The sequence below is a fragment of the Rhizobium sp. UGM030330-04 genome, from assembly GCF_003208455.1.
GTDB lineage: Bacteria > Pseudomonadota > Alphaproteobacteria > Rhizobiales > Rhizobiaceae > Agrobacterium > Agrobacterium rhizogenes_A.
In genome coordinates this window covers 1-57,205 of the sequence record NZ_QKML01000001.1, presented here as the reverse complement: position 1 = coordinate 57,205, position 57,205 = coordinate 1, and the positions used below count along the sequence as shown (strand labels likewise).

The window sequence follows — 57,205 nt, the reverse complement described above, 5'->3', positions numbered from 1 at the left end:
TTTCTGCGGCACGGCGCCGATCACCTCGGTGGCCTTGTCGTAATTTTCGGCCATGGCGCGATAGTCCTTGGCGTCCGAAAGCACGCTGCCATAGGCGAGATAAGACCTGATATCCTTCGGATCGGATTCGAGTAGGGATTTCAGATGCGTGCGCGCCTCATCCACCTTGCCGGTCTGGGCAAGCGTCAGCCCGAGCTGCAGCTCGGAGATGCGATACATCGGCGAGTCCTTCGGCACTTCGCGATAGAAGGCGATGGCGCGGTCGGGCTGTTTCAGCGCCTCGGCAAGCCCGCCCAGAAGAATGAGCGTATCCGGGCTCTTCGGATCGAGTGCGCGCGATGTCTGCAGGTAAAGGGTGACGATCTCCTCGGCGCCTTCGCGGTTCAGCGCACCCGCGATGGAGAACATCACGGAAGCGGCGCCCTCGACGGCATTGGTGATCTGCTGCTGCGGTTTCTCACCCTTCTCGATGGATTCGCGAAGTGCTTTCAGGGGGGCGTAATTCGGCGCGAAAGTATCGCCGACCGCAATCGCGTCCAGCGCCTTCTGCCGGTTGCCGGCGGAAGCTTCGAGCCGGGCAAGCGCCATCACCGCACGCATGTAGGTATCGGAGGCGGTGGCCCCGCCTTCGCGGTCCGTCACGGCCTCGTTGAGGCTCTTGCGGGCGGCGTCGGTATTGCCGCTGACGAGGGCGATTGCGGCGGCATTGTATTTCTGGAAGATCGAAATCCAGCCCGGACCCTTCATGTTATTGACGAGCGCCAGCGCTTCCTTCGGCTTGCCGGAGCCGGCGCGCGCCCAGGCGGTCAAAAGCGTGTTGACCATGCGGTCGAGATCGTTCGGGCCGGTATATTTCAGGATTTTTTCGGCCTTGGCGAATTCCTTGTCCTTGATGGCGTCGAGGCCGCGCACGATGGTCGTCACCCGTTCGACGGAGGTATCGTCCTTCATGGAATCGGCGATCTTGGCGCCGGCCTCGAAATTGCCGCTCAGAAGTTCGGCGATCATCAGCCGCTGGCGGATTTCCGAATTGGCCGGATCGAATTCCAGCGCCTTCTTGTAGAGCGAAATCGCAGTCGGATAGTCCTGATCGACATCGGCATTGCGCCCGGCAAGGAAAGCGCCGGAGAAGGTGTTCACCTTGGCGGGATCGAACGTAACGGCTTTCTCTTCCGTTTTCGCCTTTGTCTCCGCAAAGCCGGGGCTTGCACCCGCGCCAATCGTGAGAGCGGCGACGAGAGCCGCGCTGCAAAGAAGACGGAGTGCTGGTTTACGCCGCATGAGGGAACCTTTGCCTTTGTGCATATGCACGGAAAAATCAGTTTCCATTGTTTGGTCACGATAGAATGGCTTTTTTGAAGCAACCCCGCAAGAAATTATGGCCCTGGCCACAATCCCGCCCTGCGGGGACTCCCACCCGAAATGCCGGGCGGATGATGGTGTCATCCGCCGTTCGCACCAGCCTCCGGCGTCAGTTGAGACGCTCGATGCAGAAGTCGATCACTTCCAGAAGCGCATTTTTCCACGGGCTCTGCGGCAGGGGTGCAAGAGCGTCGCGGGCGATGGTGCCGTAGTGCGTTGCACGGCTGATCGTGTCGCCGAGACCATTGTATTTGGTGATCAGCCCGAGTGCCTTTTCGAGGTTCTCGTCGCTGCTTTCGCCCTTTTCGATGGCGTTGCGCCAGAAGGCGCGCTCGTCCTGCGTGCCTCGACGATAGGAAAGGATAACCGGCAGCGTGATCTTGCCTTCGCGGAAGTCGTCGCCGGTATTCTTGCCGAGATCGGCCGATTTGCCGCCATAGTCCAGCACGTCATCGACCAGCTGGAAGGCGAGGCCGAGATTCATGCCGTAGGACTTCAGCGCGCTGCGGCTTGCCTTGTCCGTCTTGGCGACGATGGGGCCGACTTCCGCTGCCGCGGCGAACAGGGCAGCCGTCTTGGCGCGAATCACCTGGAGATAGTCGTCCTCGGTGGTTTCCATGTTCTTGGCGACGGAAAGCTGCAGCACCTCGCCCTCGGCGATGACCGAAGCGGCCGTGGACAGCACATCGAGGGCGTCGAGCGAGCCGACATCCACCATCATGCGGAAGGCCTGGCCGAGCAGGAAGTCGCCGACGAGAACGCTTGCCTGGTTGCCCCAGATGGTGCGCGCGGTGGATTTGCCGCGGCGCAGATCGCTTTCGTCCACCACATCGTCATGCAAAAGCGTCGCCGTGTGCATGAATTCCACGCTGGTGGCGAGCTTGATGTGATGATCGCCCTGGTAACCGAACATGGAGGCCGAAGCCAGCGTCAGCATCGGCCGCAGGCGTTTGCCGCCGGACGAGATCAGATGGTTGGCCACCTCGGGTATCATCTGGACATCGGAGCCCGCCTTGGAAAGGATAAGCTGGTTCACCCGTTCCATGTCGGGGCGGGTCAGGTCGACAAGCGGCTTGACGGATGCGAGTTTGTTTTTGCTTTCTTCAAGCGGTATGACGACGCCCAAGGGACAGGACTCCTGTTCGAATTTGAATTCGACAATAAAAACTGGCGCCTTGCGCGGCAAGGGGCGAATTGCCGCTAGCCATTCAAAAAGATGGGAATTTAGGGCTTATCCATGCGTGAACTGATCCGTACCAACGATGCCGTGCTGCTCTCCTTCGCTGAAAGCCTGATGAAGGACGCCGGCATCCACTGCCTCATCGCCGATCAGGCCATGAGCATTCTGGAGGGTTCGCTCGGTCTTTTGCCCCGTCGCTTTCTGGTCGAGGAAGATCGCGCCGATCAGGCACGCCGCATCCTGATGGATGCGGGGCTGGGTGACGAACTGCGCAATGAAGAGGCTTGAGCGGCGGTGAGCGGCACTGTTTCCGAAACGATGGATGCCTTTCACCGCGGCCGGTTTCACATCCTCCAGCCGAAGGGCAGGGGCCACCGGGCCGGCATGGACGCCATGCTCCTGGCCTCGCTGGTGGCGGATGATCGCGCCTGCCGGATCGCCGATCTCGGCGCGGGCGCTGGCGCCGCCGGCATGGCGGTCGCGGCGCGGCTCGAAAAGGCGGAAGTGACGCTCTATGAACGCTCGCCGGAAATGGCGGATTTTGCCCGGCGCAGCCTGTTATTGCCGGAAAATGCCGCCTTCTCCGCTCGTGTGAGCGTGTGCGAGGCCGACGTGACCCTGCGCGCGAAAGCACGGGTCGAAGCGGGTCTGCCGGACGAGCATTTCCACCACGTCATCATGAACCCGCCCTATAATGACGCGGGCGATCGCCGCACGCCGGATGCCCTGAAGGCCGAGGCCCACGCCATGACGGAAGGCCTGTTCGATGAGTGGATCAGGACCGCAGGCGCGATCATGGTGCCGGGCGGGCAGCTTTCGCTTATTGCGCGGCCGCAATCGGTGGCGGACATTATTGCCGCCTGCGGCAGCCGTTTCGGCGGCATGGAGATCACCCTCATCCATCCGCGTCCGGGGGAGGACGCGGTGCGTATGCTGGTCACCGCCATCAAGGGCTCGCGCGCGAGACTGTCTTTCCGCGCGCCGCTTGTCATGCACGAGACCGGCAGCCACGCCTTCACGACCTTCGTGGATGACCTGAACAATGGCCGCGCCGCCTATTCGCGTAATGTAAGGGCAATCCGGCCCGCGCCATAAATATCGCCGTTCCGCCGGCTGCGCCATTGCGTTTTCCGGGGCGATACATACATCCGTGACGATGAGGCAAATGCTGCGAGGATTGAGTAGTGGGTTTTCTGAAGTATCTGGTGCCGAAACGTTTTCGCAAAAAGGAACTGGTCATTCCGGTCGTGCGTATGCATGGCGCGATCATGGCCGGTGGCAGCCAGTTTCGCCCCGCGCTCAATCTCGCCTCCTATGCGCCGCTCATTGAAAAGGCCTTCGCCATCAAGGATGCGCCGGCCGTCGCCATTCTGCTCAACTCGCCCGGCGGTTCGCCGGTGCAGGCGCGCATGATCTACAATCGTATCCGCCAGCTCGCCGAGGAAAAGGAAAAGAAGGTCCTGATCTTCGTGGAAGATGTGGCCGCTTCCGGCGGTTACATGATCGCGCTTGCCGGTGACGAGATCATTGCCGATCCAACCTCCATCGTCGGTTCGATCGGCGTCGTTTCCGGCGGCTTCGGTTTTCCCGAAATGCTGCGGAAGATCGGCGTGGAGCGCCGCGTCTATACGGCCGGCGAAAACAAGGTCATCCTCGATCCCTTCCAGCCGGAAAAGGAAGGCGATATCGACTACCTGAAGTCGCTTCAGGTCGAAATTCACAATGTTTTCATCGATATGGTCAAGATGCGTCGCGGCTCGAAGCTGAAGGAGGATGAGGCGATCTTCTCCGGCCTGTTCTGGACCGGCATGCGCGGCCTCGATCTCGGCCTGATCGACGGGCTGGGTGACATGCGGGAGGTCCTGCGTCGCCGTTACGGCGAAAAGGTCAAGCTCCAGCTTATCAGCGGCGGGCGCACCCTGTTCGGCAAGAAGGTGCCGGGCGTGAATGCGGCTTTGGGCCTCGATGCCGAAAGGCTTGCAGCCGGAGCCGTCTCGGGTCTTGCGGAAGTCGCTGAAGAAAAGGCATTGTGGTCGCGTTTCGGTCTATGATGTCGCGGGAATAGGGCCTTATGGCGCAGCTTATTACAATTCTTCTTCTGGTGGTGGGATCCATCATCCTTTACCGCCGTTTTGTCCGCGATGCGGAAAAGCTTTCGGCGAAATCGAAACGGCGTGAAAAGGAACGCGAAACCGGTGCCATCGGTACCCTGATCAAGGATCCCGAAACCGGCGAATACCGCGTCAAGCGCGAGGACGAGACGTGATCGCGTGCGAATAACGGCATGTTTTATCCGCTCCGTGCTGGAAGCCTGAAGTTAACCCAAAAACCAGCTTGTTGGGAAAGGCCCCAGTTTCCGCGAGTATTTTCGCGGGATCTGTGCAAATAGTAACCCGCGATATTTGAGGTTGATCTGCAGCGCTTCGGCCAGAACCGGCTGAAGCCTCGCACGCGGTGGCTGGACGGGGTATTTTTTGCAGAAGGTTCATTCCATTCAGTTTTTGCGGGCGATCGCCGCGCTGGCCGTGATGTTTTTTCACATTGCCGGGGCGCCATTTACGATCGGCGCAGCCGGGGTGGACGTGTTTTTCGTCATCTCGGGATTTGTCATGGGGCTGGTCGCCGACAAGTCGCCGCCCGGCAAATTCCTGCGTCATCGTCTCTTCCGTATCGTGCCGCTCTACTGGGCCGTCACATTCGTGATGTGCCTTGGGGCATTGGCAGGGGTGTTTTCCACCTTCACCTTCACCATGGAACATCTCTGGAAGTCATTGCTCTTCGTTCCTTACGCCAACGCTTCGGGCCAGGTCACACCGCTGGTGCTGGTGGGCTGGACGCTGAATATGGAGATATTCTTTTATCTCGTGTTCGCTCTGGGTCTTGCACTGCGCGCGCCGATCGCCGTAACCGTCGCCATCCTGTCGGCAATGGTGGTCGCAGGGCAGCTGGCGGACTGGCAATCGCCGTTCATGCAGATCTGGGCCTCGCCCCTGCTGCTGGAGTTCCTCGCCGGGCTTGTCCTGTCTCGGATTGCCTTCGCGGGCATGCGCGGCGGCATCGCCGCCCTGGCCCTGTCCTTTGTCGGCTTTGCTTTCGCGGCGGGTATTGGTGAGCAGTTTGGTCTTCTGCGCATAGTGAGCTGGGGCTTGCCTGCCTTCCTGCTCGTCGCGGGTTGTGTCTGGATCGAAAGGGCCGGCGGCTGGCCTCAATCCCTGCTGAAGCCTTTCGAAATTGTCGGCGATGCCTCCTATGCGCTTTATCTCCTGCACGGACTGGTTATTTCGATCGTCCTGAAGGTCATGGCGCCGGGTTTTGCGGCAAGCATCGTGATCGTTATTGTCGCGCTGGCTGTGTCGATCGCGGCACATGTCCTGTTTGAAAAGCCCGTCATCAGGCTTTTCAGGAAGTTCGCGGATCGCGGTATCTCCGGTTCACGTGCCGAGGCCGCAGGCTGATCGCCTGCCGTTGCGGATCGACGCTTCGCATAAAACCTTGACCCTCAGGCCCTGCCGTGGCACGTGTCCGCATCCGAAGTAAGTCAATGCTTACTTATCCTCCTAACGCCGCGATGACTGCAATGACCGATGTTCCCGACCATATGAACCCGAAGCGTTCCTTTCAGGCGCTGATCCTGACGCTGCACAATTACTGGGCCGACAAGGGCTGCGCGGTGCTGCAACCCTATGATATGGAAGTGGGCGCAGGCACGTTTCATCCGGCGACGACGCTGCGTGCGCTCGGCCCGAAGCCGTGGAAGGCCGCCTACGTGCAGCCCTCGCGCCGCCCGTCCGACGGCCGTTACGGTGAAAACCCCAACCGCCTGCAGCACTATTACCAGTATCAGGTCATCCTGAAGCCCAACCCTTCCAACCTGCAGGAACTCTATCTCGGTTCGCTGAAGGCGATCGGTCTCGATCCGCTGCTGCACGATGTGCGCTTCGTCGAGGACGACTGGGAAAGCCCGACGCTCGGCGCCTGGGGTCTTGGCTGGGAATGCTGGTGCGACGGCATGGAAGTCTCGCAGTTCACCTATTTCCAGCAGGTCTGCGGCATCGAGTGCTCACCGGTCGCGGGCGAACTGACCTATGGTCTGGAGCGTCTGGCCATGTATGTTCAGGGCGTCGACAATGTCTACGACCTGAACTTCAACGGCCGCGAGGGCGAAGAGAAGATTTCCTATGGCGACGTCTTCCTGCAGGCCGAGCAGGAATATTCCCGGCACAACTTCGAATTTGCCGACACGGCCATGCTGCATCGCCATTTCATCGACGCCGAAAAGGAGTGCCAGGCGCTTCTCGCTGCCGGTGCGCCCGGTGATAACGATAATCAGCGCCTGCACAAATGCGTGTTCCCGGCCTATGACCAGTGCATCAAGGCCAGCCATGTCTTCAATCTTCTGGATGCGCGCGGCGTCATTTCGGTCACGGAACGCCAGAGCTATATCCTGCGCGTGCGCACGCTGGCGAAAGCCTGCGGCGAAGCCTTCCTGCTGACGGATGCCGGCGGGGTGAACTGGAACAGGGCCGCCTGACGATCTATCTAAGGCGGGCAACAGTCTAACGTGCGGATGCCGCTCATGGCGTCCGCGCCTCTTGAGGAGGGGTCGGGAATGTTCATCACGCTGGCAATCATCGCGGCAATCGCGCTTTATGTCGTCTTCATCTATAACGGGCTGGTCAAGGCGCGGCAGATGAAGGAAGAGGCGTGGTCGGGCATCGACGTGCAGCTGAAACGTCGCGCCGATCTCATCCCCAACCTCATCGAGACCGTGAAGGGTTACGCGGCGCATGAAAAGAGCACCTTCGAGGAGGTGATCGCCATGCGCAACCGGGCGCAGGCCGTGCCGGCGGGCGATGTCGAGGGCCGCGCCCAGGCGGAAGGCCTGCTGTCGCAGGCGCTCGGTAAACTCTTTGCGCTTGCCGAAGCCTATCCCGATCTCAAGGCCAATACGAATTTTCTGGAATTGCAGCGCTCGCTTGAAACCATCGAAGGCGAACTCCAGATGTCGCGCCGTTATTACAATGGTGCCGCGCGTGATCTCAACGTCAAGGTGGAAAGCTTCCCCTCCAATCTGGTCGCCAGCCAGTTCGGCTTTGCCAAGGCGCCCTATTTCGAGATCGACAATCCGGCCGACCGCGCCGTGCCAACGGTGAAATTCTGAGGGCAAAGCTCTCCCGCCGGCTTAAGACCTCCCGCTCAAATTCCGATAATCCGGCCCCGCGCCGCATTCTTTGACAAGACGACAATCATGATCGAACTGACCATTACCCCGCCCGACCACCCGCTTTCCGGCAAGGTCGAGCCGCCCGGCTCCAAGTCCATCACCAATCGTGCGCTTCTCCTGGCTGGCCTTGCCAAGGGCAAAAGCCGGTTGACCGGCGCACTGAAAAGCGATGACACGCTTTATATGGCCGAAGCCCTGCGCGAGATGGGCGTCAAGGTAACCGAGCCTGATGCCACCACCTTCGTGGTGGAAGGCACGGGCGTTTTGCAACAGCCGGAAAAGCCGCTTTTCCTTGGCAATGCCGGTACCGCCACGCGCTTCCTCACCGCCGCTGCCGCACTTGTGGATGGTGCCGTCATCATCGATGGCGACGAGCACATGCGCAAACGCCCGATCATGCCGCTGGTGGAGGCGCTGCGCTCCCTCGGTGTCGAGGCGGAAGCGCCGACCGGCTGCCCGCCCGTCACCGTCTGCGGCAAGGGCACGGGGTTCCCGAAGGGCAGCGTCACCATCGACGCCAACCTCTCCAGCCAATATGTGTCGGCGCTTCTGATGGCGGCTGCCTGCGGCGACAAGCCTGTCGATATCATCCTCAAGGGTGAGGAAATCGGCGCGAAAGGCTATATCGACCTCACTACGTCAGCCATGGAAGCTTTCGGTGCGAAGGTGGAGCGGGTCAGCAACGCCATCTGGCGCGTGCATCCGACGGGTTATACCGCGACCGATTTCCATATCGAGCCGGATGCCTCCGCCGCCACCTATCTCTGGGGTGCGGAACTGCTGACCGGCGGCGCGATCGATATCGGCACGCCCGCCGACAAGTTCACCCAGCCGGATGCCAAGGCCTACGACGTCATGGCCAAATTTCCGCACCTGCCCGCCGAAATCGACGGTTCGCAGATGCAGGACGCCATTCCGACCATCGCGGTTCTGGCCGCCTTCAACGAGACGCCGGTGCGTTTCGTCGGCATCGCCAATCTGCGTGTCAAGGAATGCGACCGCATCCGCGCCGTCTCGCTCGGGCTTAACGAAATCCGCGATGGTCTGGCGCATGAGGAAGGCGACGACCTGATCGTGCATTCCGATCCGGCACTTGCGGGCCAGACGGTCAAGGCCTCCATCGATACCTTTGCCGACCACCGCATCGCCATGAGCTTTGCGCTGGCGGCGCTGAAGATCGGCGGCATCGCCATCCAGAATCCGGCCTGCGTCGGCAAGACCTATCCCGGTTACTGGAAAGCGCTCGCCTCGCTCGGCGTCGACTACACGGAAAAGGAAAGCGCTGCCGAGCCGCAGCACTGAAGCCATCAAGGAGGGACCGCCCGTGAAGACCATCGCCGCAAGACTTCTCGCGCTGTTCGTCTTGCTGGGCGTGGCCTTCCCGGCTTTTGCGGAGGAATTCATCCGCTCCTACCATTCCGTTGTCGAGGTGGCGGCGGATGGCAAGCTGACGGTGACGGAAACCATCACCGCCCGCGCCGAAGGTCAGAACATCAAGCGCGGCATCTTCCGCGATTTCCCGCTTTATGCGCTGGATGCGAATAACCGCCGTACCAAGGTAGATTTCAACGTCGTTTCGGTGGAGCGCGATGGCGCGCCGGAAAACTGGCGCACCGAAACTGTCGATGGCGGCATCCGCATCTATACCGGCAGCGCCGAGCGTTTTCTGCCGACTGGCGAGCACATTTTCCAGATCACCTACACCACCGCCCGGCAGATCCGTTATTTCAGCGATTATGACGAGCTGACCTGGAACGTCACCGGCAATGGCTGGCAGTTCCCCATGGGCGAGATTTCCGCGACCATCACTCTGCCGCAGGGCGTCAAGGCCACCGATACGGCCGTATTTACTGGTCCGCTTGGCGCGAAAGGCAAGGATGCCCGCATCTTCAGCGAAGGCAACGAAGTCTTTTTCGCTTCCACCCGCCCGTTTTCGGTGGGCGAAGGTATGACGGTCGCCGTCAAACTGCCGAAGGGTGCCATTGCCGCGCCTGATACCTCACAGGAGGCGGGCTGGTGGCTGCGCGACAATCTGGCCATCCTGCTTTCGGGCGGCGGGCTTTTTGTCGTGCTGCTTTATTATCTGCGGGCGTGGTTCGCGGTCGGCCGTGATCCCACCAAGGGTGTGGTGGTGCCGCGCTGGGATGCACCGGAGGGGCTTTCTCCGGCTCTGGTCAACTATGTCGATAATCGCGGCTTTTCGGGTGCCGGCTGGACGGCACTATCCGCCTCGGCGCTTGATCTCGCGGTCAAAGGTTATGTCGTTCTGGAAGATCTGAAGAATTCCATCGTCATCCGCCGCACGGAAAAGGCAACCGCCACCGATCTGCCGACCGGGCAGAAGACGCTGCTCTCCGCCATCGGTGGTGCGGGCAAGGTACTGACCATCGATAAGGCGCATGGGGCGGAAGTCGAAAAGGTCGGCACGCAGTTCCGCGCGGCGATAGAAAAGGAACATCGCGGCAAATATTACCGCAGCAATGCCGGCTACACCGTCTTCGGCATCTTCCTCAGCATCGCCCTCATCGTCGCGACGTTGATCTTCGGCGATCTCGATGAAAGCGCCATTGCCGCCGTCCTCGTCTTCGGCTTTTTCGCCTTCTTCTTCAGCATCCTGTCGATCGGCATCGGCCGCCAGTTCTCGCGCGGCGCACCGCTGCGCAAGCGCATCGGCGGCATCGTCATGCTGGCCTTTGCCGGTTTCGTGGCCTTTTCAGCCATTGGCGGCATCGCCACGCAAATCCTGCTGGATGTGACGCATGACACCAAGTCGCTGGCGCTGGCCGCCATCGGCGGCATCGTGCTCACCAATGCGCTGTTCCTGTTCCTGATGGGCGCGCCGACGCCGCTCGGCCGCAAGCTGATGGATGGCATCGAAGGGCTTAGAACCTATCTCACGCTGGCGGAAAAAGACCGGATGAACATGGCCGGCGCGCCCGCCATGTCGCCGCAGCATTTCGAGACATTGCTGCCCTATGCCGTGGCGCTCGGCGTTGAAAAACCGTGGAGCCGCACCTTCGAGGCATGGCTTGCCACAGCCGCCGCCGGTGCTGCTGCTGCAAGTTATGCGCCCGGCTGGTATGCCGGCAGCAATTACGGCAGCTTTGGTGACAGGATCGGCGGCTTTTCCACCTCCATGGCCAATACCATCGCCTCCACCATTCCTCAGCCCGTCAGCTCCTCCGGCTCCAGCTTTTCGGGCGGTGGCGGCGGCGGTTTTTCCGGCTCCGGCGGCGGCGGCGGTGGCGGTGGCGGCTGGTAACGCCTGCCGGCGGTAATTTAACCGAATGCCGTGGTGACTTTTGCCGCGTTGCTTGCTAAGCCGACCGCTGTCGCTTTTCGCGGCATACATCGTCCGACAAAAGATACAAAGATAAAGTCCTTATCCCATGCCCGATCTTCTGCTTGAACTTCGCTCCGAAGAAATCCCCGCCCGCATGCAGCGCAAGGCGGCGGGCGATCTGAAGAAACTCGTCACCGATGCCTTGGTGGAGAGAGGGCTGACCTATGAAGGCGCGCGTGAATATTGGACGCCGCGCCGCCTGACGCTGGATATTCGCGGCCTCAACGCCCGCTCCGCCGATGTGCGCGAAGAAAAGAAGGGCCCGCGCACCGACGCCAATGAAAAGGCCATCGAAGGCTTTTTGCGCGGCGCCGGCCTCAACGACATTTCGGAAGCACAGGTCGTTTCCGATCCGAAGAAGGGCGATTTCTACATCGCCATCATCAACAAGCCCGGCCGTCCGGCGGAAGAGATCATCGCGGAAGTGATGCCCGGCATCATCCGCTCCTTCCCCTGGCCGAAATCCATGCGCTCCGGCCCGGCTTCCATGCCGAAGGGATCGAGCTATGCCGGCATCGAAGGCAAGGGCTCGGAAAGCCTGCGCTGGGTACGCCCGCTGCAATCCATCGTCTGCCTGTTTGGCCCCGAGCACGATGAAACCCAGGTCATTCCTTTCGCCATCGACGGCATCGTCGCCAGTAACGTCACCTATGGCCATCGTTTTCATGCGCCGGGCCCGATCATCGTGCGCCGTTTCGAGGATTATGTCTCGAGCCTCGAAAAGGCGAAGGTCATTCTCGATGCCGAGCGCCGCAAGGATATCATCCTGCACGACGCCAAGGATTTGGCTTTCGCCAACGGTCTCGATCTGGTGGAAGACGAGGGCCTGCTGGAAGAAGTCTCCGGCCTTGTCGAATGGCCGCAGGTGCTGATGGGCACCTTCGAGGAAGATTACCTGCAAATCCCGGCGGAAATCATCCGCCTCACCATCAAGACCAACCAGAAGTGTTTCGTCACCCGCAATCAGGGTGCGGAAGAAGGCCTTTCCAATCGTTTCATCCTGATCTCGAATATCGAGGCAAGCGATGGCGGCAAGGAAATCATCCATGGCAATGGCAAGGTCGTGCGCGCCCGCCTGTCGGACGCCCGCCATTTCTGGAACCGCGACCAGGGCGATCTGCCCGATCTCGAAACGCTGAAAGATTCGGCTGCGAAATTCAGCCTCGATCTCAAGAAGCCGCTCGACCAGCGCATGGCGAAGCTCGATGCGCTGAACGTGACGTTCCATGCCAAGCTCGGTTCTCAGGGCGAACGCGTTACCCGCATCCGCGAACTGGCGAAGGCGCTGGCCCCGGTTGTCGGTGCCGATGCCGCGCTGGTGGACCGCGCCGTGGTGCTGGCCAAGGCTGATCTTCGCACCGAAGCCGTCGGCGAATTCCCAGAGCTTCAGGGCCTGATGGGCCGTAAATATGCGACGCTGCAGGGTGAAAACGAAAGTGTGGCCGCTGCCATCGAGGACCACTACAAGCCGCAGGGCCCCTCGGACCGCCTGCCGGCCGACAAGGTGGCGATCACGGTGGCGCTCGCTGACAAGCTCGACACTCTCGTGGGCTTCTGGGCCATCGATGAAAAACCGACCGGCTCGAAGGACCCCTTCGCGCTGCGCCGCGCGGCGCTGGGCGTGGTGCGCATTCTGCTTGAGAAAAACGTGCGGCTTCCGCTGCTCAGCGTTGCGAAGGACCCGGACCTTCTCTCCTTCTTCCATGATCGCCTGAAGGTCTATCTGCGCGACCTCGGCGCCCGTTACGATCTGATCGACGCCGTTCTGACGCCGGAATCCGATGATCTCCTGATGATCGCCCGCCGTGTCGAGGCGCTCACCGCCTTCATCACCGGCGAAGATGGTCGCAACCTTCTGGCGGGCGCGAAGCGCGCTACGCAGCTTCTGGCGGCGGAGGAAAAGAAGGGTACCGTGGTCGCCGATGGCGTCTCGGAAGAGCTGTTGAAGCTCGATGCCGAAAAGGCGCTTTATGCGGCGATCAGGACGGCCTCCGCCGATGCTGCAAAGGCGGTTGCGGGCGAGGATTTTCGCTCCGCCATGCAGGCGCTTTCGACGCTGCGTGCACCGGTCGACAGGTTCTTCGAGGATGTGCTCGTCAATGACGAGGATGCAGCCATCCGTGCCAATCGCCTGGCGCTGCTGAAGGCCATCCGCGAGGCAACTGGTACGGTTGCGGATTTCTCGAAGATCACGGGGTGAGGGGTTTCGGGGTAGCCAGGTATGTCAGCGTGCTTGGTTCACCCCCTCTGTCCTGCCGGACATCTCCCCCTCAAGGGGGGAGATTGGCAAGACGGTCGCTCCCCGCAAAACATTGCAACGTTGAAGATGGTCGATACGTCGCCACGATGCGATCTCCCCCCTTGAGGGGGAGATGCCCGGCAGGGCAGAGGGGGGTAAGCCGCAACCGTGACTCTCACAGGACGACTCCCCATTGACCCACACCACCCCCAAAATCCTCATCAGCGCCTGCCTCCTCGGCCAGCCGGTCCGCTATGACGGCAAGGGTAAACCCTTCTCCCACCCCGTAATAGAGCGCTGGCGAAGTGAGGGCAGGCTGGTGACGATCTGTCCGGAGATGGCGGGTGGCATGCCCGTGCCACGCCCGCCGGCGGAAATCGAAAATGGTGCCTCCGGTCTCGATGTGCTGGAGGGCCGCGCCCGCGTGCTGGAGGTGACCGGCGGCGATGTCACGGCGCAATTTATCGCCGGTGCGGAAAGGGCGCTGGCCTTCGCCAGGGCCAATGGCTGCACATACGCGCTTCTGATCGATGGCAGCCCGTCCTGTGGCTCGGTTGCGATCTATGACGGTTCGTTTTCCGGCGTCAAACACGCGGGCAATGGCGTGACGGCGGCGCTATTCGAAAAAGCCGGTATTGCCGTATTTTCACCTGCCGATATCGATCGGCTGGCTGCTCTGACAAGCTAAAAGAAAAGCGCCGGAGTTTCCCCCGGCGCCGGTTTCCATCGATAGCCTTGAGGCGTATCACCCCGCCATGCGCATCTCTTGCGCCATGCCGTGGAGCTGGTGGCCGGAGGAGACGCGGAAGCCGCGGATGAGGTTCAGCAGTTCTTCGGTGTCCACGGCGAGCGCTTCCGCCGAAGCCGTGGTTTCTTCCGCCATGGCGGCATTATGCTGGGTGGCGACGTCGAGCTGGTTGAGCGACGAGGAGATCGAGCGCAGCGTCGTATCCTGTTCGGCGGCCGAATGGGCGATCTTGCTGACGATCTCGTTTGCCGATTTGATCTGGTCCGAAATGCGTTTCAGCGCATCGCCGGCCTCTCCGACAAGACGCACGCCGTTTTCCACCTGGGCAGAAGAACGGGCGATCTGGTCCTTGATCTCCTTGGCGGCGGCGGCGGATTTCTGCGCCAGTTCGCGCACTTCCTGCGCCACCACGGCAAAGCCCTTGCCGGCCTCACCGGCACGTGCCGCTTCCACACCGGCATTCAGCGCCAGAAGATTGGTCTGGAAGGCAATGTCGTCGATCACGCCGATGATGTTGGAAATCTGGTCGGAAGATTGCTCGATACCGCTCATCGCTGATATCGCCTCTTCCACCACCCGGTCACTGCGCATGGCCTCCGAGCTGACGGTGGTGACGCGCTTGGCGGCGTCGGCTGCACCCTCTGCCGTCTGGCGCACCGCAACGGTCAATTCATCCAGAGCGGCCGAAGTTTCCTCAAGGTTTGCGGCCTGCCGTTCGGTGCGCTGCGAAAGCTCGTTGGAGGCCTTGCGGATTTCCTCCTTGGAGCCGCCAATATCGATGCTCTTGGAATTCACCTTGGCCATGGCCGCATCAAGATGGGTCAGGGCCTCGTTGAAATTGTCGCGCAGCGCCGCATAACGATTGCCGAGATCGCCGCAACGAACGGTCAGATCGCCGCCTGCAAGCTTTTCCAGCGCCTCGCCGATGGTGGTGACGACACGCGCCTGCAACTCGGCCTCGTCGCGCTGCATGTCGAGATTGTTCTGACGCTCCGCATTGAGCTGCCGCTGCTGTTCTTCCTCACGGCGCTGCATGGCATGGCGTTCGCGCACCTTGTCCTGCAGCGAGGCGGTGGCCTTGGCCATCATGCCCACCTCGTTGGTGAGACCGGTATGGGGAATGGCGAGCGAGACGTTTTCATTGGCCACTTCGCCAAGCGCGCGGTGAATATCGCCGAGAGGCTTCGAAATGCCACGGATGACATAGAAGGCGGCGGCCAGCGCCAGCACGAAGATGATAGCGCCGATCGACAGCGCCTTCATCACCTCGCCGCGCACCTGCGCGTTCAGATCGTCGATATAAACGCCGGTCACGACCACGACCTGCCATGGTTCGAAGGCGAGCGCATAGGAACTCTTGGCGTAGTCATTGCCTTCCATGCCGGGTTTCGGACCGTAAAAATCCGTCTGGCCGCCGCCATTGCGGCCAAGCCGCACCAGCTCGTCACGATAGGCGAAACCCTTGCTGTCCGGCTTGCCCTTGAAGCTCTCGCCGACCCGCTTCGGATCGGGATGGAACTTCATGGTCACGTCGTAATCGTAACCGAACAGATAGCCGTCAGGGGTGAACCGTATGGCGCTGACGGTGGCATAAGCCTGCTTCATGGCTTCTTCGCGCGACAGCGTTCCCGCCGTTTCCTTCTCGTGGAAGGACTGCAGAATGGAGATGGCCGACTGCACCTGCGTCCGCAGCATGCCGTAGCGTTCCTCATAGATCGCGTCGGTGGCGGATTTCAGCTGGTAAAACGTCGCCACGGCGAAGGCGGCCATAAGGGCCACCACGAGTACGATGAGCTGACGGGAGATGGAGAGATTCTTCATGGGCGCTCACAAGCGTTTTGCGTCGCGGCCAGAAAAGGCCGCGTGCTGCCGAAGTTTCGGAAATGGAAAGGGCGCCTGATGCGCGGTGAAGGGCCTGAACAGCTGATATCCGCTTCAGGCCTCATGGCGTGCTGCATTGCACTATGAGATCACTTAGCGGCCAAAAATTTGAATAAATATTTAATTAGAGAAAGCTTTATCAGCCCATCCGGCGGAATAACGGCGGACGAATTTATTATTCCCCGCATGGTTGCCATGGCTTCTGAAAAATACAGCGATCGCGTGATTATTTGACATTTGCCATGAAAATGTATCGGTCGCCTGTCAATTGCCGCGCAATTTGAAATCCGGGAATGCGGGTGCGGCAATCGTGGAGGCGGTAGCGGCAACGGCAGCCTTGTCGGCGGAGATTTCCTTGACACCGGCAGTCGTCGTTGTCGCGTCGATGCCGGCAGGTGTCGAAACCGCTTCCTCGGGATGCGCCACGGGTTCCACGTTGTCATAGGTCGCAATGGCGGTGCTGGGGGTTTCTTGCGGCATCCATGCGGGATTGGTGCTGACAAAGGTGACCGGCGCGCCGCCGAGCCAGGCTTCGGTGCGGATGAGGGTGCGCTTTCCGTCGACTTCGCGCATTTCCATATGCTGCGTACCCGGCTCGATGGACGGAATGGCATAACCTTCCGCTACCGTTTTATCCTTCGCGGGTTCGCAATCCGTGCAGTCACGACGAATGAAGCTGCCATTGCTGGCGTGTACGCCATTGATATATTCGATGGAGGATGCCATGGCCGACCCGCCGGCCAGTGCGACAATGGCTGTCAGAAAAACACGACGCATCGAAAAACCCCCGAAGTAACGGCAGCACCCGTGGTTCAGGCACGGTGCGCCATTTAAATATTCGGGCAAGTATTACCGGTCTTTCGTTTCCATCGGGTCAGCAAACTTGGTAAAAATTGAACGAAAGATTCGCCCTCACCGGTGTTTGCCTTAAGTATCAGGCCTTTTCGCGCACGACAGCCTGCCAGCCGATATCGCGGCGGCAGAAGCCGTTTTCCCACTCGACCTTGTCGGCCAGCGCATAGGCGCGCGCCTGCGCTTCCGTCACGGTCTTTCCGAAAGCGGTGACGTTCAGCACGCGGCCGCCGGTTGCGACGAGTTCGCCGTCCTTCAGCGCGGTGCCGGCGTGGAAGACCTTTGCCTTTTCGCTCGCCTCGGGAATATGGGCAATCGGCGTGTTCTTGTCGTAAGCGCCGGGATAACCCTTCGAGGCGAGAACGACCGTCAGCGCCGCATCGTCGCGCCATTCCGCCTCAACCTTGTCCAGCGTGCCGGTGGCGGTGGCGTAGAGGATCGGCAGCAGATCGCTCTTGAGGCGCATCATCAGCACCTGGCACTCGGGATCGCCGAAGCGCACATTATATTCGATCAGTTCCGGGCCTTTGGCGGTGATCATAAGCCCGGCGAAGAATACGCCGGAGAAAGGATTGCCGTCCTTGGCCATGCCCGCAATCGTCGGCTCGATGATCTCCTTCATGGTGCGTTCCACCATGGCCGGTGTCATGACCGGGGCGGGGGAATAGGCGCCCATGCCGCCGGTATTCGGGCCGGTATCGCCGTCGCCGACGCGTTTGTGATCCTGTGCGGTTGCGAGCGCCAGCGCGGTCTTGCCGTCGGAAAGGCAGAAGAAGCTCGCTTCCTCGCCATCGAGGAAGGCTTCCACCACCACTTCGGCGCCGGCCGTGCCGAAAGCGCCGTCGAAACATTCGTCGATGGCGGCAAGCGCTTCCGCTTCCGTCATCGCAACGGTCACGCCCTTGCCGGCGGCAAGACCGTCCGCCTTGATGACGATCGGCGCGCCCTGTGCGCGAACATAGTCCCTGGCCGGTTCGGCGGCCTTGAAACGCTGGTAAGCGCCGGTCGGAATATCGTAGCGCGCGCAGAGATCCTTGGTGAAACCCTTGGAGCCCTCCAGCTGGGCGGCGGCTTTCGAGGGGCCGAATGTGGCGATGCCGGCGGCACGCAGATCGTCCGCAAGACCCGCAACCAGCGGCGCTTCCGGGCCGACGACGACGAAGTCGATTGCCTTTTCCTTCGCAAAGGCGATGACGGCCGCGTGGTCCTCCACGTTCAGCGCCACCAGCGTCGCGTGGTCGGCGATGCCGGGATTACCGGGGGCGGCATAAAATTCATCGAGCAGGGGAGACTGGGCGATTTTCCACGCCAGCGCATGTTCGCGTCCGCCGGAACCGATCAACAGAACTTTCATGGTCAATACCCCTGCAAATTCGCCAGTAACCTTGTGGGACGGGCGTTAAGGGCAGGGGGGCGAAAGGTCAAGGAGAAAGCGCCGCAAATGCCCGTCTTTCCCTTGATCGCCGCCTTTCCTGTGGAATCGTGGATGCCTCTTGTTGTCACGCCACAATCAGACATTATGTTCGCCGCTCCAGACATGACAGCAGAGAACCTCATGACCGCAGACAATGCCCGCCTCGCCTCGCTCATAGCCTCCGAAATCAACGCCCGCCCCGATCAGGTGAAGGCGGCGGTGGCGCTGCTGGACGAGGGCGCGACCGTTCCCTTCATCGCCCGTTACCGCAAGGAGGTGACGGGAGGACTTGATGACACCCAGCTTCGCACGCTTTCGGAACGGCTTGTCTATCTGCGTGAACTCAATGCGCGCCGCGCTTCCATCGTCGATTCCATCACCGGTCAGGGCAAGATGACCGATGAACTGATGGTCAAGATCATGCAGGCCGGCACCAAGGCGGAGCTGGAAGACCTCTACCTGCCCTATAAGCCGAAGCGCCGCACCCGCGCGGAAATCGCCCGCGAGCGTGGTCTCGGCCCGCTTGCCGAAGCCATATGGGAAAACCGCGCCGCCGATCCGGCGAAGCTGGCGGAGGCTTATGTTCAGGGCGAGGTGGCCGATGTGAAGGCCGCACTTGAGGGCGCGCGCGACATCGTGGCGGAAACCATGACGGAAAACGCCGATCTTCTCGGCCGCCTGCGCGACTATATGCGCCAGAACGCCACCTTCCGCGCCAAGGTGGTGGACGGCAAGCAGGCCACGGGCGAAAAATTCTCAGACTATTTCGATCATTTCGAGCGCTGGGCCACGGTGCCGGGCCACCGGGCGCTGGCCATGCTGCGCGGCTGGAACGAGGAAGTGCTGACGCTGACAATCGATGTCGATGCGGACGATCCCTCACCGGTCAAGCCCGCGCAGCGCACCATCGCCGCCGCCTTCGATATCCGCAGTGCCGGCCCCGCCGATCAATGGCTGATGGAGGTCGCTGGCTGGACCTGGCGGGTGAAGCTTTCCATGTCGCTTTCGCTCGACCTGATGCGCGAATTGCGCGAACGTGCCGAAGAAGAGGCGATCAATGTCTTTGCCCGCAATCTGAAGGATCTGCTGCTGGCCGCCCCCGCCGGTTCCCGCGCCACCATGGGGCTCGATCCGGGCATCCGCACCGGCGTCAAGGTGGCTGTGGTGGATGGCACCGGCAAGCTGCTGGACACCACGACCGTCTATCCTTTCCCGCCGAAGAACGACGTGCGTGGCACGCAGGCGGAACTCGCCCTGCTCATCCGCAAGCACAATGTCGAGCTGATCGCCATCGGCAATGGCACGGGCAGCCGCGAGACGGAAAAGCTGGTCGCCGATCTTCTGACGCAGATGCCGGCTTCGGGCGCAAAGCCCACCAAGGTCATCGTCTCGGAAGCGGGCGCATCTGTTTATTCCGCTTCGGAACGGGCGGCCGCGGAATTCCCCAATCTCGACGTTTCGCTGCGCGGTGCCGTCTCCATCGCCCGCCGCCTTCAGGACCCGCTGGCGGAACTGGTGAAGATCGAGCCGAAATCCATCGGCGTCGGGCAATACCAGCATGATGTCGATCAGGGCCGCCTCAGCCGCTCGCTCGATGCTGTCGTGGAAGACGCGGTGAATGCCGTCGGCGTCGATCTCAACACGGCCTCGTCGCCGCTTCTCGCGCGCGTATCGGGCCTCGGCAGCTCGATTGCCGACGCCATCGTCGCCCATCGCGACCAGACGGGGCCCTTCGCCAGCCGCAAGGAACTGCTGAAGGTGCCGCGCCTTGGCCAGCGCACTTTCGAGCAATGCGCGGGCTTCCTGCGCATTCCGAACGGCAAGGAGCCGCTGGATGCCTCCTCGGTTCACCCGGAAGCCTATGGCGTGGCGAAAAAGATCGTCGCCGCCTGTGGCCGCGACCTGCGTTCGCTGATGGGTGACAGCGCCGCGCTGAAGGCGCTTGATCCGAAGACGTTCATCGATGAGCAGTTCGGTCTGCCGACAGTCAGGGACATTATCGCCGAACTGGAAAAGCCCGGTCGCGATCCGCGCCCGAGCTTCAAGACCGCGACCTTTGCCGAGGGCGTGGACGAGATCACCGATCTGAAGCCGGGCATGCTGCTCGAAGGCACCGTCACCAATGTCGCCGCCTTCGGCGCCTTCGTGGATATCGGCGTGCATCAGGATGGGCTGGTGCATGTCTCGCAGCTCGCCGACCGTTTCGTGAAGGACCCGCATGAGGTCGTCAAGGCGGGCGATGTGGTCAAGGTGCGTGTCGTGGAAGTGGATGTGAAGCGCAAGCGTATCGGTCTCACAATGCGCAAGGATGGCGGTGAGGCGGCGCCGCAGCCGATGCGTGAAAAGGGCAATGCGGGCGCCATGCGCCATGCGACATCCAAACCGAAAGACCGCAACGAGGGGTCGCAATCCGGTGGCGCCCTTGCCGCTGCCCTGGCGGAAGCCATGAAGCGACGCTGACTTAGGGTTGAAATGATTTTTTACCAAAAAGCCCCGCCGGACACCCCGGCGGGGCTTTTTGCTTGATGAAATCGTTCAATTTTTTTGAAATAAGACTATCTTGAAACTTGTGCCGAAAGGAATACGGTCAGGAAAATTGATAAGTGAGACTTAGCAATTGGGGGTGCCATGGCGTCGTCTCTGCATGTTCTGCTCGAAAAGATAATCAAGATCGGCGATCTTGTCGTAACCAGCCCGGGAGGAAGCCACACCTATGGTGATGGTACGGGCAAAAAGGTGGTTCTGAATTTCACTGACGAAGCCGCCATGCAGGAGATTGCCGCCGATCCGGCGCTGAAGCTTGCCGAAATGTATATGGAAGGGCGCGTGAAGGTCGCGGAAGGCGATATTTACGACTTTCTGGCGCTGGTCAAAGGCAATACGCTGAGCGAGGCGCTGTCCTTCGGCATGGTCTGGCGTGGCATGGCGCGCATCATCGCCGCCCGCATCAAGATGCATCTGCCGGTCAACCACAACAAGAGCAATGTTGCCCACCACTATGATCTGAGCGCCAAGCTGTTCGATCTCTTCCTCGATGAGGACTGGCAATATTCCTGCGCTTATTTCAACCCGCCCGGTATCAGCCTCTATGAGGCGCAGGTTGCGAAAAAACGGCACATCGCCGCCAAGCTGATGACCGAACCGGGCCAGAGCGTGCTGGAAATCGGCTCCGGCTGGGGCGGCATGGCGATGTATGTCGCTGAAAGCGCGGGCGCGGATGTGACCGGCATCACGCTCAGCGAAGAGCAGCTACGCGTTTCCCGTGACCGTGCGGCGAAACGTGGCATTGCCGACAATGTCCGCTTCGAATTGCAGGATTACCGCTACCTGCCGGCCTCGAAGAAATATGACCGCATCGTTTCCGTCGGCATGTTCGAACATGTCGGGCCGACGCATTACCGCGATTATTTCGACAAGGTGGCGGAGGTGCTGGACGACAAGGGTGTGATGGTGCTGCACTCCATCGGTCAGCCCTATCCGGCGCTGGCGACCAATCCCTTCATCGAAAAATATATTTTCCCCGGCGGTTATATTCCCTCGCTTGCCGAGGTGCTGCCGGCCATTGAAAAGTCGCGGCTGCTGGTGAAGGATATCGAAATCCTGCCCATGCATTACGCCCATACGCTGCGGCACTGGCGCGAGCGCTTCGTGGCGCGCAAGGCGGAAGCGGTAGCGCTTTATGACGAGCGCTTCTTCCGCATGTGGGAGTTTTACCTGGCGGGTTCGGAAATGGCCTTCACCCATGAAAACTTCCATATTTTCCAGATCCAGATCGCCAAGGATCGCGATGCCGTGCCGCATAACCGCGACTACATCGCACAGAACGAGGCGAAACTGCTGGAGTTCGAAAAGACGCGTGCGCCGCTGGAGAAGGTGACGTTCTGACGGGCGACGGTCCTGTGGTGTCTTGACCAACCCATCCGCAATCTCGGCATCATCCTCGGGCTTGTCCCGAGGATCTGTCCACGTCGCGGAAAGTCGGTCGAACGCAGACGCTCGGGATAAACCCGAGCATGACGCAGGGTTAGGTTCGATGACCCTGCGTCCTCTCCCGCGCTGGTTAATGGAATGGAAAGACAATCCCTCTAAGTCTACGGGCACCTGTCTGTATTGCGTTTCTGGGGTTCTTTCATGTTCAAGCCGTCAGCGGCAGCCGCCGCCTGTGTCCTGTCGCTTTTTGCCGTGGGTAGTGCCCATGCCGAAGGCTGGTTTTCCGGCGACTGGTATCTGAAACTCGGCGGTGCGGGTTTCACCGCGCCGAAATATCAGGGCGACAACAAGAATGAATTCGGCTTTTCGCCCATCATTTCGCTCGGCCGTCAGGGGCAGGGCGCGCGTTTCACCTCCCGCAACGACAGCGCTTCGATCTCGCTTCTGGACAACGGCCCGATCAGCATGGGTCTCGCTGGCAAGCTTATATCCCCGCGCGATGAAGGCGACTCTTCCGATCTGAAGGGCATGACCCGCATCAAGCGCGGCGGCGAGCTTGGCGGTTTCGCCGAAGCCTATCCGACTGACTGGCTGCGCGTTCGCGGTGAAGTCCGTCAGGGCATCCGCAGCCACAGCGGTGTGGTCGGTGACGTTGCCGTCGATGCCTTCACCGATATCGCCCCCGGTATCCAGATTTCCGCCGGCCCGCGCGCCACATGGGTCAGCAGCAAATACAACGAGCGCTATTACGGCGTGAGCGCGGCGCAGACGGCCGCCGGCGCGCCTTCGCCCTATAGCCCGGGCGGCGGCCTGCATTCCGCCGGCATCGGCGCCGCCATCACCTGGAAAGTCACCGAAAACGCCGAAGTCGGCTCGTTTGCGGAATATCGCCGTCTGACCGGCGACGCCGCCGACAGCTCGCTGGTGCGCGAGCGCGGTTCGAAGAACCAGTTCATCATCGGCGTTCAGGCAAGCTATAAATTCAATTTCTCTCTGCCCTGAAAATAACGGCGATATGGTCCTGCAAAGCCCCGTGGCGGAACCGCTGCGGGGCTTTTCTGCATGTGTGGCCGGATGCTGAAATCCATTCCGATTTTGCCGCCGATGCTGTAGAACCGTCCCATGGTTCACCACAGCGATTTGTCAGACCGCGTTTCCGACGCGCCATCCAATAACTGGGTCTATCGGATTTTGCCGAGACCCCTCTGGCCCTATGCGCAGCTGGCAAGGTGGGATCGCCCCATCGGCTGGCAATTGCTGATGTGGCCATGCTTCTGGTCCGCAGCCCTTGCGGCCAATGCCGCGTTGGAAAGCGGTGGGTTTTCCTGGGCGACGCTGATCTGGCACCTGGTGCTGTTCTTCATCGGATCGGTTGCGATGCGCGGCGCGGGCTGCACCTATAATGATCTGGCCGACCACAAGATCGACATGGCCGTGGCGCGCACCCGCTCCCGGCCGCTCCCGTCTGGCCGCGTGACCCGGATGCAGGCCAAGGTCTTCATCGTGCTGCAGGCGCTTGCCGGACTTGTCGTGCTTTTGCAGTTCAACGGTTTCGCAATCGCCACCGGAATCTTCTCGCTGGTTTTCGTGGCGATCTATCCCTTTGCCAAGCGCTTCACCAACTGGCCGCAATTTTTCCTCGGGCTGGCCTTTTCCTGGGGTGCGCTGATGGGCTGGGCCGGACAGTTCGGATCGATCGCCTGGCCTCCTGTCCTGCTTTATGTCGGCTCCATCGCCTGGACGATCGGTTATGATACAATCTACGCCCATCAGGACAAGGAAGACGACACCGCGGTGGGCATCGGTTCCACCGCCCTGCTGTTTGGCGAGAACACACATCGCTGGCTGGTTTTCCTTTATGGCACAGCCCTCGTCATGATTGCCCTGTCTTTCTGGGGCGCGGGTGTTAACGTCATTGCTTATAGCGGCCTTGCCGCTGCCGCCCTCATGCTGTTCCGGCAGGTCTGGGTGCTCAATATCGACGACGTCGATCAGTGCCTCGTGCTGTTCAAATCCAACAACCGCGTCGGCGTGCTGATTTTCGCAGGTCTCATCCTGCCGCTTCTCGTGGCATAAGGTTGCGGCAACATAGAACATGAAAAAGCCCGGTCGCGTCATCCGCACCGGGCTTTTTTGATTTGTCTGGCTGAAGATTATCAGCTGCGGGCGATGATTTCCTTGCCCTCGATCTTCATGCTCATGCCCAGCGAACCGGTGGAGCGGCGAACGAGGAAGCGCGGGCGGCGATCCGCGAAATAGGAGTGGCGGCGGCGCGGGCGGGTATTCTGGGTGCGCACCTTGCCGAGATGTTCTTCCAGCGGGCGGGCAACACCATCGGCTTCCACCATCAGCATGGGAATGCGATAGGCCTCGGACCAGCTGCGCCAGTCGGCGGCGATGTCGCAGAGATCGTGGGCGACCAGCAGCGGAATGCAGAGGTCCGGATCGTCGTGGTGCAGTTCCAGCGTCACGGTCACCTGGCCGTCACCATGATCGATGGCACGGGCGGCGACGCCCTTGAAGGCGCGGGCGGGCAGGGCGAATGACAAAGGCAGGCCGGAAGAGGAAAGGACCTTTTTCAGGACGGCGCCCCGTTCATCGAGCGTCACGGCAACGTCGGTTGCGCCATTGCCTCTGCCATAGGTGACCTGTTGCGGAAAACGTGCCGGTTCAAGTCTGAGTGTGGCGACGGCCCAGTCGGGCTTCAGAACGGTATTGGTCATGTTTAATCTACCCTTGTTTTACCTGAGAGCCGGTTTCCGGTCTTCTCATCGGGACTTTTCGTCCTCTGATGTCAGGAGATTATCCGCCGCATGTTCGAGACTGCTTAAAAATCGCGGTTAAGAAAACTTTGCATTCCCAAATGGTTAGCAAAACCCACTGTGGCATGGTTTCGTTTGGGTAAAGCGGATCGAGACAATGCGGTTTTTATGCCGGCCGAAAATGTGCTCTTTCAAGCTCCGGGCAAGGCGTGTCCGGCATAGTCATGCCAAGGCTCGCCGTGCGTCCGGATGGCGTGCGACGGGTGGATTTAAAAACCGGAACATCGAGTTCTCCCCAAGGGACGCGCGGTGTTTCAGAGGGCATCAGATGGTATCGACTTATCTCAGCTACGACCTCATCAACCGCGATATGAAGACAAGCATTTCGCGCGTTGCGCAGCAGGGGCTCGTCGAGCGGCAGACGAAATATTACAAGGAAAACATCGGCAATGTGAAAAGCGTCGATGAGTTCCTCAATAACTACCAGCTCTATTCCTATGCCATGGACGCCTTCGGTCTCGGTGAAATGACCTATGCCAAGGCCTTCATGAAGAAGGTTCTGGAAAGCGATCTGAACGACCAGAACAGCTTCGCCAACAAGCTGACTGACGAGCGCTACCGCGAATTCGCCGCCGCCTTCAATTTCACAGCGTCGACGAAGACGGTCCAGACGGAGGCGCAGCTCGACAAGATGATCGGGCTTTACGACACGTCGATATCCGATCTTAACGACAGCCTTGCGGAAGAAACACGTTATTACAAGGCGATCATCGGCACGGTCACCAATGTGGACCAGCTGCTGCAGAACGACAGGACCCGCGCCTATATCTTCCAGGTCTTCGGCATCGACGAGAAGACCTACACCTACGCTCACATCAGGGGATTGATGACGAGCGACATTGACGATCCCGACAGCTACCTCAATCAGAAATTTGGCGCGGCCTATAATGATGCGGTCGAAAAGCTGGCGATGAAGGGCAACATCGAGCTTCATGGGCAGGTTACGGCGCGGATCACTGCCATCGACACCGCACTTGCGGGCACGGAGCTGACGGACGAGGAGCGCACGGCGCTCGAAGCGGAAAAGGTCACCCGTCAGGATCAGCTGACGCAGCTGGAAGCCGTGCTCCCGCCACAGGATGAGTGGGAGACGAAGCTTGCTGCCATCACCGCGCAGCAGACAACGCTGACGAACACCGTCACGCAATATAACAAGATGGCGCAGCTTGCCGCCGCCTTCGAATTCAACAACGACGGCACCGTGACCGCCGGTGGAGCGCAGAAGGCCGACAATATCAAGATAATGACGGATGCCTATATCAGCAGCGCTCCCCGCGTGACGCCGACCGTCGCCACACTGAACCGGGATTATTTCGAATCGAAGATCGGTTCGATCAAGACCGTGGACGAACTGACCTCGGATGCGAGGCTTCTCAACTATATCAAGGTCGCCTTCGACCTTAATGACGTGACGATCGTGACGGCGACGATCGAGAATATCCTCACCAGCGATCTGAGCGATCCGAACAATTACATTGCAACCTTCGGCAAGAACGACAAGCGTTATATCGCCCTGAGAGAGGCGTTCAATTTCCAGACGGATGGAACGCTCGCCGAGGGTACAACGCCCCAGACGACGCTGCAAACCGCGACCACAACCAGCGGCTACATGACGCATTATAACGACAAGGACGACGCAGCCGACGAAAAGGCACTCAAGCTGTTCAAGAGCGACATAAGAAGCGTCACATCTGTCGCGGACTTTCTCGATAGCAGCGCTGTTTATACCTATGCGCTGAAGGCGGTGGGCCTAGACCCGGCCAAGGTGAACGTCGCAGATATCCGCAAGGTCCTCACCAGCGATCTGCAGGACAAGAAGAGCTTCGTCTATACGCTGAAGGACGAGCGCTACGTCAAGCTGGCTGAGCTTTTCAATTTCAAGTCAGACGGCACGGTCGGATCTCCCGTTCTGGCGCAGTCGGAAATTGAAATGCAGACCATGTCCGCCGATTATATCAAGAAGAAGTCGGCTTTCGGCACGGAGAAGGACAAGGAGGCGGCCAAGAAAGAGGCGGAATATTTCACGGCCGAGATGCAGAAGATCAAGACGCTCAAGGAGTTCCTGGCCAATGATCGCCTGACGAAGTTTGCGATGGAATCGCTTGGCATTGATCCGAAAAGCGTGACGAAGGATCAGCTGGAAAAGATTTTCTCATCCAAACTGGATGACAAGGAAAGTTACCTCAACAAGGAGATGGACCCCGTCTTCCGCCGCCTCGTCACCGCTTTCAACTTCGATACCGACGGCAATATCCTCCACGAGGACCGGAGTTTGATCCAGACGCGGCGCGGCCTTTACGAGACGCTGGACAATTACCTGACCCAGACGCTGGAAACGCAGGCGGGTGAAGAGAATGCCGGCGTGCGTCTGGCGCTCTATTTCAAGCGCATGGCGGCAGGAACGACGTCCTATTATTCCATTCTCGCCGACACCGCGATCCAGAATTTCATCAACACCACCTTCGGCATTCCCGATGAGCTCGGCAATGCCCCGGTCGATACGCAGGTGGCGATGATGAAGAAATATTTCGACATCGAGGATTTTCAGGACCCGGAAAAGGTCAAGAAACTCGTCGCCCGTTTCACCATCATGTATGACAATGCGCAGAACACCACTGATCCGATCATGATGCTGTTTAATGGCAGCGGCTCGGCGGGCATCAGCGGCGATACGCTGCTGGCGGTCGCCACGTTGCGGGCCCGGTAAACGGCAGCCGGTAGAGGTACGATTAAAAAGGCCGGGATTTGTCCCGGCCTTTGCATTTGCACCTTCCGCCTACCAGCCCGGCAGCATATGCCCGGCGCGCAGGCGCGGCATCTTGGGGTAGGTCTTCACATCGCTGTCCATTTCGTCGGCAACGCTCATCGGTGAGATGTTGTCGAGGCAGGCGGTGATGTGGTCGGTGATGGCGTTTACCAGCGAGGGCGAAAGGCCCGGTCGTTTCATCAGGCCGATCTGTACCGGCGGCAGGGGTGGGAAGCCGTCCGCAGCGGTCAGGACCTTCATGCCGGTGCGCAGCGCCGATTCCGGCAGCACCGAGACGGCCATGCCGGCCAGTACGGCGGCGGCGACCACGGTGGAAGACCAGCTGGTGAACAGAACCTGATAATCCCGCCCGTCGGCATCGAGCGCCGAACAGGCAAGCTGGCGCCAGTGGCAGTCGCGCCGGCCGACGGCGAGCGGCACCGGCGCATCGTCCTTCAGCGGATGGTTGGCGGAAGCAACCCAGCAAAGCGGTTCAGTCCGCACCACATCGGAGGAGCGGGCACGGGGGTTGTGGGTGACGAGCGCGATATCCAGCTCGCCGCGCGCCATTTTTTCGGCAAGGCTGACCGAAGGTTCGCAGACGATGTAAAGCTCGACATTCGGATGGGTCTTGGCGAAACGCCCGATGATCTCGGGCATGTAGCGGTCGGCATAGTCATCGGGCGTGCCGATGCGCAGCATGCCCTCCAGCCGGTTGTCATCGAAGGCGGCGATCGCCTCGTTGTTGAGGCGGATGATGCGGCGGGCGTAGTTCATCAGTTTTTCGCCCTCCGCCGTCAGGCGGTTGCCACGCCCGTCCTTGGCGAAAAGCTGTTTGCCGATCCGTTCTTCCAGCCGCCGCATCTGCATGGAAACGGCGGATTGCGTCTTGAAAACACGGTCTGCGGCCTTGGTGAAGCTGCCCGTATCAACGATGGCGATGAAAGTATGCAGCTGGTCTATGTCGAGAGGTGCGGACATGGATGGTCATCCATCAGAATGATTGATGCCTCACATTAGAAACATTCGTTGGACTGATCAATAGTCTTGCGACATTTTGACTTCAAGCAAATCAATATCAACCCCGGCCCGGCGAAATGCCAGGCCCTCAACCCGAGGCAGCTTCTCGCGCGTGGTGCGCCGGGGGCGGTGCCGCATCGTGCCGTTACGAAAGGATAAGTGTCATGCGCACGGCAGAACGGAGAATGGAACTGGAACTCGCAAGCTCCCGGCAGAACGATACGCTGCGTCGTGTCGCTGTCCTCTTTGCTTTCCGCGTCAAAACGTTCTTGCAGCGCATCTACAATCGTATCGTGGCCAATGGCCTCACGGAACTTGATGACCGCCTTCTGGCCGATATCGGTCTGGCGCGCTCGGACGTGCGGGATGCGCTCAATACCGGCCTGCTCGAGGATCCGACCGCTCATCTGACCCGTGCCGCACGCAACCGCGCGGTGACCCGGTTCAAGACCGTTTAAAGCATTTCCAGAAAAAGCTGGCCCCGGTTTTCTGTCCGGAAATGGCCAAGCGTTCCAGAATATGCGGGCAATTCCGGCAAACCTCCAGCTGCCGGAATTGCTCCGACCCCAAAGTTTTCCCCGCAGGGTGATTTGCCAATAGCCCTGCCTTTGCCCGGTGTCAGGCCCCTCGGCCGCGCCGGGCTTTTTTATGGCCTTGCCCGCCTGCACCGTTTTGCCGGTACGACCTCAGTACTGGTATTCCTCGAACACCGGCAGCACCGAACCGCCCCAGCGTCCGTTATAAAGCGCCAGCATGTCTTCGGCGAGCGTGGTTTTCTTCGCCAGCACTTCGTCCAGCGAAGACAGGAACACGGTCTCGTCCTGGCCTTCGCCGTTCAGGCGCTTGCGGTTTTTGAGGCCGGTGCGGGAAATATCGAGCACCTCGCGGGCAATGCCGAGAAGCGGTTTGCCGGCGATCTCAGCGGTGAGACCCTTGGCCGGCACGGCATCGCGAAGGGCGATGACTTCATCGAAGCTCCAGCCGGCGGTCAGCGTATCGGCAGCGGTAAGCGCCTCGTCATCATAGAGAAGGCCGACCCAGAAGGCGGGCAGGGCGCAGATACGCCGCCACGGGCCGCCATCGGCGCCGCGCATTTCCAGAAAGCGCTTCAGGCGCACATCCGGGAACAGTGTGGAAAGATGGTTCGTCCAGTCGCCCATGGTCGGCTGCCAGTCGGCGATTTCGCCCTTCAGCGCGCCGTTCATGAACTGACGGAAGGTGACATGGGTGCAATCGTGATATTTGCCGTCGCGCACGATGAAATACATCGGCACGTCGAGCGCCCATTCCACATAGTCCTTGAAGCCGAAGTCCGCCTCGAAGGTGAAAGGCAGCACGCCCGAGCGACGGTTGTCCGTATCGCGCCAGATATCGCCACGCCAGGAAAGCAGGCCGTTCGGCTTGCCTTCGGTGAAGGGCGAAGAGGCGAAGAGCGCTGTCGCCAGCGATTGCAGCTTCATGGAAACGCGCATCTTGCGGCGCATATCCGCTTCGGAGGAGAAGTCGAGATTAACCTGGATCGTACAGGTGCGGTACATCATATCGAGACCCTTGGTCCCGACCTTCGGCATGTAGCGTGTCATGATCGCATAGCGCGACTTCGGCATGCGCGGCGTTTCATCGTAGCTCCACAGCGGGCTGCCGCCGATGCCGAGGAAACGGATGCCCATCGGTTCGGCCACTTCGCGCAGCGTCGCCAGATGCTGATTGGATTCCTTGCAGGTCTGGTGCAGGTTTTCCAGCGGCGCGCCAGAAAGCTCGAACTGGCCGCCGGGCTCGATGGAGATGGCGCCCATGCCATGCTGTTCGCCAAGACCGATGATGTTTTCACCGTCCATGATCGGCTCCCAGCCGAGCTTTGCCTGCATGCCCGTCAAAAGCGCGGAAATGCTGGCATCGCCGTAATAGGGAACCGGGCTGTTGTCCTCCCGGAAGAAGGCGAATTTTTCGTGTTCGGTGCCGATGCGGAAATCGGCCTCAGCCTTGCAACCGCCCGCCAGATAATCTGTAAGCTCCGTAACGGAGGAGAGGGGGGTCTGGTCGGTCGTGTCGCGTGCCATGGCTTACCTTGTTATGACGTCTCTGTTGCGGCGAGGCATATGATTGGCAGATAGAGCCGGATCGTATCCGGAGGCAAATGAATTTCTTTTAAAGATGCATGAAGCGCAATGCTGCCGCTCAATTCCAGTCGCCGATGGCCGCCTGAATGACGGCCAGCGCGGCGACGGCGGCCGTATCGGCTCTCAGGATGCGAGGCCCAAGCGGAATGGGGGTGACGAAGGCAAGGCTGCGCAGAAGTTCCCGCTCCTCCTCGGAAAATCCGCCTTCCGGGCCGACCAGCAGGGCGATTTTACGCTCCGTGACGGCTTGCAGGATCGGCAGCGGATTCTGTCCCGCATCGCCCTCGTCGCAATAGATGATGCGCCGGTCATGCGGCCAGGTCTCGAGCAGCTCTTTCAGTTTCACCGGTTCGGCCACTTCTGGCAGAGACAGAATGCCGCATTGTTCGGCCGCCTCGATGGCATTGGCGCGCAGCTTTTCGGTATTGTGGATCTTGCCCTGAACATGCTGCGTCATCACCGGCTGCAGCAGGCCAGCGCCCATTTCCACCGCCTTCTGCACCAGATAGTCCATCCGCCCGACCTTCAGCGGCGCGAATAGATAGTGCAGATCCGGCGCGTCGGGCTGCGGCCGTGTCTGCTCAAGGGGAATGAGCACGATCTTCTTGCGGCTTGGAAAGGAGAGTTTCGCTTTCCATTCGCCATCGCGGCCGTTGAACAGCAGGATTTCGGCACCATCGGCCATGCGCAGCACATTGGCGAGGTAGTTGAACTGTTCGCCTGTGGCCTCCTGCGCCACGCCGGCTGCGAGAGTGGCTTCAAGGAACAGTCGTTGCATCCGGAAATTTGCGCGCATGGGATTCGGTTTCAGGTTCACAGAAAGAGGAAGGACATGAGCCAGTAGAGCAGCGCTGCAAGTGTAGCGCTTGCCGGAACGGTGACCAGCCAGGCGGCGATGATCGTCATGAAGTGGGAACGTCGGACGAGATAACGGCGGCGCACTTCGGAAGGATTGTCGGCGTATCTGTTTGTCCTTCGGGTCTGGCCGGTGCCGGCACTGACGAGTTCCTGCCGCCGCCGCGACGCCTGCGTGTACCATTCGCGGAAGAAACCGACGCCGAACACCGCGCCGATTGCCGTGTGGGTGGTGCTGACCGGCAGGCCGAAGCGCGAGGCCACGAGAACGGTGAGCGCGGTCGCCACGGAAACGCAGAAGGCGCGCATCGGATTGAGCTTGGTGATCTGCTCGCCGACAAGGCGGATAAGGCGTGGGCCATAGAGGAGAATACCGCAGGAAAGCCCGAAAGCGCCGACCAGCATAACCCATAGCGGTGCGCGTGCCGAAGTTCCCACCGCCTCGTCATGCAGGGCCCGCACGATCGCCACCACGGGGCCGATGGCGTTTGAGACGTCATTTGCCCCGTGAGCGAAGGACATCAATCCGGCGGCAAGGACGAGCGGCCACTGGAACAGGATGCGAAGCGACTGGTTACGGTTCTCCAGACCTTCGGATTGTTTGCGGATGATCGGCACGCAGAGCCGCCAGGCGACGAGGCCCGTCACGAGCCCGATGATACTGGCATGGCCAAGCGACACATGCATGAGCTGCCGCAGTCCGACCCAGATGAGATAGGCGGCGAAAACCCCCGCCATCAGGCCGATGAGAACAGGCACCCACAGACGCGCGGATTCGATCTTGTCCTCGCGATAGATGATACATTCCTTGATGAAGGCCAGAATGACGATGGCGATGGCGGCACTGATGAAGGGCGCAAGCACCCATGCAAAGGCGATGCTGCCAAGCGATAGCCAGTCGACCGCGCCGATGCCATAGGCCGCCAGGCCCGCGCCCGCAACGCCGCCGACCACCGTATGGGTGGTGGAGATCGGCGCTCTCGTCCATGTCGAAATATTGACGAGAAGGCCGGCGGCCAGAAGCGCTGATAACATTGCCCAGGAAAATGCAGTCCTGTCGGGAATGGTCTCGATATTGATGATGCCGCTGGAAATGGTCTCCACGACGTTGCCGCCGGTGATCAGCGCCCCTGCGATTTCGCAGATCGCGGCGATGATGAGCGCGGCGGCGAGCGGCATGGCCTTGGCGCCGACCGCCGGGCCGACATTGTTCGTCACGTCGTTCGCGCCGATATTGATCGCCATATAGGCGCCGATGGCGACAGCGGCGATGATGATGACCGAGCCTGCGGTGCCGGTGACGAAGACACCGGCGAATATCGCCGCCAGGACAACGAACATGAATCCCGCGCCAAGGCCGGCAAGCTGCTGCGTGACGTGCAGCGTCGCCTCCTCGACACGGGTAATCTTGTCGAGGTCCTTGTCGAGTGTCGGCTTCATGTTCGATGGCGGTTTTATTGCCATTCAGACCTCGTTTGCCAGCATTCCCTTTCGTCCGGCAGTGTCGCAGGTTGAAGGCAATTTAAAGAAAGACTGTTACATCTCGCACATCTTTCCAAAAGGAAAGACGGTAACAGCCGTGTTGGAAAAACAAACTGCACATTGCCACTGTTCGGGCGGACGCGCTATTTCGAATGCGCCATCCGCTTGTCGAAAGCGAGCATCAGCGCCTTCAGCTCCGGTTCGTTGACCCGCCTGTTCGCTTCCTGGGGGCTGACCCATTCCAGCCGTCTGGAGTCCTTTTCGGGAAAGCTATCCTGCATTTCCGAGACCTCGAGCAGATGCACCTGAACCCTGCACGGCACGTTGATGCCGCTGTTCAGCTTTTTTTCGTATTCGTAAAAGCCGAAGGGAGCCTTCTCCACCGTGCCTTTGACACCGGCTTCCTCATAGGCTTCCTGTTCGGCCACCGCATGGGCCTTCTTGCCGCCCATCGGCCAGCCTTTGGGAATGACCCATCGTCCCGTGTCCCTGCTGGTCAGCAACAGGACTTCCGGCGCCGGATTTTTTTTGGACAACCGATAGCACAGCGCCGCATATTGCTGTCGCGGCGGTCTGCGCAACATCAAGCCAACGTCTGTCGCCAATCGATTCAAAATCTTCAATCCGGATAAATCCTTCTTTGCCGGGTAGTGATAATTGCTAATATAGATACGCCGCAAGTTCCGCCAATCCCCCTTCATCCATAACCCACTACTGTCTTCACGCTGATGAAGCCTGCGGGCAAAGATGGACGGGGTGGATTGGCGAAAAAACTCGCGACCGGGTGTTTCCCATGCCAAACGGCTGACTACGGAATGCCGTTCTGTCCGCTTTCACGTCATTTGCAACGCAAGCCGCCCCGGACATGGCTGGAATAGGCTAGAGGGGGCGCAATCCCCAATGGCGGAGACCTTCGACCACGCCATCCGCTTCCGTTGCGTCCGAGAGGAAAAGCCGGCTATTGCCGTCTGCCAGGGACACCAGTTCCCGCAGGGCATTGCCAACGATCACGCCGCGAACGCCGCTTAATTCGAACATCGCCCGATCATTGCCAGTATCGCCCGCGACGACCGATTCGTCGAGGCCGATACGCAGTTGTCCACATAACCATGCGAGGGCCGCGCCCTTGTCGGCGGCCTTCGGCAATATGTCGAGGTCGCGGCCGCTGGAATAGACGATGCGGGCATCGATGTCTGCTGCCCGCAGAGCGTTTTCAATGTCGGCAAGCGCCTTTTCATCGGCGTCATGCAGAAACCAGCTGGATTTGAGGCCATGCTGGTAGCGCTCCTCCTGCATCGTCACGCCCAGCTGGCCGGTCATGACATCGGCAATCCTCAGCGGGTCGAAACCGGTGCCGAGCGAGTGACTGTAGGCACATTCCAGTTCGCTGTGTTCTTTCGCATGCAGCATGGTTCCGACGCCGCCGATGATATAGTCGGGCCGCGGCAACGGCACCTCTTCGAGCAACGCAAGCTGGTCATCGACCAGCCTGCCACTGTTGAAGACGAGAAGCGGGCGACGCTCTTCCGGCAAGGCGTGCCAGAAATCGCGAAACCGGCGCGTGGCGTCGTTATCGCCGACGACGGTTCCGTCGAGATCGGTGGAAAAGAGGCGAAGCGGTCTCAATCGCCGTCATTCCACGGTTCGGCCCAGTCCGATTCTTCCAGAACCGGCATCATGGTCCTGCCTTCCACAAGAGCGAGAAGCTGCTGCGCAATGCCCGTCCAGGTGAACAGGCTGCGCGCCTTGTGTGCACCCATGCGGGAAAGCCGTCCGTAAAGCCGCTCGTGCTTGAAAGGCTTCATCATGGTGATGCCGAGGTCTTCCTTGTCGAAAGGATCGGCAAACAGCGCATGGCGGCCGTAGCTCACGGCCCGGAACAGCCCGCCATGGATGGTAACGACGGTCGGCGTGCCGCTCGCCATCGCCTCGATCGCGGTCATGCCGAAGGGCTCGTAACGGCTCGAAAGCACGAAGAGATCGGCGGCGCGATACATGTCCGGCAGGTCCTCGTCCGCGACGTAACCCGAAAATGCCACCTTGTCTTCCAGACCGAGTGCCTGCACCCGCTCCTTCAGCTGGTTGAGGATGGTGGTTTCCTGCTCGTCCATGTTCTCGCCGCCGACGGCCAGATGCAGTCGCGCTTCCGGTTCGCGCTCCGCCAGAACGGAAAAGCCGTCGATCAGCAGGTCGTACCCCTTGTTGGTGGCAAGCCGCCCAAGCGCCAGCACCACCTTGCCCTCAAAGCCGAAACGCTGCCGGATCATCTGCCGTGTCGCATCCGAGACCGGGAAGAAACGGTTGTCGTCGTAACCCGGCGGGATCATGTGGATGTGCTTGCGCTTGAGGCCGTAATCCTCGATCAGCACGTCCAGCTGCACCGGCGTTGTGGCGATCACCATGTCGCAGCTGCGATAGATGATCAGCTCGTGCTGGATGCGTTCCCTGAAGTTGAATTCCAGTTCGAACGTATCGGCCTTTTCCGGGTAATCGGTCTCCATCTGGCGCTTTTTCCAGATGCCGAGCGAATGCGGCGTGTGCAGATGCGGGATTTTCAGCGCTTCGGACAGCCGCTGCCCGGCCACGCCAGCATCCCAGTAATGGCTGTTGATGAAAGAATAATTCAGATCGTTTTTCTTGATGAAACGCAGCGCATTTTCGCACCATTCCATCAGGTGCCGGTGCAGATATTCCTTTGGAATGAAATCGCGCCCGCCGCAGGGAATGCGCACCACGCGGACGCGCTCGTCAACCTCGTCGAATTCCGGCTGGTCTTCGAAGCGGCGGGTGTAAAGATCGACAGTATAACCGAGCTGGCCGAGTTTGCGTGCAAGCTCAAGAACATAAACCACCTGTCCCCCGGTGTCCGCCGCGCCAAGTGGCGGGTGCGCGGCGACATAGCCATGCGTCGATATGAGAGCTATCCGCGGATAGCGTTCAGTTTCGCTCGTGGTCGTCATGGGTCCCATCTTGGTAAATTTTTCCAATTAACCCGATAAAAAGACCAAAGGGCACAAAAGGTTCCATCAAAACCTGAATAAAAGAGCTGTCGTATTTCGCCGGATGGCGTTTTCAGGTGCTGCGCTGCTGTTGCCTCAGGCGCGAAATCCGGTCCCATTCCCGCGCCTGATGCGCCTTGGATGTCGTCTCCACGATGAAGTCGATATGGGCCTCCGCCGCCGCCCTTGCCGCTGCCGGATCGCCGGCCGCGATGGCGTCATGGATGGCGATATGCTGTCTCAGCACCTCGTCATGGGCGCCGGCAACGGTGAAGATGAGATGGCGATTGTAGAAGATATCGTCGCTCAGAAGCCGGTAGCAGGAGCGCAGCGTGTGCATCAGCACGATATTATGCGCCGCCTCGCCGATGGCGTTGTGAAATTCCACATCGCCCGCAAGCTCCTCTTCGAAACGGCCCGCCTCATGCGCCTCACGCATCCTGTCGACGATGGCGGCAAGGTTGCGCCTGTCCGGTTCCGTCGCCCGCTGCGCGGCAAGTTCGGCGGTCATGCCTTCAATATAACGGCGATATTCGAGGAAATCCCGCGTCGCCCGGCTGTGGCGGGTGATCAGCGCGCTCAGGGGATCGGAAAAGACCGGGCCGACAATATCGGCGACATAGGTGCCGCCGCCATGCCGGCTCACGAGAAGGCCACGGGTTTCAAGCTCCTTCAGCGCTTCCCGCAGGATCGGCCGCGAGACATCGAGCCGTTGCGCCAGCTCGCGCTCGCCCGGCAGCCGGTCGCCATCGCGCAATATACCGTCGAGGATCAGCTCCTCGAAGCGCAGGATCACCTCCTGCGATGTGCGGCTGTGCTCGATGCGCGCAAATAGGGTTTCGTCCATCGCACAAGTCTCCGGCGAAAACCCGCCCCGTGTTTGATGCCGGGCAAATTATCAGCGAAGCATCGTACTGGTCAAATATTCTGTCCAGTTCCGCGCGGGTGGCGTCTTGTGTCCCTGCGGCAACTCGGCATCTGCCTTTCTAAACTGGCTTTTGTTAAAGCAGGCTTGGGACAGGGTGACGATGGCGGATTTTTGCCGTCAGATGGATCAAAACAATTACATCGGCTTCGATTGCGATGTTTTCATTGTGATCGATGTTTTAGAAATCCGGGACAGGAAGCGGGGACGAAATCGCAATGGCCAAGGGTAGATTTGCTTTCGCAAGCGCGCCGGAAAGGTCGCTGGCTCTGGGCGAGGTGCATGCGCGCCCCACGGTGCTGCTCGCGCCGTCGCGCATCATCATCCAGCTTGCCTTCATGATGGATGGCGGCTCCGCCGTGCATCACTCCGTGATCGCGGAAATGTCGCGCAGCCGCGGTGTCGCGCCGCCGGAACGCGACGCCCGCCACCATGCCATGCCGTGGGGACAGGGCACGCTGCGCTGGGAGCGGCACACGGAATTTTCCACCTGGTTCTGGGACGGGCCGGCGCCGGAAAAATTCGGCGGCGAGATTGCCGGCGACCCGTTCGGCGACGGCTTTTCGCCGCCTGGCTCGCTGATCTCGGGCGTGCGGCTGGAAATCCATCAGGACAACGCGCTCGCGGCGCGAGCCGAGACGATGTTCGAGCCGACCAGCCTCTGTCACAGCGACCTGCGCGACGGGCAGGCGGCGATCCTCACCGATTTCCGTCAGGATCGTGACGGGCTGACACAGATTCTGGTGATCGACCGCGGTTTGAGCGATTACAGCCGCGGCGCGCTGGTACAGCGGCTTCTCGATATCGAGACCTACCGCACGCTTGCCATGCTCGGCCTGCCGATGGCGCAGACACTGTCGCCGGAAATCCGCCGCATCGAGGATGGCCTGACCGGCATCACCCAGCGCATGAAAAACGGTGCGCGTGACGAGGCCGATGCGCTGCTGGCCGAGATGACCCGGCTTGCGGCCGAACTGGAAGCCAACGCCGCGCTCAGCCTTTATCGTTTCGGCGCCAGCCGTGCCTATGACGGCATCGTGCGTGAACGTATCCGGGCGCTCGCGGAAACCCCGGTGCACGGGCACGAAACCATGGGCAGCTTTCTGGAGCGGCGCATGGCGCCCGCCATGCGCACCTGCCAGTCGGTGGAAGAGCGACAGGCGAACCTCTCGCGCAAGCTCTACCGCGCCACGGCTCTGGTTCGAAGCTGGATCGATGTGGAGCTGGAGCGGCAGAATACCGTGCTCCTGAACACCATGAACAAGCGCGCGGCCATGCAGCTTCGCCTGCAGCAGACGGTGGAAGGCCTCTCCGTCGCCGCCATCTCCTATTATGTCGTCGGCCTCATCGGTTATCTCACCAAGGCGATCAGCCACGACGTGCTGCCGGTCGATCCCGCCGTGGTCACCGGTATCTCCGTTCCCTTCGCGGTTCTCGGCGTCTGGTGGGTGGTGCGTCGCATCCGCCGCTCCCATGCCGAGGGTGGGCACTGAGGGCCAGGTTTCCCTCTTTCCTGTGACACGCACAGGGATGAGGGAGGATAGGTGGTACCGATGCGAAGCCTGCCTCAGCCCTGCTCCCAATAGGGTGAAGGCCCATAAAGCCCGGCCAGATAATCGATGAACAGCCGCACTTTCGCAGGCAGGAACTGCCGGCTCGGATAAACCGCCGAGAGCGTGACGTTTCGCGACCCCTCATATCCCGGCAGGACCTGAACCAGCTTGCCGCTGCGCAATTCATGGCCGATATCCCAGGTGGAGCGCAGCGCAATGCCGAGTCCTGATATCACCGCCTCGCGGATCACCTCGCTGGAATTGGTTATAAGCATCCCCTCCGGGCGAATGCTCATCGCGCCGCCCGGTCCTTCCAGCCGCCAGACATCGTTATTGTGGGCCGGCAGGCAGCGGTGCTTTTTCAAATCCTCGATTGTCGCCGGCATCCCGTGCGCGGCCACATAATCCGCTGAAGCGCAGAGCACGCGACGCACCGGCGCCAGCCTGCGGGCGACGAGGCTGGAGGAATTGAGATCGGCGATGCGGATCGCCAGATCAAAACCACCCTCGATGATGTCGATGAACTCGTCGCTCAGCACGAGATTAACCGAGAGATCAGGATGCCGCTCCATGAAACCCTTCAGATGCGGCGCGACATGCATGCGCCCGAAGGAGGTCGGCGCGGAAACCTTCAGCGTGCCGTTGACCGTATTGGCCCGGCCGGACACGAAATCCTCGGCCTCTTCAAGTCCCTCCAGCACGGCCAGCACACGCTCGTAAAAACCCTGCCCCGCTTCGGTCAGGGAAATCTGCCGTGTGGTGCGCTGGAAAAGCCGCGCGCCGAGCTTTTCTTCCAGCCGCTTGATACGCTTGGAAATCACGGCGGGCGAATAACCAAGCTCTTTGGCGGCGAGCGACATGCTGCTGGAGGCGGCAACGCTTGCGAAGACTTCCAGATCGCCCAGATTCGTCATAGTTGCCCTCGATTGTTTCCGGAATGGAAAAAATCCATAACATTTGATTGCGCTGTTTCAAAGTGGTAAAGAAAGAATACCAGTTGGGAAAATGGCATGGAGGAGGCGCGGTGACGCAGCCGATCAAGTTTCTGGAGCCGTGCGCGAAAGTCGTCGCCGGCCGTGACCGCATCATAGCGGACCTCAAGGATATTCTGCCGGCGGACTGTCTTGTGCACGAACCGCGCGAACTCGTGCCTTTCGAAACCGATGCCTTCGTCTCTTATCGCCGGCTGCCGCTGGCCGTGGCGCTGCCGAAGACGACGGAAGACGTGGCGGCGGTGATGAAATATTGTCACCGTTACGGCATTCCGGTCGTGCCGCGCGGCGCCGGCACGTCGCTCTCCGGCGGCGCGATCCCGCAGGAGGATGCGGTGGTGATCGGCCTTTCGAAGATGGCCTCGATCCTCGAGCTCGATTTTTATAACCGTACCGCACGGGTGCAGGCGGGCGTCACCAATCTCTCCATTTCCGATGCGGCCGGCGCGGAAGGTTTCTTTTATGCGCCGGACCCCAGCTCGCAGCTTGCCTGCACCATCGGCGGCAATATCGGCATGAATTCCGGCGGCGCGCATTGCCTGAAATATGGCGTCACCACCAACAATCTGCTCGGCGTGAAAATGGTGCTGGTGGATGGCACGGTGCTGGAACTGGGCGGCAAGCACCTCGATGCTGCCGGCTACGATCTGCTCGCCCTCGTCTGTGGCTCGGAAGGCCAGCTCGGTATCGTGACGGAAGCGACAGTGCGGCTGATCGCCAGGCCGGAAGGCGCGCGACCGGTGCTGTTCGGCTTCGAGACATCCGAGGAGGCCGGCTCCTGTGTGGCCGATATTATCGGCGCGGGTATCATCCCGGTCGCCATCGAATTCATGGACAAGCCGGCCATCGAGATTTGCGAGGCCTTCGCCAAGGCGGGATATCCGCTGGATGTCGGCGCGCTGCTGATCGTCGAGGTTGAAGGTTCAGAGGCGGAAATGGACGCCATGCTGGCCGATATCGTCACCATCGCCCGAAAACATGGCGTGAAGACCGTGAAGGAATGCCAGTCGGCCATGGAAGCGGCGGCGATCTGGAAAGGCCGCAAATCCGCCTTCGGCGCGACGGGTCGTATCGCGGATTATATCTGCATGGATGGCACCGTGCCGCTTTCGCAACTTTCCTACGTGCTGAAAAAGACGAGCGAGATTACCGACCGGCTCGGCCTGCGCGTCGCCAATGTCTTCCATGCCGGCGATGGCAACATGCACCCGCTCATCCTGTTCAATGCCAACGACCCTGATGATGCGGCCCGCGCCGAGGAGGTGGGCAATGAGATATTGAAGCTCTGCGTGGATGCCGGCGGGTGTTTGACCGGCGAGCACGGTGTCGGCATCGAAAAGCGCGATCTGATGCGCCACCAGTATGCTGAGGCCGATCTTGCCCAGCAGATGGCGGTGAGGGCGGCTTTCGATGAGGGGTGGCTGATGAATCCGTCGAAGGTGTTTCCGCTGGAGGGGAGGGGATGATGGGTGTGAGGTTTGTGAGGTTGATGGGTGTGGCTTACCCCCCTCTGCCCTGCCGGGCATCTCCCCCTCAAGGGGGGAGATCGACAAGCGGCCACCTCTCGATCAATTCTCGAACGCTGCGATTGGAACGATCCGCAAGCCTCTTGCCGATCTCCCCCCTTGAGGGGGAGATGCCCGGCAGGGCAGAGGGGGGTATCTCTTGCTCAAAGGCCTCGACTCTATGCTGACCCCATACTCAGAAACACAGGCCGCCGATATCATCCGCGACCACGCAACGCGAAAAAAACCGCTGAAAATCATCGGTGGCAACACCCGTTCCGGTTTCGGCAACGCAGTCGCGGCAAATGATGCGCTCTCCTCCCGCGCCATGAACGGCATCGTCTCTTACGTTCCCGCCGAAATGGTCATGACCGTCAAGGCCGGCACTCCACTCGCCACCGTCGAAGCCGCCCTTGCTGAAAACCGCCAGATGATGGCCTTCGAGCCGATGGACCATCGCCCGATCATGGGAACTGCGGGCGAGCCGACCATTGGCGGCGTCTTCGCCGCCAATGTTTCCGGCCCGCGCCGTTATGTGGCGGGTGCGGCCCGCGATAGCCTGCTCGGCATCCGTTTCGTCAATGGCGGCGGAGAGATTATCAAGGCCGGCGGCCGTGTGATGAAGAATGTCACCGGGCTCGATCTGTCGAAATTCCTCGCCGGCTCTTTCGGCACGCTCGGTTTCCTCACCGAAGTGACCTTCCGTGTGCTGCCGAAACCGCCGGCCGAAAAAACCGTGGTCGTGTCCGGTCTCGATGACGAGGCGGCGACACGCATCATGGCGGCGGCGATGGCGATGAGCGTCGAGGTCTCTGGTGCGGCGCATCTGCCGGAAAGCGTTCGCTCCCGTTTCATCGATGGCGGATTACCGGACGGCCCGGCGACCATCCTGCGGCTGGAAGGGCTTTCCGCCTCGGTGGAGGCGCGCACGGCCAAACTCCTCTCGGTCATGGATCGGGTCGGGCCGTGGGCGCTGCTGGAGGCTGAGGAGAGCAGGCTTTTGTGGCGTCAGGTGCGGGATGTTGCACCCTATGCCGGACAGGGAGCGAAGCCCTTGTGGAAAGTATCGGTCGCGCCTTCAGTGGGTCATCGGCTTGTCGCGGCGTTGCGCATGGAAGCGGGCATAGACGCCTTTTACGACTGGCAGGGCGGCCTTGTCTGGATGCAGATGGAGGCCGACCCCGAGGCGGATTTGCTGCGCGGCGCGATCCGGGCGCTTGGCGGCGGTCACGCAACGCTGGTGAGGGCAAGCGATGCGGTGCGCGCCACGGTCGCGGCATTCGAGCCGCGCCCGGCCGCGGAGGCCATCCTGTCGGCACGGATCAGGGAAAAGCTCGATCCGGCGGGCATCTTCAATCCCGGCAAGATGGCCGGAGCGATATAAGGGCGGTCTGAACCATGCAAACATCCTTCACGCCGCAACAGCTGGCCGATCCGCACGTGGCGGAATCCGAAAAAATCCTGCGCAAATGTGTGCATTGCGGTTTCTGCACCGCCACCTGTCCCACCTATGTCACGCTCGGCAACGAGCTGGACAGCCCGCGCGGCCGCATCTACCTCATCAAGGACATGCTGGAAAACAGCCGCCCGGCCGACCGCGAGGTCGTCACCCATATCGACCGCTGTCTCTCCTGCCTTGCCTGCACCACCACCTGTCCCTCCGGCGTGGATTACATGCATCTGGTCGATCATGCCCGCGCCCATATCGAACAAACCTATAAGCGCCCCTTCATGGATCGGCTGTTCCGCAATCTTCTGGTCGCCGTTCTGCCCCATCCCACGCGTTTCCGGCTGGCGCTGCACCTGGCCCGGCTGGCGCGGCCCTTCTCAGGCCTGCTTGCCAGGGTGCCGGCGCTGAAGCCGCTGCAATCCATGCTCGCTCTCGCGCCCGCGGCCGTACCTGCCGCCTCCGCTTCCGCCCGCCCGGGTGAACGGCCGGCCGAGGGCGAAAAGCGCGGGCGTGTCGCCATTCTCACCGGCTGCGCCCAGCCGGTGCTCGACCCCGGCATCAACGAGGCGACGCTGCGCCTGCTATCGCGGCTCGGCATCGAGGTCGTGGTGCCGAAGGGCGAGGGCTGCTGCGGCTCGCTGGTGCATCACATGGGCCGGGAGGAAGAAGCGCTCGCCTCAGCCCGGCGTAATGTCGATGTCTGGACGCGGGAGTTGGAGAGCGGCGGCCTCGACGCCGTTATCATCACGGCTTCCGGCTGCGGCACCACCATCAAGGATTACGGCCATATGCTGCGGCTCGATCCGGCCTATGCGGAAAAAGCCGCGCGGGTCTCGGCGCTTGCAAAGGACATCACCGAATATCTCGCCACGCTCGATCTGCCGCAACGGCAAAGCCAGGGCCTGACGGTCGCTTATCATTCCGCCTGCTCCATGCAACACGGCCAGAAGATCACGCTCGCCCCGAAACAGCTGCTGAAGGCGGCGGGTTTTACCGTTCGCGATCCAGCGGAAGGGCATCTCTGCTGCGGCTCGGCCGGAACCTACAACATTCTTCAGCCGGAAATTTCCGCCAAGCTCAAGGCGCGCAAGGTGAAGAATATCGAAGCCACCCGCGCGGATGTCATCGCCACAGGCAATATTGGCTGCATCACGCAGATCGGAACCGGCACTGATATGCCGATCCTGCACACGGTTGAGCTGCTGGACTGGGCCTATGGCGGGCCGAAGCCGGCGCGGCTTTCGGTTTAGAAACGTCCCGTGGTACTTTCGACTGCGCAGTACCCGAGGCAGCTTTCGCGCACGCACTTTCGGCATCCAGCCGGCGCGCGTCGGCGCGACGAGAGGAGTCTTTCCAGCCCAATGACTTGGGCTGGCTGGATTCCGGCTCATGGCCGGAATGACGAAGAAAGAGAGCGTCGTCCACGCGGCACGCTTTGCGCCATATCTTTTAGAACTTATACGCCACGCCGAAATTCACCGCATTGGTGATGATATCGGTCTTCAGCGACGCGCCATTGTCGATATCCACATCGATAAAGGAATAGGTGCCCTTATATTCCACGAAGGTCGACCAGTTGTCGGTGATGCGGTAGCTGAGGCCGGCCTGTGCCTGCAGGGTGGCGCCGCCAAACTGGTATTCGAAGGTCTTGCCCGACGGACGGTTCACTTCCACATGCGGCACGTTGATGCCGACGCCGGCGCCCACATAAGGGGTGATCGGCAGGGATTCCAGCGGAAAGCGATAGAGCGCGTTGAGCGTCAAAAGGTTCAGGCCGTCGGTGAATTCGAAATGCGACCAGCCGGAGCGGGCGAGCGTCTGGTCGTCGGCATAAACCTTGTCATGGGTGAAATCGAGCGAGATACCGAAATTGTTGAACCGGCCCTCTTCAAACCAGTAGGTGCCGCGCACGCCCCAATAGGGCGGGCTGGAAAACGACTTGCCTTCCCAGCCGGCGCGAAAATCCGGTCCGTCGGAAACCGTTACGTCGCTGTGCGGCGCGCTTTGCCAGCCGCCATAACCGGAAATTTCAAATTCGCCTGCGATTGCGGCAGAGAAGGAAACGCCGCTGAGGAGCAGGGCGCAGACAAAAGAAGTGTGGCGCGGCATGGAGAGAATCCAAGTTGATATCAGAAATCCACCAAACCGTTTTTTGATAACATTTGAATGACAGAAACGAAAAACGGGCGGTCAGCTGACCACCCGTTTTAAGGCCGTTCCATCATCCCCCTGAGAGAGGTCCGGCGCCTGGCGTCCCCCGCCAAGTCTCGTCGAATGCTTCATTCAATTGAATTCAGCCCGAGTGTACCCGCGCAAGGCGGCAATTCAAGCGGATACGCCGCCCTGCCGGTCCTGAAGCGGCCGGAATGGCGTAACCGTTGCCGTCATATCACAATGACCTTGGTTCCGACGTTTACGCGCTCATAAAGATCGGTGACATCCTCGTTGCGCATGCGGATGCAGCCGGAGGAGTTGTTGCTGCCGATCGTCCAGGGCTGGTTGGTGCCGTGGATGCGGTAAAGCGTGGAGCCGAGATACATGGCGCGCGCGCCCATCGGGTTGGCCGGGCCGCCTTCCATGAAGGCGGGCAGGTAATGTCCCTTGGCCGCCTCGCGGGTGATCATTTCCTTCGGCGGGGTCCAGCTCGGCCATTCCGCCTTGCGGGTCACCTTGTGGGTTCCGGCCCATTCGAAGCCCGGTTTGCCGACGCCGACGCCATAACGCCGCGCCTTGCCGTCGGCGAGCACGAGATAGAGGAAGCGGTTCGGTGTATCGATGACGATGGTGCCGGGTTTTTCATTGGTCTGGTAGGTGACGATCTGCGGCAGGAACTGCGGCGCGATCTGCGTGCGCACCGGCGCGTTGGGTCGCACGGCGGCATTCTGCACCCGTGCGGGGCGCTGCGATGTGACGCCGGAGCTGGGGCGCTGCGGCGTGGCGGCCTGGCGCTGCTGGAAGAATGGCTGGCGTGCGGCAGGCGCGCGTGGATAAACCACCGGGCGCACATTGCCGCGACCACCCAGCTGCGTGACCCACGGTGCGGAAAGGTCCGGGCTGACGACGATCGGCGGGCGCTCGCGGTAACGCTCATTGGCCATGGCGGCCGGCACGGCGAGGGTGGAAACGAGGCTCAGCGCCAGAAAAACGGACTTCATCGTCATCGGGTGGACTCTCTCTGCGGTATGCCGCAACAATGGAAATGGCGGGGAATATTGTCCCGCATTGCCGGACACGTTCGCACCTCGACGCCAGCGAATCGTAAATGGCTGTTCATTAAAAAGCCCTTGATTAGGGAAAGCTGGATTTAAGGTTAGCGCCCGGTTTTGAAACGTGGTGAATGAGTGGTAAGTGCGCAGCTTTCAACGGTCACGGGCGGGAGCGGAAAAGGGTTGTTGCGGAATGAGCGAAGCGGGACTTGAAACCGGCCCGGATGGCCGCGTGCGGTGTTTCTGGCAGCAGGGGCTGGAGGATTACAGCCGTTATCACGATGAGGAATGGGGTTATCCCGTCACTGACGATCGACGGCTGTTCGAGAAAATCTGTCTGGAAGGTTTCCAGTCCGGGCTTTCCTGGCTGACGGTTCTGCGCAAACGCGAAGCTTTCCGGCTTGCCTTCGCCAATTTTGAATTCGAAACAGTGGCGGAGTTCGGCGATGCCGATATCGAGCGCTGCGTTGCGGACAAGGCCATCATCCGCCATCGCGGCAAGATCGTTTCGACCATCAACAATGCCCGCCGAGCGCTGGAACTGCGGGACGAATTCGGCTCGCTTGCCCGATATTTCTGGGGTTTCGAACCCGCCGCCGCAGAAAGGCCGCAAAGGCTGGACTATGCGACGTTAAGGGCCAACCCCACCAGCGCCGCCTCTATCCGCCTTTCCAAGGATTTGAAGAAGCGGGGCTGGACCTTCGTCGGCCCGACGACCGTTTATGCATTCATGCAGGCCATGGGTATGGTCAACGATCATATCGAAGGCTGCCATTGCCGCCAGCCGATCGAGGCGCTGCGGCGGGAGTTCATACGTCCATGAAGGTAACGTCCCTTCTTCTGGCTTTCACCATGACTGTGGCCGCCGTGCCGCATCCGTCTTTTGCGGAAAGCCGCAATGTCGATGGCATCTGGCTCGATGACGGTGAAAGGCTGAAGGAAGTCGCCCTGCCGCCGGCCGGACCGCTGAAGCTGGATGGCTGGACCCGGCGTGGGCGTGGCGATGTCTATCGCCTGAAGGTGAAGGCCGGGCAGACGGTGAAGATCGAGCTTGCCGCCTCCAGTGAATTTGTCCTGATGGCGATCTTCGATTTTTCGACGCCGGATGAGGATGCGATCTTCTTCAGCGATTCCGGCGGCAAGATCGCGACGCTGACGCCGAAGGCGGATACCGAATGGCTGATCCGCCCGACCCTCATTCTGGGATCGCCGCGCCGTGGCCTCGGCGCGCATTATACGTTGACGGTCAGCACCGGGACATAACGGCGCGCCCTCAGGCTGCCTGTGTCAGCACGATCAGGCCGAAACTCAGAACACCCAGCAGCACCAGCGACAGGCTGGCGGCGACGATGACCTTGCCGCCGGCATGGCGAAGGCTGCGAATATCGACCGAAAGACCCAGCGCCGCCATCGACATGATGGTCAGGATGTTGGAGAGCGAGGCGACGGGTGAAAGCAGAACTTCGGGGATGAGGCCGAAGGAACGGGCCATGATCATCAGCACGAAGCCGATGATGAACCACGGAACCATCTGCTGCAGCTTCAGGCGTCCCTTGCCGGACTGGCCATGGATGACGGAAAGCGTGGCGATGACCGGCCCCAGCATCAGCACGCGGATGAGCTTGACGATGGTGCCGGTCTGCACGGCAATCGCGCCGAGCGGGGCGGTGGCGGCGAGAACCTGCGGCACGGCATAGACCGTCAGGCCGGCGAAAATGCCGTATTGAGTGGCATCGAGACCCAGAAGCTGCGGCAGGAATGGCATCAAAAGCACGGCGGCGACGCCGAGAACCGCGGTAAAGGCAATCGATGCGGCGACATCTTCCGGCTTGGCGCCAATGGCGGGCGCGGCGGCGGCGATGGCGGAATTGCCGCAGATGGAATTACCGCAGGCGATCAGCGTCGCAAGCTTGGGCGGCAGGCCCAGCATTCGCCCGGCGGCATAGCTGACGATTAGCGACAGCGCGACGATCAGCGCGATGCCACCAATCAGCAGCCCACCGGCACCCTTGAGAATGGCAAGGCTGAGAGACGCGCCGAGAAGCGCCACCGCGATTTCCAGCAGGGTCTTGGCGCTGAACCTGATGCCGGCCGAAGCGACCGCTGGAAGCGACACCAGAGAACGCAAAAGTGTGCCGATCAGAATGGCAAGCACAAGATCGCCAAGCCATGCATGGCCAGCAAGCCGCACCTGAAAACGCTCGGCCAGAATGGCGGCGCAGCTGACGGCTGCGCAGAGCAGGATGCCCGGCAGAAGCGGGGTGAACCAGCGAAGGGAAAACTGAAAGGGATGGGTGAGGGTGCGATGCTGTGCCATGGCCAGACAATGCCGGAGCGGCCTGTTTTATTCTATCAAATAATATGGTATATATTATTCGATAAAATCGAATGAAAAGCCATGACGTTTGAACAACTCCGCATCTTTATCGCCGTCGCTGAACGCGAACATCTGACAAGGGCCGCCGAAGCCATCGGCCTGACAGCCTCCGCCGTCAGTTCCGCCATCAAGAATCTCGAGGCGTTTTATGATGTCGAGCTCTTTCATCGTGTCGGCCGCAACATCGAACTGACCGAAAGCGGCCGGGTATTTCTGGGCGAAGCAAAGGCGACCTTGGCGCGCGTGCGCAATGCCGAATTGATTCTCTCCGAAATGGGCGGGCTGACGCGCGGCGAAATCACCGTCTGCGCCAGCCAGACCATTGCAAGCTACTGGTTGCCGCCGATCCTGATGCAATTCAAGAAGCTCTATCCCGGCGTCACCGTACGGCTCGATATCGGCAATACCAAGACTGTCACGCAGGCGGTGCTGGACGGTCTGGCGGAGGTCGGCTTCATCGAGGGCAGGATCGACGAGCCGGCCTTGCTGGTGCAGCCCGTCGTGTCCGACAAGCTGCTGGTCGTCACCGGTTCGGCCCATCCCTTCGCCGATGGCCGTTATCTCACCGCGCTCGATATGCTCTATGGCACCTCATGGGTGTTGCGTGAGCAGGGCTCCGGCACCCGCTCCGCCTTCGAGGCGGCGGTGCGGCAGATGGGCGTCGATCCCGGCGAGCTTTCCGTCATGCTGGAACTGCCGTCCAACGAGGCGGTGGTGATGGCGGCGCGCTCGGGTGGGGCCGCGACGGCAGTTTCAGCCTCGGTCGCGTCACTGTTTTTGCGGCAGGGTTTGCTGGTCCGTTCGGGCATCGATCTGCCCGCCCGCAACTTCGCCCTTTTGCGCCATAAGGAACGCCACACCAGCCGCGCGGCCATGGAGCTGGAACGCCTCAGCCGTGCGGCATCGGAGGACTACAAGGCCGGTCTTGCGGGGGTGTAGGATATTTGGCGTTCGTGAGGTGCCAGACAAGTCCAGGCACCCGACATTGTCTCGCCCTTACGCCATAGCGTCGCCGATGAAGCGATAGGCTTCCGCTTGTTTCTTCTCCCCGTCGGGGAGAAGTCCGCGGCAGGGGGATGAGGGGGCGAGCTCTCCGAAACCCGGCAACGTTGCCCCCTTATCCGACCCTTCGAGCCACCTTCTCCCCGGCGGGGAGAAGAAAAAGTGGAGCGCCGCAGCCGGCGCTCCCCTTCAACAATAGCAATCACTTGCCCTTGGACTTCAGCCAGGCCTTCATCATGGCGATTTCGCCTTCCTGCGCCTTGATCACCTCTTCGGCCAGCTTGCGGATTTCCGGGTCCTTGCCATATTCGAGCTGGACCTTGGCCATATCGATCGCACCCTGATGATGCGGGATCATGCCGCGCACGAAATCGACATCGGCATCGCCGCTGTAATCGATGGCCATATCGCCATGCATCTTCTTGCTGGCCTCCATGAAAGCCTTGGTGGACTCGGTTTCGCTTGCGGCACCCTTGGACATGGTGTGCCCGGCATGGCCGCCTGCTTCCTGTGCGAAGACGGGCATGGCGAAGACGGCCGCGAAAGCGGCGGCGAGCGTGATGGTCTTGATAGACATGGATTATCCTTCCTGTGTCTGACGGATCTTTCGATGGATTGACTGGAAAAATCTGGTGTCAGGCGCGGGGAGGCGGCAGCGGCGGCGCGAAAGCCTTGCCGTTGAAGAGAACGCCACGCTGCGGCTTGGGGTAGGCGAAGATCATCCGGCCGGCATCGGCGAAGATCATTTGCGGAACCACGATCAGGCAGGCGGCGCAGGATCCGGGATGCGCGGCGTCATCGCCATGTGGGCAGCAATCGCCCATGCCGGATTTATGGGCTTTGGCTATATCCTGCGCATGGGTCTCGGCGCCGATGTCCTGATCTCCGGCATGGTTTGAATGGCGATTTTCATGACTCATCGCAGGTTGCGACGAAACGGCCATGCCTGTGCCCAGCGGCATGCTCATCGCCATCTGCGCCGGCATTGCACCGTAAAGCAGGCAGGCAAGAAACATCAAAGTGCGGACCATCAGGTGCATGGTGTGAATTTACCGCGAAAATTGTGGAATAAGCATGACGCTCAGGTCAGTTCACGCGCGATGACGTGATGCACGATGCGGTAATCCCTGCTTTCCTCGCCGAAGGGGGCAAGCGGCCATTCCCACGCGGCGGTGGGTGAGGAAATCTCGATGCCGTGCAGCAAATCCTCGTGCTGCTGCTGGCTGCCATCCCTGCCGGTGACATCGAAGGATGTGTCCGTTACCAGGCAGGCCTTGCAGGGAAGCCCGGCCAGCGCATCGAGATGCGTCCGAATGAGTTTCGCCAGCAGATCATCCGGCGCATTCGTGATCTTCTCGCGCTCCAGCCGGTGGCGTGCGCCGGTGCCGATCTGCGACAGGAGATTGGCTGAAACGACGAGATCGAGATAGGGCACCCGCCGCAGGAAATCGAGCGGTTCCGGCTGTCGGTCGGCGAGTACATCGTCAAAGCCGGAAAGATCGCGGTTGGCGATGCGGACGTTCTTTTTGGCATTGAGGCGCAGTTTTGCCTGCACGCTGGCGAGATGTACCAGATCAACCAGAACGACGGTATCGAACATCGCCACCAGCGCGTCATAGGGCACATCGCGCAAGAGGCCGGACCCCAGCACCACTGCTGTTCGCCGCTGTCTCAGCTTTCTGGCCGATTGCAGCACGAATTGACGGCTGTTGTCCTCATGCTCCGCCCATGCCTTGGCGCAGCGGTTGGCGCGCGCCCACAGGTTGACGGAATAGCGGATATGCGGCCGGAATTCTTTCGGCGTGACCGCGCGGGTGGCGGCATATTGCAGGGCTTCGAGGATCATGGATGCCTAACGGTAGATTTCACGGCGATGGCCGATTTCGACCACCAGCACGACGAGCTTGTGATCCTGTATATCGCAGATGATGCGATAATCGCCCACCCGGTAGCGCCAGAAATTTCCAAGCTCGGAGCCCTGCAGGGCGGCGCCGGTTTTACGGGGGTTGTCATCCTTGGCGATCCGGTCCGCCAGAAAGGAAATGATGCGATTGGCATCACTCTTCGCCAACTTGCCCAGTTGTTTGACGGCAGCCCGTTGGAATTCAATTCTCCAGGTCAAGATCACGCATCACTTCTTCCAGAGTATAGGTGCGTTCTTTATTGGCGATGCGCTGCCGCGTCGCCTCTTCCGCGAGATAGAGGTCTTCCATATCCTCGATATGTTTCTCGATCGCCTCGCGGATGTAATAGGCGGATGTGCGGCCGGTGCGCTCGGAAAGCGCCTTCAGCCGCTCATAGGTCTCATCAGGCAGGCGGATGGCTGTCTGTTTGCTCATGGGTCGCGTCCTTCCCGATCTCAATTGGGATACATGTATCCCATATAGCACCGCTTGGCTGCGCAGGCCAGTAAAACCGCAGCCTTTGCGGCTTGCCGCACCGGGCTTCATCCTCTAATACACCGGCTTGATTTCAGGAAAATATCGGACCGGTCCCATGAGCGAAAAAGCAAAAAAGCCTCAGAAACTGAAAGCCCGCCTGCCGCGCGGCTTCGTGGATCGCTCGGTTGCCGATATCCATGCCACCAATGAGATGATCGAGAAGATCCGCAAAGTCTATGAGCTTTACGGCTTCGATCCGGTGGAGACCCCGCTGTTCGAATATACCGATGCGCTCGGCAAGTTCCTGCCGGATAGCGACCGGCCGAACGAAGGCGTGTTTTCGCTACAGGATGATGACGACCAGTGGATGAGCCTGCGCTACGATCTCACCGCGCCGCTCGCTCGCCATGTCGCGGAAAATTTCAACGAAATCCAGCTGCCGTACCGCACCTATCGCGCCGGTTATGTCTTCCGCAATGAAAAGCCCGGCCCCGGCCGCTTCCGGCAGTTCATGCAGTTCGATGCCGATACGGTGGGTGCCGCCGGCGTGCAGGCCGATGCCGAAATGTGCATGATGATGGCCGATACGCTGGAAGCGCTCGGTATTGCGCGCGGCGACTATGTCATCCGCGTCAACAACCGCAAGGTGCTCGACGGCGTCATGGAAGCCATCGGCCTCGGCGGCGAGGACAATGCCGCCCGTCGTCTCAATGTGCTGCGTGCCATCGACAAGCTCGACAAGTTCGGTCCTGAAGGCGTGAAGCTGCTGCTCGGTCCCGGCCGCAAGGATGAATCCGGTGATTTCACCAAGGGTGCGGGCCTTGGCGAAGAGCAGATCGAAAAGGTGCTGTTTTTCGTCGGCATCAAGGACTATGCGGCAAGCGCCGACGATCTGGCCAAACTGGTCGCGGGCACCTCGAAAGGCGAGGAAGGTGTTGATGAGCTGAACATCATCGGCGCTCTGGTTACCAGTGCCGGTTACGATGCGACGCGCATCAAGATCGACCCCTCCGTCGTTCGCGGCCTCGAATATTATACCGGCCCGGTCTATGAGGCCGAGCTGACCTTCGATGTCACTAATGAAAAGGGCGAAAAAGTCGTGTTCGGCTCGGTCGGCGGCGGCGGCCGTTACGATGGCCTCGTGTCGCGCTTCATGGGCCAGCCGGTTCCGGCCACGGGCTTCTCCATCGGCGTTTCGCGCCTGATGACGGCGCTGAAGAACCTCGGCAAGCTCGGTCAGGTCAAGCCGCTTGCCCCCGTTCTGATCACCGTCATGGACGGCGATGTGGAGAGCATGGGCCGTTACCAGCGCTTCTCGCAGGCGCTGCGCGCCGAAGGCATCCGCGCTGAAATGTATCAGGGCAACTGGAAGAAATTCGGCAACCAGCTGAAATATGCCGACCGTCTCGGCTCCCCCATCGCCATCATCCAGGGCGGTGACGAGCGTGCCGAAGGCGTGGTGCAGATCAAGGATCTGATCGAAGGCAAGCGCCTCTCCGGCGAGATCGAGGACAATGCCAGCTGGCGCGAGGCGCGTGTGGCGCAGGTCAGCGTGCCGGAGGCCGATCTGGTGGTGAAGGTCTGCGAAATTCTGGAGCATCAGGCAGAGGACGTTCGCCGCGCCGCCGAAGAGCGTTAAGGCCATGGCGATCCTCGCGCTCGACCATGTTCAATTGGCGATGCCGGCGGGCCGCGAAGATGAGGCGCGCGCTTTCTATGGCGGCCTGCTCGGCTTTGCGGAGCAGGCAAAGCCTGCCAATCTGGCCGCGCGCGGCGGGTGCTGGTTCAGCCGGGGTTCGATAAAACTGCATCTCGGCGTCGAGCAGGATTTCCGCTCGGCGCGCAAAGCCCATCCGGCCTTTCTGGTCGATGATCTGGCAACTTTGCGAAAAACACTTGAAACAGCAGGCTGCCATGTGGTTGAGGATGAGCCGCTGGAAGGGTATCACCGGTTTTATGTCCATGATCCCTTCGGAAACCGCATCGAAATGATGCAGCCGCTCGAACCGTGACGAAAAGTACCGTTCCATGCCCCTGATCGACATGCCGGAGTTTTCCGGAGAGCTACTGGAAGAATTCGCCGCGCGCCGCACGAGCCGTGTGAACACGCCCGTCATCCAGCCCGCCGAACCGTTTCTGGATATGGCCGGCGAGGATTTGCGCCGCCGTATCTTCATGACGGAGAGCGAAACGGGGACAAGCCTGTGCCTGCGCCCCGAATTCACCATTCCGGTCTGCCTGCGCCACATCGAGACGGCGACCGGCACACCGAAGCGTTATTCCTATCTCGGCGAAGTCTTCCGCCAGCGCCGTGAGGGCGCCAACGAGTTTTATCAGGCCGGCATCGAGGATCTTGGTGATACCGATATCGCTGCCGCCGATGCCCGTGCCGTCATCGACGCAACCGCCATATTGAAACGGCTGCTGCCCGGCCGGGCGCTCGCCGTCACGCTCGGCGACCAGCAGGTTTTCGAGGCGGTGGTTGCCGCCCTCGGCCTGCCGCTCGGCTGGCAGAAGCGGCTGGTGCAGGCTTTCGGCGATATGGCGCAGCTCGACGCGCTGCTGGAAAGCCTTGTGCATCCCAAGCCGATGACCGGCCTCGATGCCCGCGTCGCCGGCCTGCTGGCGACGGGCGACGAGACGGTGCTGGTCGATTATCTCGATACGGTGATGCAGGAAACCGGCTATTCCACCAATGCCAGCCGCTCGCCGCAGGAAATCGCCCGCCGTCTGCGGGAGAAGCTGGCGCTCGCGGCCACGCGGCTGCCGGATGAAAGCTTCGCGCTGCTCAAGCAGTTCCTTGCCCTGAAGGCACCCCTGCCGCAGGCTTCGCAGGTTCTGGCTGATTTTGCCGCAAAGGCGAAGCTGAAGCTGGATGGCGCGCTTTCCGCTTTCGACAAGCGTGTCGCAGCCCTTGCCAATGCCGGTGTCGATCTCGAAACCGTGACCTATGGCGCGGCCTTCGGTCGCCCGCTCGATTATTACACCGGCCTTGTCTTCGAGGTGGTGGAAGCGGGCGGCGACAGCGTTCTGGCCGGCGGCGGCCGTTTCGACCGGTTGCTGACCCTGCTCGGCGCACAGGAAAAAATCCCGGCTGTGGGCTTCTCGCTCTGGCTGGATCGTATCGAAGCGGTGCGCGGGAGCGACAAGCCATGATCACCATCGCATTGCCCTCCAAGGGCCGGATGAAGGAAGACGCCTCCGCCGTTCTGGAACGCGCCGGGCTGAAAGTCGCGCCTGTCGGCAATGACCGTTCCTATCGCGGCCGCATCGAAGGGCGAGACGATATCGAAATCGCCTATCTGTCGGCTTCCGAGATCGCCCGCGAGATCGGCGCCGGCACGGTGGATTTCGGCGTGACGGGTGAGGACCTTGTGCGCGAGGGACTGACCAATGCCGATGCGCAGGTGGAATTCTGTGCCCGCCTCGGTTTCGGCCATGCGGATGTCGTGGTTGCTGTGCCGGAAATCTGGCTGGATGTGGACAGCATGGCCGATCTTGGCGATGTGGCGTCTGAGTTCCGCGCCCGCCATGGCCGGAGACTGGCGATCGCCACCAAATATTGGCGGCTGACGCAGCAGTTCTTTTCGCGCCAGCACGGCATTCAGCTTTACCGCATCGTCGAAAGCCTTGGCGCGACCGAGGGTGCGCCGGCGGCGGGGCAGGCGGATATCATCGTCGATATAACCTCCACCGGCTCGACGCTGAAGGCCAACCATCTGAAAATCCTCTCCGATGGCATCATCGTCCGTTCGGAAGCCTGCTTCGTGCGTGCCCGCAAGCCGGAACATGATGGCGATGCGACGGTTCAGGAGATCGCCTCGCGCATAAGGGCGGCGGTCTGACGATAGAAAACAAAAAGCCGCCGGAGCGATCCGGCGGCTTTTTGTTGGTCGATTTATTTGGCTTATGCGTGGGCAACAGCCGCGCCGCGCCGAGCGTCGATGGAATAGGCGCCGGGGCCGAAGGCGGCAAGCAGGATGTAAGCGCCGGCAAGGGTGATGTTCTTCACCATCATGATGCCGTTCAGCGTGTTGATCCAGCCAAGAGCCGGCTCAGGCCAGCCGGGAACGGCAACGGTGCCGCTGTGGAAAACCAGACCGGTGAAGACGCAGAAGACGGCAAGCGCCCAGGCGGCGATTTTGGTCTGGAAACCAACGAGAATGGCAAGACCGGCAACGAGTTCGAACAGGCCTGCGAGATAGGCAAGCGCGGTTGCGGCGGGCAGGCCGGCGCCGGTGATCATGCCGGCCGTGCCAGCCGGATCGGCGAGCTTGCCAAAGCCCGATGAGATGAAGATGAAGGAAAGCAGAATGCGGGCGATGAGAACGAGGACGTTCTGGCTGCTGGACATGGATATCTCCGGTGGATGATCGGCGTGTCGCCGGTTAGCTGCAAGGCAATGTCTGGAGATATCAATGCCCGAAAATCACTCATCTATAAAGATGAACGACAGAAGACAAATTGTCTTCATTTTGTGAACAATCTTCGGTCTCAACCGGCGTGGTCAGGCGGCGAAGCGGATATCTTCAAACCGCGGAAACAGGAACAGCCCGGAAATCCAGCCCTGCTGGCCGCCTTCGAAGCCGGAGGATTCGCCCATGCAGATGACCGGCTGCCGCATTGCCGGCAAGATGGAGACGCCGGTTGAAAAACAGAAGCGCGAGGGGGTGGTGGAAGCCTGCTCGAAAAGTTCAAGCACGCGCGCGTGGTCGCCACGGTCATAGCAGCGGACCAGGCTGAGCAGTCCGCATTCGCCCGGCGGCAGGCCGTGCATGAAAGACGCGTGTTCGCCAAGCCGGATGACGCCGCTCGCAAGATCGCTGCTCCATTCCTCCGAAATAAAGAAATGCGACAGGGTTTGTGGATCGGGCATGGTTGCCGCAGCTCCGGGCAGAGCATCGTTGCGTCTTGATATCTCGAACAAATCGCGCCCCCGCTGAACATCGTGCCAGCGCCGCTATTTCCAAGCGTCGCCGTCAGATTGTACTTTCACCGCCATCCGCAGTTGGACGTATTTGCAAGCATCGAAACCCCTTCAATGCTTGCGTCCTGTCGCGGCACCCTTATGGGCGCTGACTTATAGTTTATTTTCCTCTACCGACAACAACCGATCAGTGAGAAAATCAAAAATATTATGTATTCCTTCATCGCAATCGCGAAATATATGAAAAAAGACAACTAAATGTCGAACTTATAGGTCCGGAAATGCGGAATTCCGAGCCGCCGGCGATGGTGATTCGCCCATCTGGATGTCCCATTATTGCATAGGTCGCTGAAAACAAGCCGGCTAAAGTTACGGATGTCTCAAAAAGAGACAATATTTTGAAGCGACGCCCGCCATTGCGGTTTGCAGGCTCCTGTATAGCCTGAATGCGGAGTTGCTCCGTGGAATTTTTCAAAAGAAAAAGGGCGATCCGGAGACGACCCTTTCCTCATTTCAGTGACAGGACTGATTGGAAGTCCATGCCGTCCGTCTGGCGCGCTTGCGACGCCGGACCACTCGAAGGGCATGGGCGGCAAACGAAAAAGGGCGATCCGAAGACCGCCCTTTCTTAATTCCGGTGACAGGACTGATTAGAAGTCCATGCCGCCCG

53 protein-coding genes (1 of these 53 cut by a window edge) are annotated in these 57,205 nt (G+C 60.7%); 28 read left to right on the top strand and 25 right to left on the bottom strand.

The annotated features are described in order from the left end of the window. Together N434_RS00275 and N434_RS00270 are read right to left on the bottom strand one after the other, a co-directional pair. Positions 1–1,329: the 5' portion of a tetratricopeptide repeat protein gene (locus tag N434_RS00275; RefSeq protein WP_065114927.1), read on the bottom strand. The gene continues 564 nt to the left of window position 1, outside the view; only the first 1,329 of its 1,893 coding nucleotides appear in the window; its start codon is at positions 1,327–1,329; its stop codon lies beyond the left edge, outside the window. Positions 1,330–1,471: 142 nt separating this feature from the next. Further along, positions 1,472–2,488, bottom strand: a complete 1,017-nt coding sequence (locus N434_RS00270) for a polyprenyl synthetase family protein (protein ID WP_065116132.1) — start codon at positions 2,486–2,488, stop codon at positions 1,472–1,474. Between the two features lie 111 nt (positions 2,489–2,599). Between N434_RS00270 and N434_RS00265 the strand changes: the two genes are divergently transcribed. From N434_RS00265 to N434_RS00210, 11 genes are all read left to right on the top strand, one after another. Continuing rightward, entirely contained in the window at positions 2,600–2,830 is a 231-nt protein-coding gene (locus N434_RS00265; protein WP_065114928.1) for a putative signal transducing protein, read from the top strand. Between the two features lie 6 nt (positions 2,831–2,836). Further along, positions 2,837–3,637 (top strand): tRNA1(Val) (adenine(37)-N6)-methyltransferase, encoded by an 801-nt coding sequence (locus tag N434_RS00260; protein ID WP_110755434.1) that lies wholly within the window; start codon positions 2,837–2,839, stop codon positions 3,635–3,637. An 89-nt stretch (positions 3,638–3,726) separates the two neighbouring features. After that, on the top strand, positions 3,727–4,593 hold the full coding sequence (locus N434_RS00255) for a S49 family peptidase (RefSeq protein WP_161991597.1): 867 nt from the start codon (positions 3,727–3,729) through the stop codon (positions 4,591–4,593). Positions 4,594–4,613: 20 nt separating this feature from the next. After that, on the top strand, positions 4,614–4,808 hold the full coding sequence (locus N434_RS00250) for an NfeD family protein (RefSeq protein ID WP_065114931.1): 195 nt from the start codon (positions 4,614–4,616) through the stop codon (positions 4,806–4,808). A 208-nt stretch (positions 4,809–5,016) separates the two neighbouring features. Next, complete coding sequence (locus N434_RS00245; RefSeq protein ID WP_110755432.1) at positions 5,017–5,997, top strand: acyltransferase family protein; 981 nt, start codon at positions 5,017–5,019, stop codon at positions 5,995–5,997. Positions 5,998–6,110: 113 nt separating this feature from the next. After that, a complete protein-coding gene (locus N434_RS00240; RefSeq protein ID WP_059760683.1) occupies positions 6,111–7,073 on the top strand; it encodes a glycine--tRNA ligase subunit alpha in 963 nt (320 codons plus the stop codon). Between the two features lie 78 nt (positions 7,074–7,151). Continuing rightward, complete coding sequence (locus N434_RS00235; RefSeq protein ID WP_110755430.1) at positions 7,152–7,703, top strand: LemA family protein; 552 nt, start codon at positions 7,152–7,154, stop codon at positions 7,701–7,703. Positions 7,704–7,790: 87 nt separating this feature from the next. Beyond that, positions 7,791–9,068, top strand: a complete 1,278-nt coding sequence (locus N434_RS00230; RefSeq protein WP_110755428.1) for a 3-phosphoshikimate 1-carboxyvinyltransferase — start codon at positions 7,791–7,793, stop codon at positions 9,066–9,068. 22 nt (positions 9,069–9,090) lie between these two features. Further along, on the top strand, positions 9,091–11,028 hold the full coding sequence (locus N434_RS00225; protein WP_110755426.1) for a DUF2207 domain-containing protein: 1,938 nt from the start codon (positions 9,091–9,093) through the stop codon (positions 11,026–11,028). Positions 11,029–11,155: 127 nt separating this feature from the next. Next, on the top strand, positions 11,156–13,309 hold the full coding sequence (glyS, locus tag N434_RS00220) for a glycine--tRNA ligase subunit beta (protein ID WP_110755424.1): 2,154 nt from the start codon (positions 11,156–11,158) through the stop codon (positions 13,307–13,309). Between the two features lie 232 nt (positions 13,310–13,541). Then, the gene (locus tag N434_RS00210; RefSeq protein WP_110755422.1) at positions 13,542–14,036 is read left to right on the top strand and encodes a 2-thiouracil desulfurase family protein; all 495 of its coding nucleotides are present in this window, start codon (positions 13,542–13,544) and stop codon (positions 14,034–14,036) included. 57 nt (positions 14,037–14,093) lie between these two features. Here N434_RS00210 and N434_RS00205 read toward each other — a convergent pair whose 3' ends face one another. The 3 genes from N434_RS00205 to purD all read right to left on the bottom strand — a co-directional run bounded on the left by N434_RS00205 (position 14,094) and on the right by purD (position 18,183). After that, positions 14,094–15,917 carry a methyl-accepting chemotaxis protein gene (locus tag N434_RS00205; protein WP_110755420.1) on the bottom strand — a complete coding sequence of 608 codons (1,824 nt, stop codon included), beginning with the start codon at positions 15,915–15,917 and terminating at the stop codon, positions 14,094–14,096. A 324-nt stretch (positions 15,918–16,241) separates the two neighbouring features. Next, the gene (locus tag N434_RS00200; protein WP_110755418.1) at positions 16,242–16,754 is read right to left on the bottom strand and encodes a plant virulence effector HPE1-like domain-containing protein; all 513 of its coding nucleotides are present in this window, start codon (positions 16,752–16,754) and stop codon (positions 16,242–16,244) included. Between the two features lie 157 nt (positions 16,755–16,911). Beyond that, a complete protein-coding gene (gene purD, locus N434_RS00195) occupies positions 16,912–18,183 on the bottom strand; it encodes a phosphoribosylamine--glycine ligase (RefSeq protein WP_110755417.1) in 1,272 nt (423 codons plus the stop codon). A gap of 201 nt (positions 18,184–18,384) precedes the next feature. Between purD and N434_RS00190 the strand changes: the two genes are divergently transcribed. The 4 genes from N434_RS00190 (at position 18,385) to ubiA (ending at position 24,249) form a co-directional block, all read left to right on the top strand. After that, entirely contained in the window at positions 18,385–20,703 is a 2,319-nt protein-coding gene (locus N434_RS00190) for a Tex family protein (RefSeq protein ID WP_110755906.1), read from the top strand. A gap of 168 nt (positions 20,704–20,871) precedes the next feature. Then, complete coding sequence (locus N434_RS00185; protein ID WP_065114940.1) at positions 20,872–22,128, top strand: cyclopropane fatty acid synthase; 1,257 nt, start codon at positions 20,872–20,874, stop codon at positions 22,126–22,128. Positions 22,129–22,374: 246 nt separating this feature from the next. After that, positions 22,375–23,175, top strand: a complete 801-nt coding sequence (locus N434_RS00180; RefSeq protein WP_110755415.1) for a MipA/OmpV family protein — start codon at positions 22,375–22,377, stop codon at positions 23,173–23,175. A 120-nt stretch (positions 23,176–23,295) separates the two neighbouring features. Continuing rightward, the gene (ubiA, locus tag N434_RS00175) at positions 23,296–24,249 is read left to right on the top strand and encodes a 4-hydroxybenzoate octaprenyltransferase (RefSeq protein ID WP_110755413.1); all 954 of its coding nucleotides are present in this window, start codon (positions 23,296–23,298) and stop codon (positions 24,247–24,249) included. Positions 24,250–24,329: 80 nt separating this feature from the next. Here ubiA and N434_RS00170 read toward each other — a convergent pair whose 3' ends face one another. Next, on the bottom strand, positions 24,330–24,896 hold the full coding sequence (locus N434_RS00170; protein ID WP_065114942.1) for a DUF6101 family protein: 567 nt from the start codon (positions 24,894–24,896) through the stop codon (positions 24,330–24,332). A 367-nt stretch (positions 24,897–25,263) separates the two neighbouring features. Between N434_RS00170 and N434_RS00165 the strand changes: the two genes are divergently transcribed. After that, positions 25,264–27,702, top strand: a complete 2,439-nt coding sequence (locus N434_RS00165) for a DUF1217 domain-containing protein (protein WP_110755411.1) — start codon at positions 25,264–25,266, stop codon at positions 27,700–27,702. Positions 27,703–27,771: 69 nt separating this feature from the next. Here N434_RS00165 and N434_RS00160 read toward each other — a convergent pair whose 3' ends face one another. Continuing rightward, entirely contained in the window at positions 27,772–28,722 is a 951-nt protein-coding gene (locus N434_RS00160; RefSeq protein ID WP_004432791.1) for a LysR substrate-binding domain-containing protein, read from the bottom strand. Between the two features lie 203 nt (positions 28,723–28,925). Here N434_RS00160 and N434_RS00155 point away from each other — a divergent pair, with 203 nt between their 5' ends. After that, positions 28,926–29,219: a YjiS-like domain-containing protein gene (locus N434_RS00155; protein WP_065114944.1), complete on the top strand. Its 294-nt coding sequence runs from the start codon at positions 28,926–28,928 to the stop codon at positions 29,217–29,219. Between the two features lie 228 nt (positions 29,220–29,447). Here N434_RS00155 and N434_RS00150 read toward each other — a convergent pair whose 3' ends face one another. The 7 genes from N434_RS00150 to N434_RS00120 all read right to left on the bottom strand — a co-directional run bounded on the left by N434_RS00150 (position 29,448) and on the right by N434_RS00120 (position 37,064). Further along, complete coding sequence (locus tag N434_RS00150; RefSeq protein WP_110755410.1) at positions 29,448–30,821, bottom strand: glutamate--cysteine ligase; 1,374 nt, start codon at positions 30,819–30,821, stop codon at positions 29,448–29,450. Between the two features lie 118 nt (positions 30,822–30,939). Continuing rightward, a complete protein-coding gene (locus tag N434_RS00145; RefSeq protein WP_065114946.1) occupies positions 30,940–31,677 on the bottom strand; it encodes a 16S rRNA (uracil(1498)-N(3))-methyltransferase in 738 nt (245 codons plus the stop codon). Positions 31,678–31,694: 17 nt separating this feature from the next. Then, positions 31,695–33,200 (bottom strand): inorganic phosphate transporter, encoded by a 1,506-nt coding sequence (locus tag N434_RS00140; protein ID WP_110755408.1) that lies wholly within the window; start codon positions 33,198–33,200, stop codon positions 31,695–31,697. 161 nt (positions 33,201–33,361) lie between these two features. Then, positions 33,362–33,802 carry an NUDIX hydrolase gene (locus N434_RS00135; protein WP_065114948.1) on the bottom strand — a complete coding sequence of 147 codons (441 nt, stop codon included), beginning with the start codon at positions 33,800–33,802 and terminating at the stop codon, positions 33,362–33,364. A gap of 295 nt (positions 33,803–34,097) precedes the next feature. Continuing rightward, positions 34,098–34,844, bottom strand: coding sequence for an HAD-IIB family hydrolase (locus tag N434_RS00130; RefSeq protein ID WP_110755406.1), 747 nt, complete (start codon positions 34,842–34,844; stop codon positions 34,098–34,100). Next, on the bottom strand, positions 34,841–36,187 hold the full coding sequence (locus tag N434_RS00125; protein ID WP_162883092.1) for a glycosyltransferase family 4 protein: 1,347 nt from the start codon (positions 36,185–36,187) through the stop codon (positions 34,841–34,843). The genes N434_RS00130 and N434_RS00125 overlap by 4 nt, the downstream gene beginning before the upstream one ends. 103 nt (positions 36,188–36,290) lie before the next feature. Beyond that, positions 36,291–37,064 carry a FadR/GntR family transcriptional regulator gene (locus N434_RS00120; protein ID WP_110755404.1) on the bottom strand — a complete coding sequence of 258 codons (774 nt, stop codon included), beginning with the start codon at positions 37,062–37,064 and terminating at the stop codon, positions 36,291–36,293. Between the two features lie 296 nt (positions 37,065–37,360). Between N434_RS00120 and N434_RS00115 the strand changes: the two genes are divergently transcribed. Next, positions 37,361–38,635, top strand: a complete 1,275-nt coding sequence (locus tag N434_RS00115; protein ID WP_065114952.1) for a DUF3422 family protein — start codon at positions 37,361–37,363, stop codon at positions 38,633–38,635. A 74-nt stretch (positions 38,636–38,709) separates the two neighbouring features. Here N434_RS00115 and N434_RS00110 read toward each other — a convergent pair whose 3' ends face one another. Further along, positions 38,710–39,609: a LysR family transcriptional regulator gene (locus tag N434_RS00110; RefSeq protein ID WP_110755402.1), complete on the bottom strand. Its 900-nt coding sequence runs from the start codon at positions 39,607–39,609 to the stop codon at positions 38,710–38,712. A 110-nt stretch (positions 39,610–39,719) separates the two neighbouring features. On the opposite strand from N434_RS00110, the gene N434_RS00105 reads away from it, so the two are divergent. From N434_RS00105 to glcF, 3 genes are all read left to right on the top strand, one after another. Beyond that, complete coding sequence (locus tag N434_RS00105) at positions 39,720–41,153, top strand: FAD-linked oxidase C-terminal domain-containing protein (protein ID WP_110755400.1); 1,434 nt, start codon at positions 39,720–39,722, stop codon at positions 41,151–41,153. A 220-nt stretch (positions 41,154–41,373) separates the two neighbouring features. Beyond that, a complete protein-coding gene (gene glcE, locus N434_RS00095) occupies positions 41,374–42,576 on the top strand; it encodes a glycolate oxidase subunit GlcE (RefSeq protein WP_110755399.1) in 1,203 nt (400 codons plus the stop codon). A gap of 14 nt (positions 42,577–42,590) precedes the next feature. Continuing rightward, positions 42,591–43,892, top strand: a complete 1,302-nt coding sequence (glcF, locus tag N434_RS00090; protein WP_110755397.1) for a glycolate oxidase subunit GlcF — start codon at positions 42,591–42,593, stop codon at positions 43,890–43,892. Positions 43,893–44,091: 199 nt separating this feature from the next. On the opposite strand, the gene N434_RS00085 is transcribed toward glcF, so the two are convergent. Both N434_RS00085 and N434_RS00080 read right to left on the bottom strand, forming a co-directional pair. Next, a complete protein-coding gene (locus N434_RS00085; RefSeq protein ID WP_110755395.1) occupies positions 44,092–44,751 on the bottom strand; it encodes an outer membrane protein in 660 nt (219 codons plus the stop codon). A gap of 275 nt (positions 44,752–45,026) precedes the next feature. Continuing rightward, positions 45,027–45,803 (bottom strand): L,D-transpeptidase, encoded by a 777-nt coding sequence (locus N434_RS00080; RefSeq protein ID WP_110755393.1) that lies wholly within the window; start codon positions 45,801–45,803, stop codon positions 45,027–45,029. A 238-nt stretch (positions 45,804–46,041) separates the two neighbouring features. On the opposite strand from N434_RS00080, the gene N434_RS00075 reads away from it, so the two are divergent. Together N434_RS00075 and N434_RS00070 are read left to right on the top strand one after the other, a co-directional pair. Next, positions 46,042–46,671 carry a DNA-3-methyladenine glycosylase I gene (locus N434_RS00075; RefSeq protein ID WP_110755392.1) on the top strand — a complete coding sequence of 210 codons (630 nt, stop codon included), beginning with the start codon at positions 46,042–46,044 and terminating at the stop codon, positions 46,669–46,671. Then, positions 46,668–47,111 carry a hypothetical protein gene (locus N434_RS00070; protein ID WP_110755390.1) on the top strand — a complete coding sequence of 148 codons (444 nt, stop codon included), beginning with the start codon at positions 46,668–46,670 and terminating at the stop codon, positions 47,109–47,111. The genes N434_RS00075 and N434_RS00070 overlap by 4 nt, the downstream gene beginning before the upstream one ends. A gap of 10 nt (positions 47,112–47,121) precedes the next feature. Here the strand turns inward: N434_RS00070 and N434_RS00065 are convergent, their stop codons facing one another. Then, positions 47,122–48,165 (bottom strand): YeiH family protein, encoded by a 1,044-nt coding sequence (locus N434_RS00065; RefSeq protein WP_065114961.1) that lies wholly within the window; start codon positions 48,163–48,165, stop codon positions 47,122–47,124. A gap of 81 nt (positions 48,166–48,246) precedes the next feature. Here N434_RS00065 and N434_RS00060 point away from each other — a divergent pair, with 81 nt between their 5' ends. Next, entirely contained in the window at positions 48,247–49,164 is a 918-nt protein-coding gene (locus N434_RS00060) for a LysR substrate-binding domain-containing protein (protein WP_110755389.1), read from the top strand. Between the two features lie 265 nt (positions 49,165–49,429). Here N434_RS00060 and copM read toward each other — a convergent pair whose 3' ends face one another. Genes copM through relB form a run of 5 tightly spaced genes read right to left on the bottom strand, consistent with a single transcriptional unit; the run spans position 49,430 to position 51,566 of the window. Next, positions 49,430–49,804 carry a CopM family metallochaperone gene (gene copM / locus N434_RS00055; RefSeq protein ID WP_110755387.1) on the bottom strand — a complete coding sequence of 125 codons (375 nt, stop codon included), beginning with the start codon at positions 49,802–49,804 and terminating at the stop codon, positions 49,430–49,432. 58 nt (positions 49,805–49,862) lie between these two features. Next, a complete protein-coding gene (locus N434_RS00050; RefSeq protein ID WP_286172037.1) occupies positions 49,863–50,267 on the bottom strand; it encodes a hypothetical protein in 405 nt (134 codons plus the stop codon). 41 nt (positions 50,268–50,308) lie between these two features. After that, complete coding sequence (locus tag N434_RS00045) at positions 50,309–51,073, bottom strand: hypothetical protein (RefSeq protein ID WP_110755385.1); 765 nt, start codon at positions 51,071–51,073, stop codon at positions 50,309–50,311. A 6-nt stretch (positions 51,074–51,079) separates the two neighbouring features. Beyond that, positions 51,080–51,349, bottom strand: coding sequence for a type II toxin-antitoxin system RelE family toxin (locus N434_RS00040; protein WP_110755384.1), 270 nt, complete (start codon positions 51,347–51,349; stop codon positions 51,080–51,082). Then, the gene (relB, locus tag N434_RS00035) at positions 51,333–51,566 is read right to left on the bottom strand and encodes a type II toxin-antitoxin system RelB family antitoxin (protein ID WP_003503188.1); all 234 of its coding nucleotides are present in this window, start codon (positions 51,564–51,566) and stop codon (positions 51,333–51,335) included. The genes N434_RS00040 and relB overlap by 17 nt, the downstream gene beginning before the upstream one ends. 157 nt (positions 51,567–51,723) lie before the next feature. Here relB and hisS point away from each other — a divergent pair, with 157 nt between their 5' ends. The 4 genes from hisS to hisG are packed head-to-tail and all read left to right on the top strand — an operon-like array spanning position 51,724 to position 55,453. After that, entirely contained in the window at positions 51,724–53,247 is a 1,524-nt protein-coding gene (gene hisS / locus N434_RS00030; protein ID WP_110755382.1) for a histidine--tRNA ligase, read from the top strand. 4 nt (positions 53,248–53,251) lie between these two features. Then, on the top strand, positions 53,252–53,620 hold the full coding sequence (locus N434_RS00025) for a VOC family protein (protein ID WP_110755380.1): 369 nt from the start codon (positions 53,252–53,254) through the stop codon (positions 53,618–53,620). A gap of 16 nt (positions 53,621–53,636) precedes the next feature. Next, complete coding sequence (locus tag N434_RS00020; RefSeq protein ID WP_110755379.1) at positions 53,637–54,764, top strand: ATP phosphoribosyltransferase regulatory subunit; 1,128 nt, start codon at positions 53,637–53,639, stop codon at positions 54,762–54,764. Next, entirely contained in the window at positions 54,761–55,453 is a 693-nt protein-coding gene (gene hisG, locus N434_RS00015; protein WP_110755377.1) for an ATP phosphoribosyltransferase, read from the top strand. Before N434_RS00020 ends, hisG begins: the two co-directional genes overlap by 4 nt. 62 nt (positions 55,454–55,515) lie before the next feature. Here the strand turns inward: hisG and N434_RS00010 are convergent, their stop codons facing one another. Beyond that, the gene (locus N434_RS00010; RefSeq protein WP_110755375.1) at positions 55,516–55,962 is read right to left on the bottom strand and encodes a DoxX family protein; all 447 of its coding nucleotides are present in this window, start codon (positions 55,960–55,962) and stop codon (positions 55,516–55,518) included. Between the two features lie 153 nt (positions 55,963–56,115). Then, on the bottom strand, positions 56,116–56,535 hold the full coding sequence (locus tag N434_RS00005) for a hypothetical protein (protein WP_110755374.1): 420 nt from the start codon (positions 56,533–56,535) through the stop codon (positions 56,116–56,118). Between the last annotated feature and the right edge of the window lie 670 nt (positions 56,536–57,205).

Excerpts from the sequence above, each read along its gene's own strand:
- N434_RS00170 (WP_065114942.1), bottom strand. The coding sequence starts at position 24,896 with ATGACCAATACCGTTCTGAAGCCCGACTGGGCCGTCGCCACACTCAGA.
- glcE (WP_110755399.1), top strand. The coding sequence starts at position 41,374 with ATGCTGACCCCATACTCAGAAACACAGGCCGCCGATATCATCCGCGAC.
- N434_RS00135 (WP_065114948.1), bottom strand. The coding sequence starts at position 33,802 with ATGTTGCGCAGACCGCCGCGACAGCAATATGCGGCGCTGTGCTATCGG.
- N434_RS00150 (WP_110755410.1), bottom strand. The coding sequence starts at position 30,821 with ATGGCACGCGACACGACCGACCAGACCCCCCTCTCCTCCGTTACGGAG.
- N434_RS00070 (WP_110755390.1), top strand. The coding sequence starts at position 46,668 with ATGAAGGTAACGTCCCTTCTTCTGGCTTTCACCATGACTGTGGCCGCC.
- N434_RS00235 (WP_110755430.1), top strand. The coding sequence starts at position 7,152 with ATGTTCATCACGCTGGCAATCATCGCGGCAATCGCGCTTTATGTCGTC.
- N434_RS00185 (WP_065114940.1), top strand. The coding sequence starts at position 20,872 with ATGGCGTCGTCTCTGCATGTTCTGCTCGAAAAGATAATCAAGATCGGC.
- N434_RS00080 (WP_110755393.1), bottom strand. The coding sequence starts at position 45,803 with ATGACGATGAAGTCCGTTTTTCTGGCGCTGAGCCTCGTTTCCACCCTC.
- N434_RS00140 (WP_110755408.1), bottom strand. The coding sequence starts at position 33,200 with ATGGCAATAAAACCGCCATCGAACATGAAGCCGACACTCGACAAGGAC.
- N434_RS00050 (WP_286172037.1), bottom strand. The coding sequence starts at position 50,267 with ATGCACCTGATGGTCCGCACTTTGATGTTTCTTGCCTGCCTGCTTTAC.
- N434_RS00120 (WP_110755404.1), bottom strand. The coding sequence starts at position 37,064 with ATGGACGAAACCCTATTTGCGCGCATCGAGCACAGCCGCACATCGCAG.
- hisS (WP_110755382.1), top strand. The coding sequence starts at position 51,724 with ATGAGCGAAAAAGCAAAAAAGCCTCAGAAACTGAAAGCCCGCCTGCCG.
- ubiA (WP_110755413.1), top strand. The coding sequence starts at position 23,296 with ATGGTTCACCACAGCGATTTGTCAGACCGCGTTTCCGACGCGCCATCC.
- N434_RS00020 (WP_110755379.1), top strand. The coding sequence starts at position 53,637 with ATGCCCCTGATCGACATGCCGGAGTTTTCCGGAGAGCTACTGGAAGAA.
- N434_RS00230 (WP_110755428.1), top strand. The coding sequence starts at position 7,791 with ATGATCGAACTGACCATTACCCCGCCCGACCACCCGCTTTCCGGCAAG.
- N434_RS00115 (WP_065114952.1), top strand. The coding sequence starts at position 37,361 with ATGGCCAAGGGTAGATTTGCTTTCGCAAGCGCGCCGGAAAGGTCGCTG.
- hisG (WP_110755377.1), top strand. The coding sequence starts at position 54,761 with ATGATCACCATCGCATTGCCCTCCAAGGGCCGGATGAAGGAAGACGCC.
- N434_RS00200 (WP_110755418.1), bottom strand. The coding sequence starts at position 16,754 with ATGCGTCGTGTTTTTCTGACAGCCATTGTCGCACTGGCCGGCGGGTCG.
- N434_RS00180 (WP_110755415.1), top strand. The coding sequence starts at position 22,375 with ATGTTCAAGCCGTCAGCGGCAGCCGCCGCCTGTGTCCTGTCGCTTTTT.
- N434_RS00010 (WP_110755375.1), bottom strand. The coding sequence starts at position 55,962 with ATGTCCAGCAGCCAGAACGTCCTCGTTCTCATCGCCCGCATTCTGCTT.
- glcF (WP_110755397.1), top strand. The coding sequence starts at position 42,591 with ATGCAAACATCCTTCACGCCGCAACAGCTGGCCGATCCGCACGTGGCG.
- relB (WP_003503188.1), bottom strand. The coding sequence starts at position 51,566 with ATGAGCAAACAGACAGCCATCCGCCTGCCTGATGAGACCTATGAGCGG.
- N434_RS00025 (WP_110755380.1), top strand. The coding sequence starts at position 53,252 with ATGGCGATCCTCGCGCTCGACCATGTTCAATTGGCGATGCCGGCGGGC.
- N434_RS00160 (WP_004432791.1), bottom strand. The coding sequence starts at position 28,722 with ATGTCCGCACCTCTCGACATAGACCAGCTGCATACTTTCATCGCCATC.
- N434_RS00205 (WP_110755420.1), bottom strand. The coding sequence starts at position 15,917 with ATGAAGAATCTCTCCATCTCCCGTCAGCTCATCGTACTCGTGGTGGCC.
- N434_RS00265 (WP_065114928.1), top strand. The coding sequence starts at position 2,600 with ATGCGTGAACTGATCCGTACCAACGATGCCGTGCTGCTCTCCTTCGCT.
- copM (WP_110755387.1), bottom strand. The coding sequence starts at position 49,804 with ATGTCTATCAAGACCATCACGCTCGCCGCCGCTTTCGCGGCCGTCTTC.
- N434_RS00190 (WP_110755906.1), top strand. The coding sequence starts at position 18,385 with ATGACCGCAGACAATGCCCGCCTCGCCTCGCTCATAGCCTCCGAAATC.
- N434_RS00165 (WP_110755411.1), top strand. The coding sequence starts at position 25,264 with ATGGTATCGACTTATCTCAGCTACGACCTCATCAACCGCGATATGAAG.
- N434_RS00240 (WP_059760683.1), top strand. The coding sequence starts at position 6,111 with ATGACTGCAATGACCGATGTTCCCGACCATATGAACCCGAAGCGTTCC.
- glyS (WP_110755424.1), top strand. The coding sequence starts at position 11,156 with ATGCCCGATCTTCTGCTTGAACTTCGCTCCGAAGAAATCCCCGCCCGC.
- N434_RS00060 (WP_110755389.1), top strand. The coding sequence starts at position 48,247 with ATGACGTTTGAACAACTCCGCATCTTTATCGCCGTCGCTGAACGCGAA.
- N434_RS00085 (WP_110755395.1), bottom strand. The coding sequence starts at position 44,751 with ATGCCGCGCCACACTTCTTTTGTCTGCGCCCTGCTCCTCAGCGGCGTT.
- N434_RS00065 (WP_065114961.1), bottom strand. The coding sequence starts at position 48,165 with ATGGCACAGCATCGCACCCTCACCCATCCCTTTCAGTTTTCCCTTCGC.
- N434_RS00125 (WP_162883092.1), bottom strand. The coding sequence starts at position 36,187 with ATGGGACCCATGACGACCACGAGCGAAACTGAACGCTATCCGCGGATA.
- N434_RS00155 (WP_065114944.1), top strand. The coding sequence starts at position 28,926 with ATGCGCACGGCAGAACGGAGAATGGAACTGGAACTCGCAAGCTCCCGG.
- N434_RS00110 (WP_110755402.1), bottom strand. The coding sequence starts at position 39,609 with ATGACGAATCTGGGCGATCTGGAAGTCTTCGCAAGCGTTGCCGCCTCC.
- N434_RS00045 (WP_110755385.1), bottom strand. The coding sequence starts at position 51,073 with ATGATCCTCGAAGCCCTGCAATATGCCGCCACCCGCGCGGTCACGCCG.
- purD (WP_110755417.1), bottom strand. The coding sequence starts at position 18,183 with ATGAAAGTTCTGTTGATCGGTTCCGGCGGACGCGAACATGCGCTGGCG.
- N434_RS00075 (WP_110755392.1), top strand. The coding sequence starts at position 46,042 with ATGAGCGAAGCGGGACTTGAAACCGGCCCGGATGGCCGCGTGCGGTGT.
- N434_RS00145 (WP_065114946.1), bottom strand. The coding sequence starts at position 31,677 with ATGCGCGCAAATTTCCGGATGCAACGACTGTTCCTTGAAGCCACTCTC.
- N434_RS00250 (WP_065114931.1), top strand. The coding sequence starts at position 4,614 with ATGGCGCAGCTTATTACAATTCTTCTTCTGGTGGTGGGATCCATCATC.